This window comes from Wolbachia endosymbiont (group A) of Eristalinus aeneus, assembly GCF_964026915.1.
GTDB lineage: Bacteria > Pseudomonadota > Alphaproteobacteria > Rickettsiales > Anaplasmataceae > Wolbachia > Wolbachia pipientis.
Genome location: NZ_OZ034712.1, coordinates 692,056 through 749,726, shown reverse-complemented (window position 1 = coordinate 749,726; position 57,671 = coordinate 692,056). Strand labels below are relative to the sequence as shown.

The 57,671-nt window shown below is 35.3% G+C and carries 48 protein-coding genes, 1 tRNA gene and 6 pseudogenes (2 of these 55 only partly in view); 31 read left to right on the top strand and 24 right to left on the bottom strand.

Going from position 1 to position 57,671, the window contains the following annotated elements; translation table 11 throughout:
* From AAGD62_RS03715 to AAGD62_RS03695, 5 genes and pseudogenes are all read left to right on the top strand, one after another.
* Positions 1 to 188, top strand: the final stretch of a protein-coding gene (locus tag AAGD62_RS03715) for an adenylosuccinate synthase (RefSeq protein WP_155969533.1). Its footprint begins 1,090 nt before the window's first position; only the last 188 of its 1,278 coding nucleotides appear in the window; its start codon lies beyond the left edge, outside the window; the stop codon is at positions 186 to 188.
* Positions 189 to 291: 103 nt separating this feature from the next.
* Positions 292 to 1,020 (top strand): annotated as a pseudogene (locus tag AAGD62_RS03710) (IS5 family transposase).
* Positions 1,021 to 1,271: 251 nt separating this feature from the next.
* The gene (locus tag AAGD62_RS03705; protein WP_341812680.1) at positions 1,272 to 3,749 is read left to right on the top strand and encodes a hypothetical protein; all 2,478 of its coding nucleotides are present in this window, start codon (positions 1,272 to 1,274) and stop codon (positions 3,747 to 3,749) included.
* A 112-nt stretch (positions 3,750 to 3,861) separates the two neighbouring features.
* Positions 3,862 to 4,125: a translation initiation factor IF-1 gene (infA, locus tag AAGD62_RS03700; protein WP_007550159.1), complete on the top strand. Its 264-nt coding sequence runs from the start codon at positions 3,862 to 3,864 to the stop codon at positions 4,123 to 4,125.
* On the top strand, positions 4,103 to 4,699 hold the full coding sequence (locus tag AAGD62_RS03695) for a Maf family nucleotide pyrophosphatase (protein WP_010082554.1): 597 nt from the start codon (positions 4,103 to 4,105) through the stop codon (positions 4,697 to 4,699). The genes infA and AAGD62_RS03695 overlap by 23 nt, the downstream gene beginning before the upstream one ends.
* Here AAGD62_RS03695 and AAGD62_RS03690 read toward each other — a convergent pair.
* The 3 genes from AAGD62_RS03690 to AAGD62_RS03680 form a co-directional block, all read right to left on the bottom strand.
* A complete protein-coding gene (locus AAGD62_RS03690) occupies positions 4,691 to 7,369 on the bottom strand; it encodes a hypothetical protein (RefSeq protein WP_155968366.1) in 2,679 nt (892 codons plus the stop codon). The genes AAGD62_RS03695 and AAGD62_RS03690 overlap by 9 nt on opposite strands.
* Positions 7,370 to 7,487: 118 nt before the next feature.
* Positions 7,488 to 8,822, bottom strand: coding sequence for an alanine:cation symporter family protein (locus AAGD62_RS03685; RefSeq protein ID WP_155968368.1), 1,335 nt, complete (start codon positions 8,820 to 8,822; stop codon positions 7,488 to 7,490).
* Positions 8,823 to 9,995: 1,173 nt separating this feature from the next.
* Positions 9,996 to 10,499 (bottom strand): protein-disulfide reductase DsbD domain-containing protein, encoded by a 504-nt coding sequence (locus tag AAGD62_RS03680; RefSeq protein ID WP_155968372.1) that lies wholly within the window; start codon positions 10,497 to 10,499, stop codon positions 9,996 to 9,998.
* 520 nt (positions 10,500 to 11,019) lie between these two features.
* On the opposite strand from AAGD62_RS03680, the gene AAGD62_RS03675 reads away from it, so the two are divergent.
* Both AAGD62_RS03675 and AAGD62_RS03670 read left to right on the top strand, forming a co-directional pair.
* Positions 11,020 to 11,852, top strand: a protein-coding gene (locus AAGD62_RS03675; RefSeq protein WP_094189578.1) for an IS5-like element ISWpi1 family transposase whose coding sequence is annotated in 2 segments (ribosomal slippage) — positions 11,020 to 11,389 and positions 11,389 to 11,852 — 834 coding nt in all. Because the reading frame shifts where the segments join, the coding sequence is not laid out codon by codon here.
* A gap of 26 nt (positions 11,853 to 11,878) precedes the next feature.
* Positions 11,879 to 12,034, top strand: a pseudogene (locus AAGD62_RS03670) (transposase); the annotation flags it as partial.
* Between the two features lie 13 nt (positions 12,035 to 12,047).
* Here AAGD62_RS03670 and AAGD62_RS03665 read toward each other — a convergent pair.
* A pseudogene (locus tag AAGD62_RS03665) lies at positions 12,048 to 12,736 on the bottom strand (IS5-like element ISWpi1 family transposase); the annotation flags it as partial.
* Positions 12,737 to 13,486: 750 nt separating this feature from the next.
* Between AAGD62_RS03665 and AAGD62_RS03660 the strand changes: the two are divergent.
* The 3 genes from AAGD62_RS03660 to lpdA all read left to right on the top strand — a co-directional run bounded on the left by AAGD62_RS03660 (position 13,487) and on the right by lpdA (position 15,849).
* Positions 13,487 to 13,654 (top strand): hypothetical protein, encoded by a 168-nt coding sequence (locus AAGD62_RS03660; RefSeq protein WP_155968863.1) that lies wholly within the window; start codon positions 13,487 to 13,489, stop codon positions 13,652 to 13,654.
* Between the two features lie 323 nt (positions 13,655 to 13,977).
* The gene (locus AAGD62_RS03655) at positions 13,978 to 14,400 is read left to right on the top strand and encodes an IS110 family transposase (protein ID WP_049973639.1); all 423 of its coding nucleotides are present in this window, start codon (positions 13,978 to 13,980) and stop codon (positions 14,398 to 14,400) included.
* Positions 14,401 to 14,475: 75 nt separating this feature from the next.
* Positions 14,476 to 15,849 carry a dihydrolipoyl dehydrogenase gene (lpdA, locus tag AAGD62_RS03650; RefSeq protein WP_151807945.1) on the top strand — a complete coding sequence of 458 codons (1,374 nt, stop codon included), beginning with the start codon at positions 14,476 to 14,478 and terminating at the stop codon, positions 15,847 to 15,849.
* Positions 15,850 to 15,854: 5 nt separating this feature from the next.
* Here lpdA and AAGD62_RS03645 read toward each other — a convergent pair whose 3' ends face one another.
* A complete protein-coding gene (locus tag AAGD62_RS03645) occupies positions 15,855 to 16,247 on the bottom strand; it encodes a hypothetical protein (RefSeq protein ID WP_006279962.1) in 393 nt (130 codons plus the stop codon).
* Positions 16,248 to 16,316: 69 nt separating this feature from the next.
* Here AAGD62_RS03645 and murG point away from each other — a divergent pair, with 69 nt between their 5' ends.
* On the top strand, positions 16,317 to 17,348 hold the full coding sequence (gene murG / locus AAGD62_RS03640; protein ID WP_155968867.1) for an undecaprenyldiphospho-muramoylpentapeptide beta-N-acetylglucosaminyltransferase: 1,032 nt from the start codon (positions 16,317 to 16,319) through the stop codon (positions 17,346 to 17,348).
* On the opposite strand, the gene gshB is transcribed toward murG, so the two are convergent.
* A complete protein-coding gene (gene gshB / locus AAGD62_RS03635) occupies positions 17,333 to 18,262 on the bottom strand; it encodes a glutathione synthase (RefSeq protein WP_007549071.1) in 930 nt (309 codons plus the stop codon). The genes murG and gshB overlap by 16 nt on opposite strands.
* Before the next feature lie 60 nt (positions 18,263 to 18,322).
* The gene (locus tag AAGD62_RS03630; protein ID WP_006279461.1) at positions 18,323 to 18,919 is read right to left on the bottom strand and encodes a BON domain-containing protein; all 597 of its coding nucleotides are present in this window, start codon (positions 18,917 to 18,919) and stop codon (positions 18,323 to 18,325) included.
* 140 nt (positions 18,920 to 19,059) lie between these two features.
* On the opposite strand from AAGD62_RS03630, the gene AAGD62_RS03625 reads away from it, so the two are divergent.
* From AAGD62_RS03625 to AAGD62_RS03595, 7 genes are all read left to right on the top strand, one after another.
* Positions 19,060 to 19,141 (top strand) — tRNA-Leu (locus AAGD62_RS03625).
* Positions 19,142 to 19,299: 158 nt separating this feature from the next.
* Complete coding sequence (gene tig, locus AAGD62_RS03620) at positions 19,300 to 20,634, top strand: trigger factor (RefSeq protein ID WP_155968869.1); 1,335 nt, start codon at positions 19,300 to 19,302, stop codon at positions 20,632 to 20,634.
* Positions 20,635 to 20,645: 11 nt separating this feature from the next.
* The gene (clpP, locus tag AAGD62_RS03615; RefSeq protein WP_006280254.1) at positions 20,646 to 21,272 is read left to right on the top strand and encodes an ATP-dependent Clp endopeptidase proteolytic subunit ClpP; all 627 of its coding nucleotides are present in this window, start codon (positions 20,646 to 20,648) and stop codon (positions 21,270 to 21,272) included.
* Positions 21,272 to 22,549 (top strand): ATP-dependent Clp protease ATP-binding subunit ClpX, encoded by a 1,278-nt coding sequence (clpX, locus tag AAGD62_RS03610; protein ID WP_006279985.1) that lies wholly within the window; start codon positions 21,272 to 21,274, stop codon positions 22,547 to 22,549. The genes clpP and clpX overlap by 1 nt, the downstream gene beginning before the upstream one ends.
* A 15-nt stretch (positions 22,550 to 22,564) precedes the next feature.
* Positions 22,565 to 25,018 (top strand): endopeptidase La, encoded by a 2,454-nt coding sequence (gene lon, locus AAGD62_RS03605; protein ID WP_155968871.1) that lies wholly within the window; start codon positions 22,565 to 22,567, stop codon positions 25,016 to 25,018.
* Positions 25,019 to 25,385: 367 nt separating this feature from the next.
* A complete protein-coding gene (locus AAGD62_RS03600; RefSeq protein ID WP_231115897.1) occupies positions 25,386 to 26,597 on the top strand; it encodes a Na+/H+ antiporter NhaC family protein in 1,212 nt (403 codons plus the stop codon).
* 34 nt (positions 26,598 to 26,631) lie between these two features.
* Positions 26,632 to 27,891 (top strand): cbb3-type cytochrome c oxidase subunit I, encoded by a 1,260-nt coding sequence (locus AAGD62_RS03595; RefSeq protein ID WP_196770144.1) that lies wholly within the window; start codon positions 26,632 to 26,634, stop codon positions 27,889 to 27,891.
* Positions 27,892 to 28,163: 272 nt separating this feature from the next.
* Here the strand turns inward: AAGD62_RS03595 and AAGD62_RS03590 are convergent, their stop codons facing one another.
* The 3 genes from AAGD62_RS03590 to AAGD62_RS03580 all read right to left on the bottom strand — a co-directional run bounded on the left by AAGD62_RS03590 (position 28,164) and on the right by AAGD62_RS03580 (position 29,660).
* Positions 28,164 to 28,646, bottom strand: coding sequence for an IS630 family transposase (locus AAGD62_RS03590; RefSeq protein ID WP_231115908.1), 483 nt, complete (start codon positions 28,644 to 28,646; stop codon positions 28,164 to 28,166).
* A 28-nt stretch (positions 28,647 to 28,674) separates the two neighbouring features.
* Positions 28,675 to 29,022, bottom strand: a complete 348-nt coding sequence (locus tag AAGD62_RS03585) for an IS630 transposase-related protein (protein ID WP_155968342.1) — start codon at positions 29,020 to 29,022, stop codon at positions 28,675 to 28,677.
* Between the two features lie 479 nt (positions 29,023 to 29,501).
* Positions 29,502 to 29,660 carry a hypothetical protein gene (locus AAGD62_RS03580; RefSeq protein ID WP_341812679.1) on the bottom strand — a complete coding sequence of 53 codons (159 nt, stop codon included), beginning with the start codon at positions 29,658 to 29,660 and terminating at the stop codon, positions 29,502 to 29,504.
* Between the two features lie 195 nt (positions 29,661 to 29,855).
* On the opposite strand from AAGD62_RS03580, the gene recJ reads away from it, so the two are divergent.
* Complete coding sequence (recJ, locus tag AAGD62_RS03575; RefSeq protein ID WP_341812678.1) at positions 29,856 to 31,595, top strand: single-stranded-DNA-specific exonuclease RecJ; 1,740 nt, start codon at positions 29,856 to 29,858, stop codon at positions 31,593 to 31,595.
* Between the two features lie 875 nt (positions 31,596 to 32,470).
* Here the strand turns inward: recJ and AAGD62_RS03570 are convergent.
* Positions 32,471 to 33,277: a YgfZ/GcvT domain-containing protein gene (locus AAGD62_RS03570; RefSeq protein ID WP_155968877.1), complete on the bottom strand. Its 807-nt coding sequence runs from the start codon at positions 33,275 to 33,277 to the stop codon at positions 32,471 to 32,473.
* Positions 33,278 to 33,482: 205 nt separating this feature from the next.
* Here AAGD62_RS03570 and AAGD62_RS03565 point away from each other — a divergent pair, with 205 nt between their 5' ends.
* Positions 33,483 to 33,764, top strand: a complete 282-nt coding sequence (locus AAGD62_RS03565) for a co-chaperone GroES (RefSeq protein WP_173862895.1) — start codon at positions 33,483 to 33,485, stop codon at positions 33,762 to 33,764.
* Between the two features lie 100 nt (positions 33,765 to 33,864).
* Positions 33,865 to 35,514: a chaperonin GroEL gene (groL, locus tag AAGD62_RS03560; protein ID WP_155968879.1), complete on the top strand. Its 1,650-nt coding sequence runs from the start codon at positions 33,865 to 33,867 to the stop codon at positions 35,512 to 35,514.
* Between the two features lie 223 nt (positions 35,515 to 35,737).
* On the opposite strand, the gene AAGD62_RS03555 is transcribed toward groL, so the two are convergent.
* From AAGD62_RS03555 to AAGD62_RS03525, 10 genes are all read right to left on the bottom strand, one after another.
* Positions 35,738 to 35,860, bottom strand: a complete 123-nt coding sequence (locus AAGD62_RS03555) for a hypothetical protein (protein WP_255703183.1) — start codon at positions 35,858 to 35,860, stop codon at positions 35,738 to 35,740.
* A gap of 216 nt (positions 35,861 to 36,076) precedes the next feature.
* On the bottom strand, positions 36,077 to 39,190 hold the full coding sequence (locus AAGD62_RS03550) for an AsmA-like C-terminal domain-containing protein (RefSeq protein WP_341812677.1): 3,114 nt from the start codon (positions 39,188 to 39,190) through the stop codon (positions 36,077 to 36,079).
* On the bottom strand, positions 39,183 to 39,620 hold the full coding sequence (gene rnhA / locus AAGD62_RS03545; protein ID WP_155968885.1) for a ribonuclease HI: 438 nt from the start codon (positions 39,618 to 39,620) through the stop codon (positions 39,183 to 39,185). Before rnhA ends, AAGD62_RS03550 begins: the two co-directional genes overlap by 8 nt.
* A 167-nt stretch (positions 39,621 to 39,787) precedes the next feature.
* Entirely contained in the window at positions 39,788 to 40,675 is an 888-nt protein-coding gene (locus AAGD62_RS03540; RefSeq protein WP_155968887.1) for a heme o synthase, read from the bottom strand.
* Position 40,676: 1 nt separating this feature from the next.
* The gene (gene ctaD / locus AAGD62_RS03535; RefSeq protein ID WP_213863580.1) at positions 40,677 to 42,227 is read right to left on the bottom strand and encodes a cytochrome c oxidase subunit I; all 1,551 of its coding nucleotides are present in this window, start codon (positions 42,225 to 42,227) and stop codon (positions 40,677 to 40,679) included.
* A gap of 15 nt (positions 42,228 to 42,242) precedes the next feature.
* Entirely contained in the window at positions 42,243 to 43,007 is a 765-nt protein-coding gene (gene coxB / locus AAGD62_RS03530) for a cytochrome c oxidase subunit II (protein ID WP_012673173.1), read from the bottom strand.
* A gap of 1,373 nt (positions 43,008 to 44,380) precedes the next feature.
* Positions 44,381 to 44,545, bottom strand: a complete 165-nt coding sequence (locus tag AAGD62_RS06880; RefSeq protein WP_081600772.1) for an IS3 family transposase — start codon at positions 44,543 to 44,545, stop codon at positions 44,381 to 44,383.
* Complete coding sequence (locus AAGD62_RS06875) at positions 44,535 to 44,654, bottom strand: hypothetical protein (protein WP_394356550.1); 120 nt, start codon at positions 44,652 to 44,654, stop codon at positions 44,535 to 44,537. The genes AAGD62_RS06880 and AAGD62_RS06875 overlap by 11 nt, the downstream gene beginning before the upstream one ends.
* A 129-nt stretch (positions 44,655 to 44,783) precedes the next feature.
* Complete coding sequence (locus AAGD62_RS06870; protein ID WP_245836010.1) at positions 44,784 to 44,999, bottom strand: IS3 family transposase; 216 nt, start codon at positions 44,997 to 44,999, stop codon at positions 44,784 to 44,786.
* 240 nt (positions 45,000 to 45,239) lie between these two features.
* Positions 45,240 to 45,422 (bottom strand): transposase, encoded by a 183-nt coding sequence (locus AAGD62_RS03525; RefSeq protein WP_265031869.1) that lies wholly within the window; start codon positions 45,420 to 45,422, stop codon positions 45,240 to 45,242.
* A 1,112-nt stretch (positions 45,423 to 46,534) separates the two neighbouring features.
* Here AAGD62_RS03525 and ltrA (AAGD62_RS03520) point away from each other — a divergent pair.
* From ltrA (AAGD62_RS03520) to AAGD62_RS03500, 5 genes and pseudogenes are all read left to right on the top strand, one after another.
* Entirely contained in the window at positions 46,535 to 47,782 is a 1,248-nt protein-coding gene (gene ltrA, locus AAGD62_RS03520; RefSeq protein ID WP_155968744.1) for a group II intron reverse transcriptase/maturase, read from the top strand.
* A gap of 130 nt (positions 47,783 to 47,912) precedes the next feature.
* A pseudogene (locus AAGD62_RS03515) lies at positions 47,913 to 48,121 on the top strand (PD-(D/E)XK nuclease family transposase); the annotation flags it as partial.
* On the top strand, positions 48,119 to 48,319 hold the full coding sequence (locus AAGD62_RS03510; RefSeq protein ID WP_012481961.1) for a hypothetical protein: 201 nt from the start codon (positions 48,119 to 48,121) through the stop codon (positions 48,317 to 48,319). The pseudogene AAGD62_RS03515 and the gene AAGD62_RS03510, both read left to right, overlap by 3 nt.
* A 436-nt stretch (positions 48,320 to 48,755) precedes the next feature.
* On the top strand, positions 48,756 to 50,303 hold the full coding sequence (gene ltrA / locus AAGD62_RS03505; protein ID WP_155968541.1) for a group II intron reverse transcriptase/maturase: 1,548 nt from the start codon (positions 48,756 to 48,758) through the stop codon (positions 50,301 to 50,303).
* Positions 50,300 to 50,440 (top strand): annotated as a pseudogene (locus AAGD62_RS03500) (transposase); the annotation flags it as partial. The gene ltrA (AAGD62_RS03505) and the pseudogene AAGD62_RS03500, both read left to right, overlap by 4 nt.
* Before the next feature lie 257 nt (positions 50,441 to 50,697).
* Here the strand turns inward: AAGD62_RS03500 and AAGD62_RS03495 are convergent.
* Positions 50,698 to 51,261 (bottom strand): annotated as a pseudogene (locus AAGD62_RS03495) (transposase); the annotation flags it as partial.
* A 61-nt stretch (positions 51,262 to 51,322) separates the two neighbouring features.
* On the opposite strand from AAGD62_RS03495, the gene AAGD62_RS03490 reads away from it, so the two are divergent.
* Together AAGD62_RS03490 and AAGD62_RS03485 are read left to right on the top strand one after the other, a co-directional pair.
* Positions 51,323 to 52,155 (top strand): IS5-like element ISWpi1 family transposase gene (locus AAGD62_RS03490; RefSeq protein ID WP_094189578.1). Its coding sequence is split into 2 segments (ribosomal slippage): positions 51,323 to 51,692 and positions 51,692 to 52,155, totalling 834 coding nucleotides; the frame shifts between segments, so codons are not numbered across the junction.
* The gene (locus tag AAGD62_RS03485) at positions 52,148 to 52,636 is read left to right on the top strand and encodes a hypothetical protein (protein ID WP_155968418.1); all 489 of its coding nucleotides are present in this window, start codon (positions 52,148 to 52,150) and stop codon (positions 52,634 to 52,636) included. The genes AAGD62_RS03490 and AAGD62_RS03485 overlap by 8 nt, the downstream gene beginning before the upstream one ends.
* On the opposite strand, the gene AAGD62_RS03480 is transcribed toward AAGD62_RS03485, so the two are convergent.
* Both AAGD62_RS03480 and AAGD62_RS03475 read right to left on the bottom strand, forming a co-directional pair.
* A complete protein-coding gene (locus tag AAGD62_RS03480; RefSeq protein ID WP_155968416.1) occupies positions 52,620 to 53,792 on the bottom strand; it encodes a CCA tRNA nucleotidyltransferase in 1,173 nt (390 codons plus the stop codon). The two genes, AAGD62_RS03485 and AAGD62_RS03480, sit on opposite strands and share 17 nt — an antisense overlap.
* Before the next feature lie 75 nt (positions 53,793 to 53,867).
* Complete coding sequence (locus AAGD62_RS03475; protein ID WP_155968414.1) at positions 53,868 to 54,770, bottom strand: hypothetical protein; 903 nt, start codon at positions 54,768 to 54,770, stop codon at positions 53,868 to 53,870.
* Between the two features lie 118 nt (positions 54,771 to 54,888).
* On the opposite strand from AAGD62_RS03475, the gene ychF reads away from it, so the two are divergent.
* From ychF to AAGD62_RS03460, 3 genes are all read left to right on the top strand, one after another.
* Positions 54,889 to 55,983 (top strand): redox-regulated ATPase YchF, encoded by a 1,095-nt coding sequence (gene ychF, locus AAGD62_RS03470; protein ID WP_341812676.1) that lies wholly within the window; start codon positions 54,889 to 54,891, stop codon positions 55,981 to 55,983.
* A 465-nt stretch (positions 55,984 to 56,448) separates the two neighbouring features.
* Positions 56,449 to 57,642, top strand: coding sequence for an ankyrin repeat domain-containing protein (locus AAGD62_RS03465; RefSeq protein WP_341812675.1), 1,194 nt, complete (start codon positions 56,449 to 56,451; stop codon positions 57,640 to 57,642).
* Positions 57,635 to 57,671, top strand: partial view of a pentapeptide repeat-containing protein gene (locus tag AAGD62_RS03460; RefSeq protein ID WP_155968408.1) — the 5' end (the start) only. The gene runs 1,769 nt beyond the window's last position; 37 of the gene's 1,806 nt are visible here — the first part of the coding sequence; it begins with the start codon at positions 57,635 to 57,637; its stop codon lies off the right edge, out of view. The genes AAGD62_RS03465 and AAGD62_RS03460 overlap by 8 nt, the downstream gene beginning before the upstream one ends.

Here is a 57,671-nt window from a genome sequence, read left to right as displayed (position 1 = left end):
AATTAGAGCCAATATATGAAGAGTTTCCTGGCTGGAAAGAAAACACTCAAGGTAAAAGGTCGATTGAAACATTGCCTATCAATTTAATAAAATATATAGAAGGGTTAGAAAAATTAATAGGTGTACCAATTCATCTAATCTCAACTAGTCCAAAGAGAGAGGATGTTATTAAGCTTAAAGATTTCTGAAAACGTCTTTGTATCTTAGAGCCTGTACGTAATCTCAAAAAAGAGATAAAGTGAGAGGATAAAGTATATAAAGTAGGATATGCGAAGTTTATAACCAAGTGACATAAGTCGAGAAAAGTTTGAGATTATTGTAGCAGATCTGGAATCTTGCAGAAAGAAGACAAAACCAAGAACACTTGATTTACATGATATATTTTGTGGAGTGTTATACGTGTTAAAAAGTGGTTGCCAGTGGAGAATGGTATCAAAAGAGTTCCCAAAATGGCGCAATTGTTACGACTATTTTAAGAAGTGGAGTGAAAAACCAGATGTAAATAAAGAAAGTGTTCTGGAGCTGGTATTAAAAAAAAATAATTGCGACAAAACAATGGTCGGAAAAGCTTCTGCATAATTGATGCACAGAGTATAAAAAATGCAGATACTGCTGAAGCTATGATGCAGGCAAGAAGATTTCAGGGCCGTATTGCAGTAGATACGCAAGCATGCAATTTATACAACAACAGCAGAGATAACTGACCGTAGCAGTGCTGTGAGAATGGTCGAAAATGCAAAAGAAAACCTCTCGGGAGTTAAAAATGTACTGGTTGATGCAGGCTATACTGGAGAGAATTTTGTAACTCAAATAAAAACGATTATTGGTGCAACCGTTGAAGTGATCAAAAGAAATGAATTACGTTCCTTTGTTGTATTGCCCAAAAGATGGGTTGTGGAGCGATCTTTTGCTTGGTTAGAAAAATGTAGAAGATTGTGGAAAAATTGTGAGCGAAAACTCAATACTAGCCTACAAATGGTAGTTCTGGCTTTCACTGCCTTACTTCTGAAAAAATTATGAACAGGCTCTTACTAACTCTTATCTAATAAAAAAAATACTTGTGTAACTTCGAATAGTCTATTGTGCAAGACAGCAGTATAAACATGTAGTAAGAAATGTATAATGAAAAATAAAAGCTCAAGTTTAACACTTGCAGTTATTTTTACACAATTAAGTAATCATAAAAGTTAGTGTAGGGCGAGGTTATACAGTTTGATTTCTTTTAATATATGTTAATTGGTATAATATAAATATAGTTAAGGAGGTGTATTATGATTGGAAGTTTGGCTAAAGAAGAAAAAACAGCAGAGGCAGGAAAAACAGGTGATCAACTTGAAAAGTGTATTGGACCAACTTCACTGAATGGGGAGGTTTATTACTCTACGCTTATCTACTATACATTAAAAGAGTTATATTCACAATTAGGTGATATCTCTTATGCTAATAAAACAAGATCAGAAAAAGAAATAATCAATTTTTATGTTCTACCTCAATTTGCACGCTTTAAAGAAATTATTGATGAAGATATAAAAAAAGATCCTTCGTTTGCAAATTCTGCTATTGTAAAGTTTTGCTCCTCAATTATAAAAAATAACAAATTACTTAAAGAATTAGAAGAAGTTAGTATTCCTGCCAAAAACTCTAGTGTAAAGGCAAGGGTAAGCTTTCAACTGAAAAATCTGAAAGAAAAGGTGTGGTTCTTAGGAAAACTAAAGGAAAAAAAGAATTTCACTTACGTGCAGAGGGCTTTTGGGGATAAGTGGAGTTTTTATGACCTAATAAATGATGGAGATTTTAAAAAAACGTACATAGATAAAGCAGTAACAGAGTCTGCTAATAAGAGCTTTAAGGAAGATATAGATAAATGCATAAAGTGGGCAGAGCAGGGAAAAGAAGCTGCAAGTAAATATCTTGGAGAGAAAGGCGTAGAGTTTCGAGCTTATTACACAGAAACTGATAACACTCATAGAGTTTTGAATATCAATCTTATTAATTACAATAGAAGTGAGCAAACCAGGATTAGTGACATTTTACAGCAAGAGAAAGATATTAAAGAGCTGAATATCTATTGCAATAAAAAACATGAAATACACGCTCATCGGAAAGGTAAGGAAAGATATTATGAATTTAAAGAGGGCGCATATTATGAAATGAAAAGCACTTGGCCTGTAAAGGATGGATCCGAAATGTGTACCATGATTATGAATGTGAGTAGCGATGGCATAACTGAAGTACTAAAATTTAATGATGAAGATTTTGTGCTATCGGATGAGATCTTAGAATTAATAAAGCAAAACGATGAATTATATATTCAAGGTCTCTCCTTATATGATGCTGTACTAGAAAAAGGTAAGGCTGCTGATGTTGTACCTACTGCTAATAATAATTTTCAAAATGAGTCTATAGCGGCCTATCGCGAGGAACCAGAGGGGGAATTAGACCCTAAAGTTGATGCTGACAATAGCCTTCCTCCTTCTATTAATAGCAATGCATCAACTCAAACGGAAGTCAATTTACAACACACTGAAACTCAAACAGAAGTTGCTTCACAACAAATCGAAACTAAAACGGAAGTCAATTTACAGCACACTGGAACTCAGACAGAATTTGCTTCACAACAAATGGATGAATTGATTTTAAATAATCAGATGCTGTCCGAAAAAAACGTTGAATTGAAGCAAGAAATGTCAAATTTGAAAAAAGAAGCTGTTGAATTGAAGCAAGAAATAGAAGCAGGGTTGCAAGTGATAAATAAAAAGCACCATGAATTAATACAAGAAAATCAGCGACTACAGGAGAAACTAGAAACAACCCAAGCAGAAGCTAATCAAACAATTGTAAAGTTAGAGAAGCAGAATAGCAATTTACAAGACAGGTTTGAAAAAGAGGAGCAAAAAAACACGGAATTGCAAACTGAACTGGCACAAAAAAATGAAGAATTAGCAGGTGTGTTAAAAGAGCTACAAGGGAAAGCACAAGAACTTAAAGGTGTATATGAAGAAAAAAGAAAGCTAAAGGAAGAGCTGAAAATTGTTAATGCAGGAAAGAAGAATTTGGAAAAAGAGCTAAATCAAGCACGAGAAGATGCGGAACAGATAATGGTTGAACGACGCCAGCAGAAAGAGCGCTTGAAAGATCAGCTAAGAGAATTAGATCAGGAATATAAGGTACAAGTAGAAATTGAGCAAAAGATTAAAGAATCAGATAGGCAGGATAGCGATTTACAAGATACACTTGGAGAAGAGAGACTAAAACTCAACATTGAAGAACTAGAAAACGAGTACGAGGAATTTCCAGGAGATAAGGTGCTTACACTTGAACTCACTAAAGATGAAGATAAAGTCGAAGAGTTAAGAAACGAGCTAGAGCGTGAGAAAGAAAAGTGTAAACAATTATTAGAAGAAGAAAATGAATGGGGTGATGAATTGGTAGGAATGCTTGATGGACTGGAAGAAAAAATTCGTGCTGATGAACAAAGGAGCTCCAACAATCAATTAACGGGAGAAATTTCTAATGAGTCTGGTAATGCTCCACTACAGAAGAAAAGGTTATCCAAATCTTCAAGCGTTGATAATGAGTCTTATGTTCCACTGAGAGAGAAGACAACATTACTCAGATCTTTAAGCGTTGATAGTGGACTTGATAGCGATGAAGAAAATTGTGATAATGATTTATCTTTCAACATAAGTCCTATAAGTTCTATTGAGAAGGTGGCAGAGAGTAGAAACGTAGGTAGGGTATCATTGTGAAGATGGTTGGGGTTAAGTTGCAACTTAAGTGGGGCGCAAAAGGTCTTTTGTGTTGATAATAATTTAAAATCTATAGTAGACTAAAAAAGATTATTAAATTATAATATAACATATGATAAAAGACGAGAAATCGAAAACAATTTTTGAAGTGGAAGGGGCAGTAACTGCTTTACTACCTGCAGCAGAATTTAGAGTGAAACTGGACAATGAACATGAGATTATCTGTCATGTATCAGGGAAAGTGAGAAGAAGTAAAATACGCATCATTATAGGGGATAGGGTGTTAGTTGAGATGAGCATTTACGATAGGAATGCGAGAAAGGGTAGGATCATTAGAAGGCTTAAAGGTACAAGTGACAGAACGATCTCTAAATAATCTTATTCTTGCTTCATCATCGAAAAGGCGTATAGCTTTACTAAAACAAATAAACATTGAGCCAGGTTTAATTTTGCCAGCAGATATAGATGAAGCCCCTTTAAAAAAGGAACTTCCGAAGGATTACTCAATCCGTATGGCAAAAAGTAAAGCGGAGAAAATACAAAGTTTAAATCCAAATTATTTTGTGCTTGGTGTTGATACAGTTGTTGCTTGTGGTAGAAGGATATTGCTCAAAGCTGAAAACGTTGAGCAAGCAGAAAAATGTATCCGCTTGTTATCAGGAAGAAGGCATAGAGTATACACCAGTGTATGTCTATTAACTCCCGATCAATCTAAACAACATATCAGGACTGTGGTTACAATAGTGAAATTTAAACGTCTCAGTGAACAAGAAATTAAGTATTATTTAGCATCAGAAGAGTGGAAAAATAGGGCGGGGGGATGCAATATACAAGGCCTAGCTGGAGTGTTCGTATTGTTCTTACGCGGCTCCTACTCTTCCGTTATAGGGTTACCATTACATGAAACCTATTGTTTGCTAAGCAATTATTTTAACTTCAATTTATATTGAAATACCTTTATTAGTATCTTTTTTTTGTTGTGACTCAGCAACCTGTTTAGCCCAATCTAGTGGTCTTTTATTTCTGTTAGCTAATGCAATTCTATTGCGATCATAACCATCAGTGTGTTCTGTTAAAGTATCTCCTCTTTCTTCTTCTATTACTCCAGCTTTCAGTTGTGCTTCATCTTTCTCTAGTAATTTATATAGTTCGCTATTTTTATCTACAGTTGGATTAGTGTCATTATTTTCTCGTTCTGCCACTGTTTTTTCTAACCACTTACGTATAGGGTCATATTGTTTACCTTCTCCTATCTTTTCTAAAATGTTTTCTGAGAATGAATCTTTAGGAATATTTTCTTTAGTAGCCTGTTGTGCCGGTTCTCTTAACCCTTTATCCGGGTTTCCCAATGCTCCTTTTAACTCACTCGTATCTCCGATTTCTTTTGGTTCAATGTTTTCTAAGCTCTTCTTTAACTGTTCAGGATTTACTTGAGATTGTTCATTATTGTCATGAGTTGGAGATGAATAGCCCGAATCGTTTGCTTTTATGTCTGTTGAGCTGTCTTTTAGCAACCCAACTTCTCTCAAGCGTTTTTTAGTTTCTTCGCTAATCTGACTCTGATCAGCTGGTTTTAACCCGAGATTTTCTTGACCTAATGTATTTTTAAGTTCTTCAAATAGAGTTAGATTACTTTGTCTAATATGTTCTTCTAATTTCCTTCCTACCTGTTTTAAATCTGTTTGAGATTTACTATCACTATTAGTTGGAGATATATAGCCTGAATCACTTATACTATTTGGTGTTGAAGCAGAGACACTAATAGTTGGACCTTCCACTATTTTTACATCTGCTAAATCGTCTTTTTGCAATCCATCTTCTTTATCTTGTGACAGTTTATCAGTAGGATCAACTTGCCTTAATCCTCTATTATCCTGCTGTGATCTATCTCTGATTTCTTTAAGAAGATTTTCAGGTGGAGTTTGATCACTTTGTTCAATGTTCTCTAAGCTCTTCTTTAACTGTTCAGGATTTACTTGAGATTGTTCATTATTGTCATGAGTTGGAGATGAATAGCCCGAGTCACTTTTATTATTGAGTGCTGTAGCAGAGAGCGGCTGTTCACTTTCTTTCCACTTAGCATCACTAGCATCTTGGTTATCACTGTTATCTGGAGAAGATGAATAAGGAATTATGTCCTTTAATGTCTCTAACGGTGATGGGTTATTTTTTCTACTTCCTGCAATTGATGCTTTTCTATCATCAACATCAATGTGCCGTAAGTTGTTTTTCTTGAAATTTCTGATGTCTTGTAACAGATCGCCTTTGCTATTTCCTTCTTGTTGCTGGGTTTTAGGTTGTTGCTGATCATTAGGTGTTTGCTCACTTCTATCTGGTTTTTGGCTTCCAGGTACAGCATGTCCAAATGTAGGATTGTCATACCGTTCATCTTCTTGCCTATTATCTTGATTGTGGCTTACAGACTTGGTGAAAGTAGAACTATCTGAAGAATCAGAAGTTGCACCTTTTTGCTGATTATTAGGTGTTTGCTCATTTTCGCGCAAGTCATCTGGTTTTTGGCTTCCAGATTTGGCTCCCCCTTGCTCATCGCAAACACCTTTTTTAGGTGGTAGTGAACTAGTTCTAGGTGGAAGTGGCGGAGGAGTTTTTTTGTTCTGAGGATTCTCCTCAAAAAGCGATTGTAGGTTATAAACTTGACCTCCCGAATTTGCTTCTCGTGCTGCTTGTCTAAGCTCACGCTTTTCTTTAGCCTCCTGAGAATTAATTTTATCGTCAAAATCTTTTCCAATTCCGCTATCGTAAGACTGCCTTCTGCTGTTAGATTGTGGTCCAAAATGTGAATGGTGATCTTCTTTTTTTCGAGTTATATCAGTAGCTTGAACACTAACATCTCTATTAACATCAATTCTTGTCGTAGTTTCAGATGATAGCTCGTTACTGTCTTTACTATGTTGCATCTCATTCACTTTTCCTTGTCCTTTCTCCCTGAATTGTATTTCATGCAAGAATAAACCACCTATTTTTACATCTCTGTTTACTTCTAACCGTTCTAGAGAAAAATCATCACCTTTAACAAGGTCTACACCGTTAGCATCAATCTTAATTTTGATCTTACATTCCTTCCCCTCCGCATACCACTTTAAAGTCATTTCATATGAACCATCAGTTACGACATAATGTCTTATTTTTTTCCCTTCTTCCTCGGCAACAAAACCATGCATTCCGCTCTTTCCATCACTATGCAATGTTGAAAATCCCGAGATTTCATTCTTCTCACAAAAATCACTATTTAAAAATTCGCTGATTTTAAACTCTTTTTTGTCATCTCCCAGCGTAATACTTGCGTGATTACCGTATATTGAAACTCCTGCAACATCATCAACATACTCTTTCAACCTTTCTTTAACTTCACTTTCAAGCTCTTGTCCAGCTTTCTTTGTCTTGTCGCATTTCTGAAGAATAACTCCATATGCTTTATCTTTGTTTTCTTCTTCGTCCCAATTCCAGTTGGCGTGTTTTGTTAAAAACTTTACTGTGTTAAAATCAACTCTAGCATTATAAATTGGGTCGTCTTCCTTTTTTATTTTATCAAATAAAGGAAAAATTTCTTGAATGCGCTCATTATAAATGTGTTCTTGTTGTGTATCGTTAGTGCCCATATATCCCTCACTAATAACCCTCTGCCTTTAGTTCTAGCTAATACTAGCTAATATAATTATCACAAGCATTGGTTGAATTTTTATTAAGGAGGTTGTGTTGTTACTCAGATGGCAACTTTTAATTGGCGCCTAATTTCAAATATCTGTCACTCATAGTAAACACTTCTGGATCTTGAGAAGTTAGTTTGAGTATGGCGAGTATGTTGATAAACAACAAAGCGGCGATCGAAATATCAGCAACATCCCATAGCAATTGAACTTTACCTATCGCACCAAGCGGAATAATCAAGGTAAAAATTACAACCCAGATTTTAGTGTATTTATTATCCATAGACACATAGCGTATTGTCTGTTTTGAGCAAAAAAACCAAGTAAAAATAGTAGTAAAGGCAAAACAAAACATTATGGCCATAATTAAATAGTCAATATAGGGCCAATTCATAGCTTTTCTAAAAGCAAATATGCACATGTTAGTACTCTCTAAATCAGTGACCCAAGAATCTGTGACAAGCAGTACCATTGTTGTAATAAACACTATGAATGCAACTATAAAAGGCGATATTATTGTGATTAGGCTCTGTTCAATAATAAATTTATTATTATTTTTCTTAGGAACAATTGAAGAATGTACGATTCCTTCGAGGCCAAGCCCTATATCTGTTGCAAAAATACCTCGCAAAGTTCCAACTTGAATAATAGTCAACATTTCTAAAATCAAACCTAGAGATAAACCAGAGTTAAAGCTACTAGTTGTAAAAAAACTGCTTGTTATTAGTTTTAGAGAAGGAAGAATATTTTCACTAAATTTAAATAATATGATACCGCAAAGTGTGAGGTAACTTACCGTCATTATCGGTATCATAGCCGATATAAAAATTTTAATTTTTTTTAAGCTGAGAGCTGCAACAACAAAAAATATTATGGCCATTACAATGCCACCAATGACTACAGGCACATCTATCATGTTAAGTGGTATTGATAGAGAATTTACCTGAACAAGGTTACCAACTGTTATTGAAACCATTATCATAACAACTAGAAACACAATTGTAGCTTTTCTAGAGTTAAATGCATCAGCCATGTAGGCTACAGGGCCACCTATAAACCGTCCGTTCTTTTCCTTTCTGGTTTTTATACTTAGATAACAAGTGACATATTTTATCACAGAAGTGATAACAATAATTATCGCCATCCACAAAATAGAGCCCGGTCCTCCGGTTTTTAGAGCAACAGCAGTTCCTGAAATATTTCCTACTCCTAAATTTCCCCCTAAAATTGTAAACAGAGCGGCTATAGAAGAAAATTTATTTTCTCCTTTTTTAGCTCCAAGGAGTGAAAGGGCGTATGGTAATCTAAATACCTGTAGCCATTTTAGTTTAATCGATAGGTAAACACCAGCAACTAGCATGAGTAATATTGTTGGCAGTAATAAAACAAACTTTACTGTATCCATCTGTAAAAGTGAGATTTTTATTTGAGTATACAACAAAAATTGAAAATACCTAACCTATTTTCTATGTATGACTTCGTTTCCGTCATTCTAGAAACCTTTTCTTGTCATCCAAGTAGCGTGACACATAACTGTACGAACATTGTAATATGGTACAATGTTAAGACGATGTCATTCCAGTGCTTGACACTGGAATCCAGCTTTTAATGCAACCCCTCACCAAAAATATTGTGTTTTAACATAAGGTTAGCTACTTTTATACTCACCAACTTAGTGTCCAATCTGGATCCCAGTGGGCTTTGTTGCATCGCTACTTATGAAAGGCTAACTATAGTTAGGATTATAAGCAACCTATTGAAAATCTTGTTTTTTTGCAATCAATCTGATCAAATTTAAGAATAGTAATTTGTTATTTATATTAATAAATTTAATTCTATTGAAAATAGCTAAAGCATTGAAATTCTTGAATTTTAGCCGGATTGGTAAATGGTAGTGAAATTTCTTTTACTCAAATTTAGGTATTCACTGACCGTTCTTGTTATAAATACCAGAATAATAAGCTACTGATATTCGCTATCTTTTTTATCTTTAATCCATCATAGCTAGCGATGCAACAAAGCCATCCCAGTGTCTGGGCACTGGGATGACATCTTTTTTCTTGGTACAAATTACTCTTATATCTCAATGTTCGTACAGTTAGTGCGTGACACTGGGATCTAAATTTTTTATGCGAAACCATTATGTTTATATACTTGTAGGCCCAAGTTCCTCACATAGTGAACAAAAAAGTAAATGAGATTCCAGTGGGCTTTGTTGCATCGCTAGCTATGATGGATTAAAGATAAAAAAGATAGCGAATATCAGTAGCTTATTATTCTGGTATTTATAACAAGAACGGTCAGTGAATACCTAAATTTGAGTAAAAGAAATTTCACTACCACTCACTAATCCGGCTAAAATTCAAGAATTTCAATGCTTTAGCTATTTTCAATAGAATTAAATTTATTAATATAAATAACAAATTACTATTCTTAAATTTGATCAGATTGATTGCAAAAAAACAAGATTTTCAATAAGTTGCTTATAATCCTAATTATAGTTAGCCTTTCATAAGTAGCGATGCAACAAAGCCATTCCAGTGTCACGCGCTGGAATGACACCTACCCCATGAGAACTCTATTTTTCATACCACTCATTTATAAGTTTATTGATATCAGAATCTATAAAATCCTTTAATGGTTGCCTGATTTTTATCTCAACATTTTTAGGGATGCACCTATCTTTACATATCGCATAATTTATATGGAAGTTAAGGTCAATATACCCTTGATTTAAAAATATATTCATCTTAAAGGGAAATAATACCATACCCTCATATACGTTACTTACAAACGTCTCTCTCCCTACTTTATCTTTATGTTCCTTTGGAATAGGCCAGTGAATATTTATATCTGATGCATTACCTTTGTAACTAATAGACGTGGGAAGGCCAAAATCTCCAGGATCTTTATAATATATGTGCCAGCCTGGTTCTACTGTAACCTTTATTGCACCTTTAAGAGTGAAGCTTGCTTCATTTATCTCGCCAATAAGTAAATCAAATTTTGCAATTTCCTCGTCAGCATATAGTTGAGTGCAAGAAAAAAATAAAAACAATATTAAATATATATGTATTTTCATTAAGGTAAATTTCTCCTTTTATAGAGAAAGTAATTTAGATTTTAATTATTATATTTAATAGTATTATATAGATTATTTATTAATATAGCATTATGCTATAGCTAAACTGACTTACGACAATCTGAAAAACGACAAATTCGTCATTCCGCTACTTGTTAGCGGAATCTATGCCGAGATACCGCGAATGAATCCACAACTGTACGAACATTGTGATTTTGGCCCATAAGGAGGGTGTCATCCCAGTGCTTGACACTGGGATGGCTTTGTTGCATCACACTTTATGAGATGGTGATTTATGGTAAATTCATGTAACTATCTCAAATTTAGCCATACCAATATCAGTGAATTTATTAAGCAAATAGCATTTGATTAGCAGTTCTTTTTCTCGATTTATCTCAGATTTATTCCTAAAACTAAATCCGAATATTTGCTTTAATCTTGAGAAAAACCCTTCAATATAAGAGGTTGTCCGGAAATAAGTAAAAGGCTATAATATCTGAAATTTTAGTACGGGGTAAAGATGAGAAAAAAGTATCCAACAGATCTAAGCGAAAGGGAATGGGCAAGAATAGAAAAACACTTCAGAGTATCATACAAGAAAGGAGGAAGGCCGCCAAAGTATAGCAAAAGAGAAATATTAGAAGCAATTTTCTATGTATTGCGTACAGGGTGTCAATGGCGGTATTTACCAAATGATTTTCCGCTATGGAAGACTGTGTATGAGCAGTTCAGGCAATGGAAGAAGCAGGGAATTTTTGAGAAAATGAATTATGAAATTACAAAATATAGTAGAAGAAAAATAGGAAGGAATGAGCAGCCGAGTGCCTGTATAGTAGATAGTCAATCTGTAAAGACTACAGAAAAGGGAGGATCAAAGGCTATGATGGAAGTAAAAAAGTAAAGGGTAGAAAAAGGCATATAATTACAGACACTCAGGGTTTTATACTAGGTTGTTACGTAGGCGCTGCTAACGAAAATGATAGAGATGGTATTAAAATAGCATTAAACAATATGAGAACAAAATATACTAAAGTTAAAAAAATGTGGGCTGACATGGGATACCAAGGAAGAAATTTAAAGAATCACATAAAGGAAGAATATGACATAGATATTGAAATTGTTAAAAGGCCTCCATGTAGATTTTGGGTGCACAAAGATACGCCACCTGAGCTACTACCAACAAGAGAACAAGGGTTTAAAGTACAGCCAAGAAGATGGGTTGTAGAAAGGACTTTTGCTTGGGTTAATAGGAATAGAAGGCTATCGAAGGAGTATGATTTACTCACAACATCCACTGAGAATTTCATATACCTAGCTATGAGTAGGGTTATGTTAAAGAGGGAATATGCTTGAATTTACTAGTTTCCGGACAACCTCTTAAAGTACAGCCAAGAAGATGGGTTGTAGAAAGGACTTTTGCTTGGGTTAATAGGAATAGAAGGCTATCGAAGGAGTATGATTTACTCACAACATCCACTGAGAATTTCATATACCTAGCTATGAGTAGGGTTATGTTAAAGAGGGAATATGCTTGAATTTACTAGTTTCCGGACAACCTCTAAACCCTTGTTCTCTTGTTGGTAGTAGCTCAGGTGGCGTATCTTTGTGCACCCAAAATCTACATGGAGGCCTTTTAACAATTTCAATATCTATGTCATATTCTTCCTTTATGTGATTCTTTAAATTTCTTCCTTGGTATCCCATGTCAGCCCACATTTTTTTAACTTTAGTATATTTTGTTCTCATATTGTTTAATGCTATTTTAATACCATCTCTATCATTTTCGTTAGCAGCGCCTACGTAACAACCTAGTATAAAACCCTGAGTGTCTGTAATTATATGCCTTTTTCTACCCTTTACTTTTTTACTTCCATCATAGCCTTTGATCCCCCCTTTTCTGTAGTCTTTACAGATTGACTATCTACTATACAGGCACTCGGCTGCTCATTCCTTCCTATTTTTCTTCTACTATATTTTGTAATTTCATAATTCATTTTCTCAAAAATTCCCTGCTTCTTCCATTGCCTGAACTGCTCATACACAGTCTTCCATAGCGGAAAATCATTTGGTAAATACCGCCATTGACACCCTGTACGCAATACATAGAAAATTGCTTCTAATATTTCTCTTTTGCTATACTTTGGCGGCCTTCCTCCTTTCTTGTATGATACTCTGAAGTGTTTTTCTATTCTTGCCCATTCCCTTTCGCTTAGATCTGTTGGATACTTTTTTCTCATCTTTACCCCGTACTAAAATTTCAGATATTATAGCCTTTTACTTATTTCCGGACAACCTCTCACTACCAAACCTTACTATATTATTATCTTGGTAAAAATCATAATAATTCGTTAACTTGTATTTTAAATCTGTATCAAATGTGCTTTTCTCGTAAGGTATCAATTGTGAAGTAATTAACTTTATTTGTTTAAAATTTTGCTAAAATAGCTCTTTTTATACTATGTTTTATATAGCTAAACTGACTTAGATTTACTGACAATTTGAAAAACAAAAATTCGTCATTCCGCTACTATAGTATTTTCTAAAACGAATGATAAACGTCTAAAATGGTATTACCAACTAAAAGGTGTAAGTTTGTACATTGATGCATTAGAGGTCTGAGGCGACTTTTGATGGTGTGCCAACAATGCTCTATCGGATTTAGATCTTACTATTACCCACAAATATAAATGTTTGTTGCATAGCTCTTAATGGCATAACTTTTGCTTGAAATAACTGTTTATATGGTGCAATTTACAGCTTTTAGTTGCTAAAATTATAACTCTTAGTTTAATAATTTTAATCTAATAAGCTTTCAGGTTAATAAAATTAAATTATTTGAGTAAATACAATACTATGTTTTTATTTGTGGGTAATAGTAAGGCTTAAAGCAAAATGTAGTACGAACGGTAGGTGGATCTAAAAGATCGAATTACAATCCTGTATACAGCATTTTGCATTATTGTTTGATTATATTTATAGGTACAAAAATGGCTAGAATAATTTTCATGGGAGTAGATGTTTCCAAGGAAGCATTGGACATCTCAATTAATGGCAAGCATAAGCGCATAGCAAACGTGAGTGATGCTATATCTAAGTTTATAGAAACAAATATAGTCGATTTACCCATCAAGTTATGTGTAAGCTGGTGGCTATGAAAAGCTCATTATAAAATTGTTGCAAGATAACTGTCCATAAAGCTCACCCGAATCGGGTATATGCATTTGCCAAAGCTTGCAATCATTTTGCAAAAACTGACAAGTTAGATGCTAAATTACTGGAAAAATACGCTGAATTTGTCAGTAAAGACGGTGAAGTAAAAGGATGTATAATTTCACAAAAACAAGAGGAATTAAAGGAGCTGGGGGCAGTTGAGCGTAATTTAAATGATGCAATTCATGCAAACAAGTGTCGCCTGCAAAGTGCGACGGGAAAAGCTAGAGAATACATAGAAAGACAGATAGGGTTTGCTGAAAAACAATTGAAAGAAATTAGGCAAGACATAGAAGACGCAATAGCTGAATTGAAAGGAAAAAATGAGCTTTTAATCAGCTATAAAGGTATTGGATCAAAGACGGCGAGCGTTCTACTGACAGAGGTGCCTGAGCTTGGTAGATTAGAGAATAGAGAAATTGCATGCTTAGTTGGAGTTGCACCTAAAACTAGTGAAAGTGGAAGAAAAGTTGGCAAAGCTCAAATCAAAGGAGGCAGGTTTTATGCAAGGAAAGCACTATACATGTCAGCTCTTGTTGCTATGCGCCACAACAGAAAAATGAAAGCGTTTTATCAGCGTTTGGTTGATTCTGGCAAAGCTGCTAAGGTTGCATTAGTTGCTGTCATGAGAAAAATTATCGTTTGTTTAAATGCCATGATAAAAAATAACAACTTTTATCTTGACTCTTAAGACGGTAGATGACAGACCATTGATTGTATGGGTTCCATCTGTTATATATAATCTTTTTGAATACGAAGAAAACTGATGAATGAGTATGATATTACGGTTATAGGTAGCGGTCCTGGTGGTTATATAGCGGCAATTAGGGCGGCACAGCTTGGGTTTAAAACTGCAATTGTGGAAAAAGAAAAAAATTTAGGCGGTATATGCTTAAATTGGGGATGTATACCAACAAAATCACTGCTTAGAGCATCTGAGGTTTATAGGCTAATAAAAAGATCAAAAGAGTTTGGTATAGAAGTAAAGGGAGCGAATTTTGATATACAATCAATAGTGAAATACTCAAGAAACGTTGTTGATAAATTGTCAAGCGGTGTTGCATATTTGATGAAAAAAAATAATATCAAAGTTCATCAAGGTTTTGGTAAACTTGCAGGCAATGGTACTATAAAAGTCGTTAGCGATAAGGAAGAACAAGAAATTGTTTCCAAGCATATCATTTTAGCAACAGGCGTGAGGGCACGGAATCTGCCTGGAATAGAGGCAGATGGAGATTTAATATGGAATGCGCAGCACGCTATGACTCCAGAGAGATTACCAAAATCGCTACTAATTATAGGGTCTGGTGCAATTGGAATAGAATTTGCAAGTTTTTATAGTACTTTGGGTGTTGATGTAACAATCATAGAGATAAAGAGCACTATTTTGCCGCTGGAGGATAAGGACATTTCAGATTTAGCACAAGAAATATTCACAAAACAGGGGATAGAAATATATACAAGCAGTAGCGTAAAAGCTCTTACTAAAAGTAAAGACTCTGCTCAAGTGCTACTAAGTAGTGGTGAGAGCAAAGAATTTGAGAGGGTGATTGTTGCGGTTGGAATTCAAGCAAATATTGAAAATATAGGTTTAGAAAATACAAAAATTAAATTAAGCCCTTCTGGCTTTATTGAAACGAATGAATGGTATGAAACTAGTGAATCAAATGTGTATGCAATAGGTGATGTAGCTGGCCCACCATGTTTAGCACATAAAGCGAGCCATGAAGCCGTGATCTGCATTGAAAAGATTGCTGGTAAAAATGCTCATGCGTTAAAAAAAGAATGCATACCAAATTGCACTTATTCTCATCCACAAATAGCGAGCATCGGCCTTACTGAGGAACAGGCAATAAAAGGTGGGTATGATATAAAAATAGGAAAATTTCACTCTAACTTTAATGGTAAGTCTGTTGCACTCAGTGAAACTGAAGGGTTAGTGAAAACGATTATAGATAAAAAAACCGGAGAAATTCTGGGTAGCCACATGATAGGTGCAGAAGTAACGGAGTTAATTAGCAATTTTGCTCTTGCAAAGCAACTAGAAGGAACAGACTTCGACATAAAATCTACGATTTTTCCTCATCCAACCATTTCAGAGATGATACATGAATCAGTGCTTGCTGCAGATGTTAAATAGTTGAACTAACGTTCCATCGTTTTAGAGTTGTCAATGTCTTGAGTAGTAGTTTGATTAGGCACTTTAGTTTCAATAGATTGATTACCACCAGCATCAGAATTCTGTAACTCTTCTTTCAATCCCTTAGCTGCTTCTTTAACTTCAAGCTTTGCCTTTGGATGAAGATCTTCTGGGCCTTTTCCTTTAGTATCCAAACCTTGTTGTAGATTAGTGCTTTTCATTTTATTATGCTGCTCGTGCTCAGGTAGGTCAACGACCGAATTGAAAAGAATTTTTATTATATTTTTTAGCAGTTCTAAAAAACCTCCGCTTCTGCCTTCTCTTTGTTCTTGAGGTTTATTTTTCTCATTAGGTTCTTTTTTACTATTACTTTTAGGCATTTTTAATTCAACTATCATAACGCTTAATAAAATTCTACGTGCAAATTGTTAAATAACAGTTAACAATCTAGGATTTATTATTTACAGATGGATATTATTTTAGCAACAGGTGGCACAGGCGGACACATTTTTCCAGCTATAACTTTAGCAAGAGCACTAAAGGCACAAGGATATAGTTGCATAGTATTTACTGATAAAAAAACAAATAAAAATACTGACGTGGGAAACTACACCTTGCCATTATGTAAACCAAGCAGCAACAAATTTAAGTTTTTCCTTTTCTTGATATACAGCTCTATGTTAGCACTGTATCAAGTAAGAAAATTAAAACCAAAATCGGTCATTGGTTTTGGTAGCTATGCTTCTTTTCCAACTCTTCTTGCAGCAAGAGTTCTTTCTATACCTATAATTTTACATGAACAAAACACAGTTTTAGGGAGAGTAAATAGATTCTTTTTCAAGAGTGCAAAATTAATTGCAACCAGCTTTCCGGAGACTAAATATGCAGAGGGCAATAAATGTATTTTTACAGGAAATTTTGTTGATATAAAAGCACAGAGCCATTCTAGCACTGAGAAAATCCTAAATATATTGGTCATAGCAGGCAGCCAAGGTGCAAATTTTTTTGATGATGTAGTAAGCAGCGTAATTTGTGATTTACCTATTAAAATGAAAAAGAAAATTAGAGTGACGCAGCAATGTACGAAGAAAAATGTAAACAAGGTCAAAAGTCTATACAAAAGTGAAAAGATCGATTGTGAATTGAGTGAATTTTTTGATGATATGGAGAATAGACTGGCCAATGCTCACTTGGTAATTAGCAGAGCAGGAGCAACTTCAATAGCAGAGATCACTCTTGCTAGGCGTTCTGCTATATATATTCCTTACCCTTACTCAAAAGATAATCACCAATTTTATAACGCAAAATATATTGAAGACTCGAGAGCAGCTATAATAGTTAAGCAGAATAGTGAAGCAAAAAAAAATCTAACAGAGGTACTATTTGATCTATTAAATAATTCTCAAAAATTGCGTGATATGACCAATAGTACAGAAAAAACAGGGATAAAGAATGGGACTACTGAGTTTGTTAAGGTGATTGTTCACAGGTTTAGTTGATGGCTGCTTGCTTTTTCTTCAAACACGTCCCAAAGATCCTTTTCTAGCGATATATTATACAATTTATTGATATAAACTACTCCCGTGGGTGAAGTTGTGTTAATTTCGAGCAGGAAGTCATCTATAATATCAATACCAACAAATATTAGCCCTCTTTTCTTTAATTCAGGACCAATTTTGTTACATATTTCATTGTTTCTATCGTTCATTTGAGCGGGCTCAAAACTTGCTCCAAGTCGCATGTTTGTTCTGATCTCTCCACTGATTTTTGGAATTCGTTTCATTACACCAATTGGTTGGCCATAAAGTAGCAATATTCTTTTATCTTTATCTATGTTTTTACAAAATGATTGTGCAATCACAGGGCATTCGTATTTTGCTATCATGAGATCCACTACTACTTGAATACTATTCTCATCTTGTATTCTTATCACATCGTTTCCTCCATAACTATACAATGGCTTCAGAATAATATCTTGATAGTTGTAGTAGAAATCTCTAATCATTGATATATTTTCAGTAATCAAAGTTGGCGGAATTAGCTCTGGAAATAATGAAGTTATCAATTTTTCAGGACAATTTCTTATTTCTGTTGGATTGTTAATTACCAATGCGCTGGTTTTTTCTAAGATATATGTTGTTGTAATATAACGCATATCAAAGGGTGGATCCTGTCTGATAAATATGATGTCCATTTCATTCAAGTTGATTGCTACATCCTCTTTAGAGATAAAACTAAAATCATCAACGCTGACTTTCTGAGCCAGAGCAATTGGATGGTTTAGCTTTAGTGCTAAATTGTTAGGAGCATAGACAAAAACTTCGTGCTTCCTCCTTTGTGCTTCCTTTATTAGCACGAATGTAGTGTCAGTTTCAAAATTTATATTTTCATCCATCTGAAAGGCAACTTTCATTTATGTTCTCTACCTATTGTCACAATTGTACAAATGTTATAATTTGAAAGCGATTTTTGCCTAATGGCGTAACTTACTGTACCTATATCGTACATAACTTACAACTTGTTTTACTCCCTTTACTTTTCTTGCAATTGCTATTACAGCTTTTAATTCCGCTTTATTTTGGGCTATACCCATCAAATAAACAACTCTATCAACCGTATTAACGCTATAATTAATTGACTTAATATTTCTTTTTCCCAGGAGTCTTGTTCTTATTTCCGCTGTTATCATGCCATCTACAGTGGTGTCTAGCATGGAAGCCATTTGAATTGGTATTACTCTTATTTCATTTATCACTTCTTTAATTTCTTTTTGCTGCCAAGCTATTTTTTCTGCTGTAAGTTGTTTTTCAGGAGTGTCAACACTTCCAATGAGCAATACTCTTCCTTCACTTACTTTAACCTTTATGGATGAAAATAGCCCATGTTTTAAGAGCCCCTTATTAATTCTGATGACCATAGTCGTATCATCAATGATATTTCCCAAGGATTTGTCCTGCATTGTTATTGCTGTTGCTGTCGCTGTAGCCACCACACCACCTATTATAAGGGTTGTGCAACCACTTTGTGTAATCAAAAAAATTGCGAGTAAGAAGCTTGTTATTAATCTCATTATTGATTTTCAGGGTTTAGAGCTTTCATTAAGAAATGTTAATAAGCTTTTTTGATTGTGTAAATACCATAAATTAAGTAAGACTTTAAACCTTGAATATTTTTAATGGAATACCTATAATAGGGTACTGAAAATTTCTTGCGGATATGGCGGAATTGGTAGACGTGCCAGGTTTAGGTCCTGGTGAGCTTGCTCGTGGGGGTTCAAGTCCCTCTATCCGCACTTTAAAGTCATGTAACTTAGGTTTTAAGGGAAAATTTATAATCACTAAATACACTTTTGTTTGTGTAAAAACCTGTTCTTAAGGATTGTGTTTAACTTAAATTCTGGTAAAATGACTCTATTAAGATATGAATTAAAATGTTAATAAATGAATTATGATGTCTAATAATATACCTCAAAATACAGTCGAAGTAAGTAGCGTATATACCTACAAAGAGCTTAGTATAGATAAACTAAAGTATGAGTATGAAATCACAGTTGGTAGTGATTATATAAAACAAAAGGTAAATTCCAGGTTGCAAGAGATAGCAGAAAATGCAAAATCACCTGGATTTAGGGCTGGAAAGATGCCCTATGACCTTGTTGTTGCAAATTATAAAAACGAGGCTTTGGAATATGTGATAAATAATACAATTGATTATTGCTCAAGTGATTTGATGAAAAAAATTGAAGTCAAGTCTCACATTTATCCTAAGGTTGATGTTATATCATTACCAGATCTGGGCAAAGAAAATGAGGAGGGCAATTTTGTATACAAGCTATCTTTTGAGTCGATGCCTGAAGTACCGATGATAGATCTTGACAAAATAAACTTAAAGAAAATTGAAGCAAAGATTGAAGAGGAAGATATAAAAGAATTTATTGATTCTATCAAAACAAAGTTCCCCAATTTTGCCTCTGTTGATGATGCTTCTTATCAAGCGAAAGATGGGGATAAATTGATAATTGATTTTGAAGGGCGGATTAGGAATAAGCTCTTTCAAGGTGGAAGTAGCAAAGATTTTGCCGTTAATTTAGGGTCTGGCACATTTATTAATGGTTTTGAAGATCAATTAACTGGTATGAAAAAGGGAGAAACAAAGAACTTTAAGTTGAAATTTCCTGAAAATTACCAAGCCATTTCCCTTGCAGGACAGGAAGCTGATTTTTCTGTGCGAGTTAATGAGATTCAAATTGCCAAAGATTTTGAAAATGATGATGAAATAGCTAAGAGTATTGGGTTTAAAGATTATTCTTTGCTAATAAATCATGCAAAAAAAATGATTGGTGATCAGTGCACCGAAATGAGAAATCTCTTAATTAAAAAGGAGCTGTTTGATTATTTGGATGCTAATTATAGTTTTGATTTACCCACAGACATAGTAAAACAGGAGCAACAAAGAATGGAAGGAGAATTGGGTGCTCAAAATGATTCTCGTAAAGAAGCTGAAAAACGTGTAAAGCTTGCTATGTTATTTATGAAATTTAGTGCAGAACATAAAATATCATTAACTCAAAATGATGTTTTGAGTGTTATTGTAAATCAATATGTCAGTAAAGATGTGCAATTTGACAGAGTACTTAAGCATTTTGAATCAAATAAACAATTTCAAGAATTAGTTAGAGGGCAAGCGCTTGAGTATAAAGTGACAGATTATATAATAGAAAAAGTTAGTAAAGAAGAGCAGATTGTTTCTGTGAAAGAATTAAAGGAATTATTTGATAATATTTAATAGGAAAAGGTATGACTCTTATACCAATTGTAGTTGAACAAACTAGTCGCGGTGAGCGCGCTTATGACATATATTCAAGACTAGTGAAAGAAAGAATAATTTTTGTAACAGGTCCTATTGAAGACAATATGGCCAGTGTAATAGTAGCACAGCTTTTATTTTTAGAATCGGAAAATCCCGATAAAGACATTTGTATGTACATCAACTCACCAGGTGGTGTTGTAACTGCTGGTTTGTCGATCTACGATACAATGCAGTATATAAACCCAGACGTTTCAACTTTATGTATAGGTCAAGCTGCGTCTATGGGTTCTTTATTGCTTGCAGCTGGTACAAAAGGTAAGCGCTACTCTCTACCTCATTCAAGAATTATGATACATCAGCCATCTGGTGGTTATCATGGTCAAGCAACTGATATAGAAATACATGCTAATGAAATTTTGCGGGTTAAGAAAAAACTAAATCAAATTTATGAAAAACATACTGGAAATTCACTGAAGAAAATTGAAGGAATGATGGAAAGAGATAAATTCATGGATCCTGAAGAAGCAAGGAAAATTGGCTTAATTGACAGGGTGATAGCTGAGCGTACAGATATTGAAATTGAAAATATTAAAGTTAAACAAAAGGTGGGTTAATGGATAACAATAATGATTTACACTACTGTTCTTTTTGCAACAAGGCGCAAGATGAAGTAGATAAATTGATTACTAACTCTTCGGATGGTTTAAAGGTGTTTATTTGTAATGAGTGCATAGAATTATCCCATAAAGCAATAAGTCAAAAGAAAGATAGATCTTTTAATTCAGATCGTATATCTGATATGAAGCTATTACTAAAGAAACCTGAGGATATAAAAAACTTTCTCAGCAAGCATGTTGTAGGTCAAGAACACGCGCAACACGTTTTATCTGTAGCTATGTATAACCATTGTCAATCCATGGTACAATTTCATGCTATAAGTGATATTGAAATCGAGAAGTCAAATATAATGCTTATTGGTCCCACTGGTTCTGGTAAGACTTTGCTAGCCAAAACACTTGCTAAAGTTTCAGATGTGCCATTTGCTATGGCTGATGCGACAACTTTAACTGAGGCAGGTTATGTGGGTGATGATGTAGAAAGCGTGTTGTCGCGTTTATTACAAGCTGCAAATTATGACGTTGTAAAAGCACAGCGTGGTATAGTGTTTATAGATGAAATAGACAAGATTACAAGAAAATCTGAAAGCACTTCAATAACCCGTGACGTTTCAGGTGAAGGGGTCCAGCAAGCTCTGCTTAAGATTATGGAGGGTACAGTTGCTTATGTTCCGCCACAAGGAGGGCGAAAACACCCACAACAAGAGTTTATACAAGTGGATACTAGTAACATACTGTTTATTTGTGGAGGAGCTTTTGAAGGCCTCGATAAAATTATTGAAGCGAGAAAAAAGGGAACGTCAGTTGGCTTTGGAGCAGATATAAGTCAGTCTAAAGAGCAAAAGAAAAAGAATGCTTTACATGATGTTCAACCTGAAGATTTAATCAAATTCGGTTTAATACCCGAATTTGTAGGGCGGGTTCCAATAACTGCTGTTTTAGATGAGCTGGATCATGAAGATTTAATACATGTGTTGACAGAGCCAAGGAATGCACTAATAAAACAGTACAAAGCATTGCTTGCGTTTAGCAAAGTAAACCTTGAGTTTTCAGATGAAGCAATATCAGCTATTGCTAAAAAGGCTATAAGCTACAAAACAGGTGCAAGAATGTTACGTGCTATCTTGGAGTCACTTTTGCTTGACATTATGTATACATCTGGAAACGGAGGCTTTGAAGGTAGCACTATAGTAATCACTAAGAAAATGGTAGAATTAGGAAAAGCAACGGTTAATCATAATAACAATGGCAATGTTATAACGGTTAATGATTAATTTGAGGCATATATTATGAACATTGAACGTGCTGTAAGCTCTAGTTTTACTGCATTGCCAGTATTACCTTTAAGAGATGTAGTAATTTTTCCAAATATAATGGTGCCTTTATTCATAGGCAGAGAAAAATCTGTTAATGCACTAGAGTATGCAATAAGTAGTAGTAATCACCAAAATGAGATTTTTCTTGTAGCACAGAAAGATGGCTCTGTTGATAATCCAGAGCCTGAAGATCTTTATGAAGTAGGTGTGTTAGCAAGCATTGTACAACCGTTAATAAAATTACCTGACAATGCAGTAAAAGTTATAATCCGGGGGATAAGAAGGGGAAGAGTTGTAGAATATATTAGCTCTCATACTTTATTACAAGCCAGGGTAGAGTTAGACAGTCATTATAAAGAAGATGAAGACAATATTGACTTAGAAGCTTTAAGGCGATCTGTTGTAGACGCGTTCGATAGCTGGTGTAAGCTAAACAAGAAAAATCAGCCCGAGGTTGCCATTAACTCCATTGATCAAATCAAAGAAGTTGATCAACTTGTAGACACGGTAGCTTCACATTTAAATATAAAAGTATCAGATAAACAAAGCATACTTGAGGCTTATGACCCAGAAGAGCGTTTAAAAAAAGCTTTTGCTTTTATTGAGAGAGAAATGAGTATTTTGAACGCACAAAACCGTTTATATAAGACAATTAAATCGCAAGTTGAAAGCACTCAGAAAGTTTACTACCTTAACGAGCAATTGAAAGCTATACAGAAAGAATTAGGCGAATTTGAGAATGGTGATGAAGGGAATATACTCAATGAATTTGAAAAAAAGATAAATGAAACAAAGCTTTCTCAGGAAGCAAGAGAGAAAGCTATAACTGATTTGAAGAGATACAAGAAAATGAATCCCATTTCTCCTGAAGCTACAGTTATATCTAGTTACTTGCATTGGTTGCTTGAGTTGCCATGGGGAAAGTACAAAGATGCAAAAATTAACTTAAATGCAGCTAAGAAAATCTTAGATGAAAATCATTATGGCATAGAGAAAGTAAAAGATAGAATAATAGAATTTTTAGCGGTATTAAAAAGAGTAAAAGAGATAAAAGGTCCTATACTTTGCTTAGTTGGACCGCCAGGTGTTGGTAAAACTTCTTTAGCTAAGTCTATGGCAAGAGCAGTAGGAAGAGATTTTGTTCGCATAGCTCTTGGTGGTGTGCGTGATGAGTCTGAGATACGAGGGCATAGGAAAACTTATATTGGCTCAATGCCTGGTAAAATCATTCAACACATGAAAAAAGCTAATTCATGCAACCCGCTTTTTCTGCTTGATGAAATAGATAAGATGGGTTCTGATTCGCGTGGCGATCCTGCGTCTGCATTACTTGAGGTTTTAGATACTGAGCACAATAAACACTTTACGGATCATTACTTGGAAGTTGAGTTTGATCTTTCAAGTGTAATGTTTGTAGCTACGGCAAACAGCTTAAATTTACCACATCCTTTGCGTGATAGGATGGAAATTATACAATTGTCCGGGTATACTGAAGATGAAAAAATCAGTATTGCTACACACCACCTTATTCCGAAGTTAAAGAAGGAGCATGGTTTGTATCAGAAGGAATGGGACATAACTAATGAGGCGTTATACGAGTTGATACGTTTATATACACGTGAAAGTGGTGTGCGGAGTATGGAAAGGGAGCTTGCAAAGCTCATGAGAAAGGCAGTTAAAGAAATATTGACTGATAAAAATAAGAAAATATCCGTAGGGGTTGACAATTTACAAGATTATTTAGGGGTGCGTAAATATACCTTTGGCATTGCGGAAAATGAGAGTTTAGTAGGAATAGTAACTGGGCTCGCCTATACTGAAACAGGTGGTGATATTTTGATGATAGAATCAGTCCTAATTCCGGGCAAGGGAGAAATAAAATACACAGGAAAGCTTGGAGAGGTTATGCAAGAATCTATAAAAGCTGCGTATAGTTATATTCGATCAAATTGTTTGTTTTTTGGTATAAAGCCCGAAAAATTCCAAAATAATGATATACATTTACATGTACCTGAGGGTGCAGTACCAAAAGATGGCCCTTCTGCTGGCGGCGCGGTATGTACGTCTATTGTTTCTCTTATGACGAATATACCAGTTAACAAAAATGTTGCTATGACAGGCGAAGTGACATTGCGTGGTAGAGTTTTAGCTATTGGGGGCTTAAGAGAAAAATTGCTTGCAGCGCTCAGAGGATCAATCAAAACTGTGATTATACCAAGTGAAAATGAGAAAGATATGCAAGAGATTCCGGCAAGCATCAAAGAGGGGATCAACGTAGTTTTTGCTAAGAATATTGATGAAGTTATGAAAGTTGCTTTAATGCACCCTACTACTCCAATTGATGGTGATGATAATCAAAATAGTGTGCCTTCCTCTATAGAAAGTAAAGATGATACTTTTCCTATGTCGGAAACATTGAAGCATTAGATTAAAAAAATATTATCAATCTCCATTTCTCTTTTATCCGGCAAAAACCCACCAACTTGTGTGTCCCATAAGGATATGACTTGCTTTGTTGTTATGTCATTCATATTTTTTACTTATTCTATCTCCCAGTTTTATTCAAGTAGATGATATATTATAATAGTCCTTTTCATGGAAACCTTTTCTGGTAGATTGCTTTCTAGAAAAACCTTGGTCAAGGTGCCAACTGTGGTTTATAATAATATAAATTATATCATAGTTGATTTGCGTTTATCAGAGCTGAGGTATGTTTTATCTTACAAATTTTTTGCCTATTTTACTGTTCCTATTTCTTTTTGTAGGAAGTGGTATATATTTTACTATTCTTGGCGTGTCAAATGCTTTTTATCAGTTATCTCCACTGGTAGCCATTGTTCCTGCCATAGCTCTGGGTTGGGTTTTATACAAGGGCAATACTGAAGAAAAAATGTATGCCTTTCTAGATGGGGTAAGAGATCGTAATATTATCACTATGTGCATCATTTTTTTACTTGCAGGTGCATTCAGTGAAGTAACTAAAGCAATCGGTAGTGCTGATGCCACAGTTAATTTGGCTCTTTCATTTATATCAACACGATTTTTACTCATAGGATTATTTTTTGTAGCAGCTTTCATCTCCACTGCTATTGGTACATCAATGGGCACCATTGCAACAATTGCTCCTATTGCAGTTGAACTGACACAAGCTGGGATTTCTCCTTCCTTAGGAGTGGCAACCGTTGTAGGAGGAGCAATGTTTGGTGACAATTTATCTATTATCTCTGATACTACAATTGCATCTGTGATGTCTCAAAAGGCTGATATAAAGAAAAAATTAAAACTGAATGCAAAAGTGGCACTAATTGCTTCTATATTCACAATAATTATATTATTTTATAGCTCAAGCAATAGTGCTGCTATTTCAGTTAAGGAGTATTCTTTATTGCTTGTGGCTCCTTACATCATACTTATATTGCTTGCAAACTTTGGAATCAATGTATTTACGGCATTGGTTTTAAGCATAACTTTTGCTGGAATTATTGGATTTATAAATAACAACAATCATGGTTTATTGTTTTTAAGCCAAAACATCACCAAAGGGTTTATGAGTATGCATGAAATTATGCTACTGTCATTGATGGTTGGCGGACTTTCAGGACTAGTAGGTAAAAATTCTAAGGAGCTTGCAGATAAACTTTCATCTTGGGTTATGATACAACGTGGTGGACAAAAAACTGCGCAATTATTTATTGCAAAAATAGTCAGTATATTTGATATTTTACTTGCAAATAATACCATCGCTATAATTTTTAGCGGTGAAATTGCTAGAGATATTGCTAAGAAATATGAAATACCGCCTCACTATAGTGCAGCATGGCTAGGCATATTTTCTTGTGTATTTCAAGGATTAATACCGTATGGCGCTCAATTGCTTTTGGCTAGCACTATTGCTGGAGTTTCACCTTTGGCAGTCATGCCACACGTATACTATTGCTATGTTTTAGGTATTATTGCAGTGTTATATATTGTATTGAACAAAATTGAGAAAAAAGATTGTGCTTAATATACAAGACAACGCTCCGCTCTGTAGAAAATGGATGTTCTTGGCAGTATGTGCTCTTGCTTGCTCTGGGTTACTGTCAATAATTGTTATTTTTCTACGATTGCCTTTTATCTCCTCTCTTGTTCCTTCTGCACAATATATTTTTGATAATGCGCTGGTAATACACGTGAACTTGTCAATTTTGGTGTGGATGTGCTCTATAATATCTCTGCTCTTTATCATAAACCTACAAAATACCAACAGTTGGTTTAACTTTTCATGGGTTCTATCAACCCTTTCGATGCTGCTCATGTTTGTATCTGCATTTGTTCCAAACACTGAAGTTATCAAAAGTAACTATATTCCCGTGTTACAAAACAAATTATTTTTACTTGGACTCAGTTTATTTATTGCCAGCATATTAATAAATGCGGTTCTTGCATATATGTCAAATAAGCAAGCCTCATACCTCTGCGTGGGACAAATTGGACTGGTTATTATACTTGTATCGTCATTTCTTTGCTTTGTTTTAGCATATAATAATATGCCTCCAGGTCTATATCACTCAGATAAGAATTTGTTTTACGAATATCTCTTTTGGGGAGGCGGACATTTATTGCAGTTTGCTTTTACTCAAGGAATGTTTTTAGTCTATTTAATAATGCTAAGTTCCAATGATATTAGTTTAGCTTCAAACAATAAAATTACTATTTTACCACTATTTATAAACACGATTTTAGCTGTAGGCGCACCGTTTGTATATTTTGTTTATCCAGTTGATAGTGCCAAGTTAATACAGTTTTTTACTTGGCATATGAGGATTGCTGGAGCAGTTTTGCCGTGCTTTTTGATAATATTAGTGTGCTACAACATCAGAACTTTTATTAATGATAAAAGCAACTATTTATTACATTCATTTTTGTTGTTCACTTATGGAGATGTGCTCGGAGTGTTGACTATTGAAGGTAATGTCACGATTCCTGCTCATTATCACGGTTCTGTAGTTGGGATCACTATAGCTTTTATGAATTTCATTTATTGGCTGTTACCCAAATTAAACTTTAAAGAGATAAAAGGTTCCATGGTAAGATTACAGATTTATGCCTACAGTGTAGGGCATTTTCTCCATATTACTGGCCTTGTTTGGCTTGGTGGGTATGGTGCTTTAAGGAAGGTTGCAGATCTGCCAAGTATTTCATCAATGTTAGCACGCACGTGCTTCATTATAGGTGGCGCTATATCAGTTGTTGGTGGAATGTTGTTCGTAATAATTGTGCTTTTACATCTGTTAAAAGGCAAAGCGCGTACCAACTGACCCATAGAAACAAAAAAAACTTCCTTGACAAATTCCCCCAGCGCCCTTATCATGAAACTGAAGCTATTTATTTATCTTCTCTGTACAGATTAAATGACAAAAAAACTCACGTATCTGGCGTCCCATGTTTAATTTTTTGCACTATGTGCACCTTATGTCTTTATAAAATTTCTAGGTTTTTACCTAATATAAGCTGAAATGCGCTTATAAAGCATTTAAAACATAAAAAAACGCCGATTTAAAAAATGGATAGTGAATAACTATAGTATTTTCTAAAATGAATGATAAATTTCCATTATGGTATTACCAACCAAAAGTTGTAAGTCTGTATATTTATGCATTAAAGGTCTGAGGCGGCTTTTGATGGTATTCCAACAATGCTCTATAGGGTTCAAATCTGGTGAATATGTTGGTAGATAGAGCAAACGGCATCTAGCATTATCTATTAACTCCTTTGTTTTGGGAGTTTTATGGAATGTGGCATTGTCCATAACTATTGTAGTACCATGTGGCAATTTAGGTAATAACATCTTCTCTAACCATGTATTGAATACCTCTTTGTCACACCCACCTTTGAAAGTCATTGGTGCAATAAATCTCTTTCCAATCCACCCGCCTATTATACTGATTCTCTCTCGTTTTCTTCCTGGAATATCTGCATAAATTTTCTTTCCTATTGGAGCACGTCCATACTCTCGGTATAACCTATTATCAACTCCTGCTTCATCTATATATAAGATGCTGGAATGGTCTATTTTTGAGATTTTATCGGTAAATCGCTGCCTATCTTCTTGATTGCGCTCTTGATATAGTGTAACTTTTTTTTAAAGTAATTCTTAGCTGTTTCAGCCTATACCAAATTGAATTTATTCCAAATCCAAGATTTTGTTTCATCTCTGCCAGCGTATGATCTGGATTCTTTTTAACATATTCTTCGAGTATTTTTGGGTCTATTTTTCGAATAAAGCTGCCGTTTTTCGATGGCCTTAGGCTTTCACCAGCGGCTTTCTTTCTTAACCAGCGGTACAGAGTTGCTATTCCTATCTCCAAAAGCTCTGCCACCTCAACCTTTGACTTCCCTTTTTCTATCATCGATACTGCCCTTTCCCTTAAATCCACACTATACGCCATTATAACTCAAATAGCTTATTATACCTTTATCATTTACTTTGGGAAGTACTATAGCTACCCTAGGGTTTCTTTTGCCTTTTTTTCTGTTTAGTAAATTTCTTAATGTTTATAATTTAGATTAGTTGCGGCTTAAAAGCAACTAAATCGCGGTTATTAAGCGTTTAGAATAAAAAAACGCCATACTTGAAAGTATAATGTAAGTAATTAGCCAACCACGGGGCTTCTTTTGCCTTTTTTTTCATTTGGTAAATTTTTTAATATTTATACGGAAGGTAGCGCGTGACGCTGGAACCCCAAAAAAAGGATGATGTCATTCCAGTGCTCCTTTTTTTGTCATCCGAGTAGCTGACACTGTCCTCCTTTGTCATCCCAGTGCCCAGACACTGGGATCCAGCATTTCACGCAATCCCATCAAGAACGTTGTATTTTACATAACACTTTTATGCTTACCAACTTAATAAAATTCCTGGATCCCAGTGTCAGCTACTCGGATGACAAAAAAAGGAGCACTGGGATGACAGGAGAGGGAGGCTACTCGGATGACACCATTCTTTTTCCTGGATCCAAATAGTCAAGGCACTGGAATGACAAAAAAAGGAGGCACTGGAACGACAAAGTGGAGTGTCTGCTTCTGTCATCCTATGATAGCTAAAAAGACCTGGTCACGCGCTGGAATGACACCGAAGGGGCTACTGCCCTCTTGGATGGAGACCAGTGTCAGCTACTTAGATGATACCTTTTTTCTACTTAGTTTAGGTTATGCAGAAGTCTAATACAATTATAGAACAAGCTTAAAAATTCTGGTAAAGTAGTTTTATTTACAAAGAAAGAATATGCTACTTGAAATTGAAAAGCGCAGCATAACAAATGCATTGTGGAAGTTGCAAGAAGCAGATCAAAGGCAAATCTTAACTCTTACACAGAGATTTGAGTTACCAGAAATATTAGCAAGAATATTGGTTACTCGTGGTGTTAACATAGAAAATGCAAGCGACTTCTTATATCCACTAATCAGATCGCTATTACCAGATCCCTTTCACCTTCTTGATATGGATAAAGCTGTTTCTCGTATAATACGGGCAATAAAAAATGATGAAAACCTTGCAATATTTGGTGACTATGATGTTGATGGTGCAACGTCGTCAGCATTGATTAACAGGTACCTGAGAGCAATCGATATACACTCTATAATCTACATTCCAGATCGTGTTGATGAGGGTTATGGATTAAACACAGATGCTTTATTACAACTTAAAAAGAATGGAATTGATTTATGTATTTCCGTTGATTGTGGTACGCTTGCATATCAACCAATAGAAGATGCAAAGGCTTTTGGTCTTGATATTATAGTTGTTGACCATCACCTTGGTACGGAAAAATTACCAAGCGCCGTAGCAATTGTGAATCCAAACCGCCTTGATGAGAGCTCTCCTTATAATAACCTAGCAGCAGTTGGAGTGTCATTTCTGCTAATTGTTGCTCTTAATAAAAGCCTACGTGAGCAAGGATTTTTTACCAACAAAAAAGAACCAGATTTATTTGATCTGTTGGATTTGGTTGCCCTGGGAACTGTCTGTGATGTTATGCAGATCACAGGCCTCAATAGAGCACTTGTCTCACAAGGATTAAAAGTTATGTCAACAAGAAAAAACGTTAGCTTGCGTGTTTTATTTGATGCTTTGGGAATCCTTGAAAAACCAAGTGTTTCTCGATTAGGGTTTAGTATTGGGCCATGCATAAATGCTGGAGGAAGAATTGGAGAAGCATCGCTTGGTGCAAGGTTGCTTTCCACCGATGATGATGAAGAGGCACATTCAATCGCGCTAAAATTAATAGATTTGAATAATGCAAGAAAAGTGTTAGAAAATGAGGCTCTCTTGGAAGCTACAGCACAAGCGGAAAAGTCTGCCCAATCAGGTGCGAATTTTATAATGATAAGTGGCAATTGGCACCAGGGAATAATTGGTATAATTGCATCAAGGCTAAAGGAGCAGTTTCACTTGCCAACAGTAGTGATATCTTTAAATAATGGAATAGGAAAAGCAAGCTGTAGATCAATTTTGGGAGTTGATATCGGTGCTGCAGTCCTTTCCGCAAAGTTTATAAATTTGATTATTGAAGGTGGTGGCCATAGTGTGGCGGCAGGATTTTCAATTAAAGAAGACAAAATAAATGATTTGCATGATTTTTTTACTGAAAGATTTTCAAACTCTATAAATGAGAAAACTTTAAAAGCTGATAGTATAGTAACTGCTAAAGCAATAAATTTGTCTTTATGGAATCAATTGCAACGCTTGGGACCATTTGGAGTTGGAAATCCTGAACCAAGGTTTATTATCCAAGGAGCAAAGATAAGAAAGCCTGAAGTTATAGGAGTTGACCATATAAAATGTTTTATTGCTGATGATAATGTTATGGTAAGAGCTATTGCATTTCGTTCTGCAAATACTCATCTTGGCTCTGCTATCATGCAGGGTAATGTTAAAGCTATTTTGGGTAAAATCTCTATGAATTACTGGAATGGCAATGAATTTGTACAATTTTTAATAGAAGATGTATTGACCATTAGTTGAGTGTATCTGTTCAGCAGAGTGGCAAAATAGGTAGACAAGATAAACCAAAAAATCGAGAAAAAGTGAGTTTACAACAACTGGTGTCATGAAATTATCTGACACTGATTTCCATCCAAGAGGGTGTCATCCCAGTGCGTGACACTGGGATGACACCCTACTTAACCGTCATACCGCGATTCATTCGCGGTATCTCTTAGCCGCTAACAAGTAGCGGGATGACGAGCTTATCGTCATGCCACTGCGAACCGTCATACCTCCGCGAACCGTCATACCGCGATTCATTCGCGGTATCTCTAGATCCCGCTAACAAGCAGTGGGATGACGAGCTTATCGTCACGCCGCCACGAACCGTCATACCGCCGCGGCGCTAACAAGAGATCCCGCTAACAAGCAGCGGGATGACGGTTGTCGTTTAGCCATAAACATTAAAAAATTTACCAAATGAAAAAAAAGGCAAAAGAAACCCTAGTCATTGTCTATTTTCAGTATTGGCGTTTTTAAGTCTTAAACACTGCAATTTAGCTGCTTTTGAATGCAACTAACCTACGCTGCAAATGTTTAAGAAATTTACTAAGCAGAAAAAAAGGCAAAAGAAACCCCGTGTTAGCTAGTTGTCACTCTCTAATCCTGCAAATTGGCGTACTATACTGTCTTAAACGACTTATAAGCGCGTTTCAGCTTATATAGGTAAAAACCCAGAAATGTTGTGAAGACATAAGGTGCACATAGTGCAAAAAATTAAAAATAAGACGCCAACTACGTTGTTTTCTTGCTGTTTAATCTGCACAGATGAAGATAACTGAATACCTTCAATACCATGATAAGGGGGCTGGCGGAGTTTGTCAAGCAAGTTTTTCGTTTCTATATGCGCTACCTTAAGACTTCAACGTCTTAACGCACCTAACTCCATCTGCATATAAATTTGCATGGCTCTTTCCAGTATTAAGCAATGCAAATCCAATGTTGTCTACACTAGAGCGCAGTTCCCCTATTTCCTCATTGTTTTCATTTGTCACTTTAGTGCCAATATCTGGAAGTGCGTTATCCCCCTCAACAAGGTAAAGTTTTCTTCTGAATATTTCTTGTCTGCTCATTCGATTTACAACTTCCTGACCTATATAACACCCCTTATTAAAGCTTATACCGTTTACTTTATCGATTAAAAATTGCAGCGGAAACGATGAATTCTGCACCATATCTTTCGCTCCATCTGGAACGAGATTTTGAATTCTGACTTTTTCATACTGAGTAAAATCCCCAACCGGCTCTTTTATTTCATCTTTATGTATGATCCTCATTCCTAGCAGCTTGTGCCTTGGATCTTGAAAAATAACTTGTGACTTACCACTACACTCCGCCAATTTAGTATTAAACAAAACTCCAACCTTATATAGTGCGCTAACGTCTTTAATTTTCACTTTCAAATAAGTTTTAAGCAAATCCAGTTTCTCGATTATTTGCTGCAAGTGCATGTTTTCGCACTCCAAGAGGGTGTATTTACCATATTCAATAAGAAAAAAATCATATAGATATTTTCCCTGAGGGCTAAGCAATAAAGAGTAAATGGCTTTTTGGCTATCCAACTTATTAATATCATTGGTTATAATACCCTGCAGAAAATCTCTAGTGTCAGGCCCATATAGCACTATCACACCACGACTTAAAAATGGTATATAACTCATGAAATCTCTATAAATAAATCTAAATTTTATTATATAACATTAGGCTCTTTTAGAAACTGCTTTTGGCGTGCATATTTTATAATGGCGTGCATATTTTATAATGGCGTGCATATTTTACAAGCTCCAGCCCTTGAAATCTAACTTACGAGTATATATATATAAACTTATAAGTTAATTTGTTGATGAGGAAAAACAAATGTCAAGTATAAGTTTAAATGTATTAGATGATAGCGTGCTGATCAAGCCTATTAGCGAAGAAAAGCAAGGTGGAATTGTGCTTCCATCAAGTGCTGAAAAGAAACCTACTAAAGGTGAAGTTATAGCAATTGGTGAAGGTTCACGCAATTCAAGTGGCGAACGCGTAACTTTAACTGTGAAAGCTGGTGATAAAGTGTTCTATCGCCAATGGGCTGGTACAGAAATAGAACATAATAATGAGAAGCTTATCGTGATGAAGGAATCCGATATACTTGCTGTCATTAAGTAGCAGTCTTTATTTTACTAAACTGAAACAAAGCGCAACATAGCGCATTGTAAATGGTTTTATTATAGTTTTCTAAATTTTTTATTAACAAGAGGTGATAAAAATGACTAATGTAGTAGTATCAGGTGAGCAGTTGCAAGAAGCCTTTCGTGAAGTCGCAGCAATAGTGGATTCAACGGTAGCAATAACTGCGGGACCTAGAGGAAAAACAGTAGGGATTAATAAGCCCTATGGAGCACCAGAAATTACAAAAGATGGTTATAAGGTGATGAAGGGTATCAAGCCTGAAAAACCATTAAACGCTGTAATAGCAAGCATCTTTGCACAAAGTTGTTCTCAATGTAACGATAAAGTTGGTGATGGTACAACAACGTGCTCAATACTAACTAGCAACATGATAATGGAAGCTTCAAAATCAATTGCTGCTGGAAACGATCGTGTTGGTATTAAAAACGGAATACAGAAGGCAAAAGATGTAATATTAAAGGAAATTGCGTCAATGTCTCGTACAATTTCTCTAGAGAAAATAGATGAAGTGGCACAAGTTGCAATAATCTCTGCAAATGGTGATAAGGATATAGGTAACAGTATCGCTGATTCCGTGAAAAAAGTTGGAAAAGAGGGTGTAATAACTGTTGAAGAGAGTAAAGGTTCAAAAGAGTTAGAAGTTGAGCTGACTACTGGCATGCAATTTGATCGCGGTTATCTCTCTCCGTATTTTATTACAAATAATGAAAAAATGATCGTGGAGCTTGATAATCCTTATCTATTAATTACAGAGAAAAAATTAAATATTATTCAACCTTTACTTCCTATTCTTGAAGCTATTGTTAAATCTGGTAAACCTTTGGTTATTATTGCAGAGGATATCGAAGGTGAAGCATTAAGCACTTTAGTTATCAATAAATTGCGTGGTGGTTTAAAAGTTGCTGCAGTAAAAGCTCCAGGTTTTGGTGACAGAAGAAAGGAGATGCTCGAAGACATAGCAACTTTAACTGGTGCTAAGTACGTCATAAAAGATGAACTTGGAATCAAGATGGAAGATCTCACGCTTGATGATCTTGGTACGGCTAAAAATGTTAAAATTACTAAAGATAATACCACAGTTGTCAGCGAAAATAGCGATTCTGACAGTGTGAAAGCTAGAATCGAGCAGATTAAATCTCAAATTGAAACTTCAACTTCTGATTATGATAAAGAAAAGCTAAGAGAACGTTTAGCGAAATTATCAGGTGGCGTTGCTGTGCTCAAAGTTGGTGGAGCAACTGAAGTGGAAGTTAAAGAACGTAGAGATAGAGTCGAAGATGCGCTGCATGCAACAAGAGCTGCAATTGAAGAAGGTATAGTTCCAGGTGGTGGAGTTGCGCTTCTTTATGCTTCATCTGTTCTCGACAAATTAAAAGGTGCAAGTGACGAGGAACAAATAGGCATAAACATTATCAAGAAAGTTCTCAGTGCTCCAATTAGAAGGTTAGTCAAAAATGCTGGTCTTGAATCTGCTGTTATAATTGACTATTTGATTAAGCAGAATGATAAAGAGCTTATATACAACGTTGAGGCTATGAATTACGCTAATGCATTTACAGCTGGTGTGATTGATCCAGCAAAAGTGGTGCGTATTGCTTTTGAAACAGCGGTATCTGTTGCGAGTGTGCTGATAACTACTGAATCTATGATAGTTGATGTACCAAGCAAAGAAAATGCTTCATCTCCTATGGGTGCAGGAGAAATGAGTGGCATGGGTGGATTCTAAGTAGAATGAAACCGTGGAGCAATTGCTCCACGGTAGTTCCAAAAAATCTCACATTTTACTATTCGTTAAAGGTAATACGTTTGGTGCAGAAATGCACTACTGTTTGCATCCGTTTCACTCCTTTATATTGTGGTTGTCTAATAACAAAAAGGCAGCATAAGAAAACTATAACCCCTAGTATATTTATACTATAGCTGACCCAAGCAACACGTCATACCGCGATTCATTCCACAACTGTACGAACATTACAATATGGCACATAGTAAACGATGTCATGAAAGTAGCTGACACTGGAATGACACCCTTTTGGATGGAAACCAGTGTCACGCACTGGCATGACACCCATTTGTTCCTATAGTTGTCTTTTCTCGTCTACCTTATTTTGCCACTCTGCTGAACAGATACAATTTACAACCACCCCCCTACCCTTTTTAGTTGTTCAGCAAATATAGAGAGGTTAAAGGGAGTGGTATTACTTAAACAACTAAATAAAAAACCAGGTAGATCATTCTGAAATTCTTGCATTTTTGTCCATAATTTTGTTAAATAACTTCCCTTTTGGTCATATCGAACCAAATTTCTTTTTCACACCACCTTTTAAGCCACTTTCGTTAGTTTTTGTCATAATGCGATCAAACACTCCCAATAACCTCTTTAATAGGTTTGGAGTTAGCGAAGAGATAAGATCAACAGATACGTTATTGTTTTTGTCATCACCACTTGCTTTATAGTCTATTGAAACGATTCCCCTACTTTTCCCACCAGTAAGAAGTTTTCCAATTATAGGAATTTTTAACAAAGATTTATTAATTGAATATGCTGGTATTACTTGTCCTGCAACCTGGAATTTATAATTTCTAATATCGAGCTTACCACCAGTGCTAATACCTAACTCCGCCCCTTCAAGCCAAGATTCTTCAATTTCAATAGTGCCATCTTTGTATGAAAAAGGTGCATTACATTTGTAAAAGTATACACCTTCATTTTTTATGGCATTTACAATGCCAGGCAATGAAGACATCGACAATAAAGTAGTAAGTAGTGGAGCATCTTTGATGTAGAAATTGCTAATGGATAACGTACCATAATGTTCTCCACTTTCTCTCTGAGGAGAGAGATAAAAAGACAATTTGCCGTTTTTAATTGATTTACTAATGCCTAAGGAACGCAAAAGCATACCTGAATTATCCGCATATATTTCGAGCCCTATTCCACTGTATTCTGCTAGTATGTTGCTGCTATCTTCCAGAAACTGCCCTGTAAATTGACTTCCATTGCAATTACCTTTAGTACAGGTTACATTCAGCTTAGCATTTTTGATAACGATGCCTTCTTTCATAATTACATTGTCAACATTCATACTAATCTCTATATCTTTATTTAATCCATTACTGTTTTTGCCAAGCAAGCCTAAAATATCACTTAAGTTAATTTCCTCACCATAAATAGTTATGGCATTTTTCTCCTTACCTGATTCAATTTCTATACTAAAATCATTATCAGGCAATTTAAAGCTACTAGAATTTAAATATAAATTTCCATTTTCTACTCTTCCGCTGAATTTTATATCTAGGTCATTTCCTACAACATCTAATTTGTCTATTAACAATTCACCTGCTCCTTTTAACCTTGTAGAAAACAAAATTTTATTGTGATCTTCAAAACGATTTTTCCACCCTAAGTAGCTTGAACGTGATTCAAGCTCTGATAAATCTATATCACCATTAACATACCCCGTCTTATCTTGATTTATCACTGACTCTAAATTTGCACTGACATAGCCACTATCAAAATTAAGTATTTGAGCGGGTAAATCTCCGGTCAAATTCCAGGCGAAACTTTCATTCCTATTGCTACTTTTCAGGTCAAATAATAGCTGTGTGTTATTTACCATACCACTACCATTTAAATCTATAAAGTCACTGCCAAAACTAAGCTTAATATCATATTTACCAAGACTTGCATTATAGATAGCCAAATTGTCAATTTCAGAATGAAAATTGGCCGAAAAATCTACTTTTTTGTCATCAGCATTTAGATTAAAAATGCGAAAACTGAATACAGATTTTGCCATTCCACTTACTTTATCCCTTTCAACCTTCACTACATCATCCAGCTTAAATCTTATAGGCTCATATAAACCATAAGCATCACTTACAGCTTGGCCATTAATGGTTAGAACTGAATTTTCCTTATTGAGAGATTTCATTTCAATATCACCGCCATTAATAGTGAAACTCTGAAATTTAGCGCTATTTACAGTAATTTTAAGATCGTTATTCTTGATGATCAAATCACCCTTTAATTCCTTTACTTGCTCAAAATCTTCATCAAATTTTACGCTACCGTTTTCTATATCAGCAACAATTACAATGTCTGACAGATCGCCATCAACCAATTTGCCATTGAAACTTACAATGGTATTTAAAACATCCCCATCAATATTATCACAATACCAGCTTTTAAATTTACTATTTACTACACTATCTGGTATATAAGTACATAAATCCTTTGCAGCAAACTTACTAATATTAATTCTAAGCAAAGCATGACTTGTACCAAAGTTCATTTTGCCTATTAAAGAGAGATACGTGTCATTTAACTTAAAATGGAAGTTTTTTACACTAATAATTCCATTACTATATGTTAAATTTATATTTACATTAGTTAAGGCCAAATTTTTGTTCAAATAATTTTCTGTATTTAATACGTATATATTTCCATCTACAATTTCATCCTTTTTATTAATTTTCACTGAGAAGCTTCCTTTGAATCCTATATTTTTGTCCAAATTGTAGCTTTTAACTAATGTAGAAAACTTGCTCAATAGTCCCAATTTTAGATCATAAAATGTCCCGTACACATTTAGCAAATTGTTGCGATTTTTTATCGTAATTGATAAATCATCCAAAAATCCCTTTCCATCTTTTGTATTCACATGAATATCTAAAACATTAAAATCTTCCCCCTTCCCTATATATAATTTATCAATAAAAAATTCATCTTCTGTGCTTTTATCAATAGCGATGTTAGTAAATTCAATTTTTGAATCCGCATTTAAGTCAAAAAAAAATTCCCTTATTGTTTTTAATAGATTTTTTGCACTACTTTCTGTCATCTTGAAATTCTTCCCTGTCATCCCAGTATCTTTTTTTCCTGTCATCCCAGCACTCGTCCTTGTCATCCAAGTAGCTTGACTACTTGTTTCTTTTTTTCTAGATTCCAGCGTCACGCGCTGGAATGACACCGAAGGAAGGCGGTTACTACTTAAATAATGATTATCCAAAAGGTCTAATGAGTTTTGCGGATTAACATTAGTTTCTTCTCTCTTGATACATACATGCACATTATCAGCTGAAACCTGAGAGAGATTTGTGCTAGCTTTAAATAAGGAACTTAACTTAAAATGTACAAAAAGCTCAGGAACTTTTATAGTAAAATTAGGGTTTGCTATTGCCAAATCCGTAATGACTAAATACGGATCTTTGCCATCTTTCTGCCAAACAACTGAGGTATTCTCCATATTAACGCTTGAGCCAACAAATATTTTTGATATTTTATGTTTAACATAAAAATCAATATAATTAATATTGATTTTTAAAGGCTTAAAAAAAATAAAGAAGCACAATATGAATAATAAAGCTACGGAAAATAATATAGTAATTTTTTTAAGCATCGATTATTGCTTTTCTTGCTAAACTATCAGCCTCCTCATTATACTTATCGCCACTGTGTGCTTTAACCCACTTCCAATCAATTTCGTGTTGTGAAGCAACGTTGTCTAGCTCTTTCCACAATTCCATATTTTTTACTGATTTTTTATTACTTGTTTTCCAGCCATTCATTTTCCACTTATTTATCCATTCTGTTATGCCATGCTTAACATAAAGACTATCCGTATATAAATTAATATTACAAGAAAATTTCAATACTTTCAGCCCATTGATCACCGCTGTTAACTCCATTTTATTGTTTGTGGTATTTTCTTCTCTACCATAAATGTCTTTTCTGTAATCTTGAAATAATATGATAGCTGCCCATCCTCCCGCTCCAGGATTACCAGAACACGCTCCATCCGTGTATATTATCACTTCCTTTTTATTCATCTTTAACTATATGAATTAATAAAGTATATAGTTGCTTTTATGAAAGCACAATTTCTAAAGGTAGTTTACTTTAAATTTTATTATAGAAACAAAAAAAAGTGTGACAACGAGCATTACCAAAAGGAAAAGTAAAAAATAGTTTTTATGCTTCTGCCGTTCTTTCATAACTAAAATAAATCAATAGAACAAAAAATAATACTGGCGAATAGGGAAAATAGATAAGAAATTGAATAAGAAAACATTTTTTTCTGTGAGCTGTGATTCTTGAACTTCATAACAGATACAGCGTACCAAATAAAAACGCAACCTTCAAAGGTTGCCATGCTTAGATAAAGTAAAGCCTTTTTCAAAAATAGAGCCGGAAGCAAGCTAGTTAGCACCAGCAAAACACTATAAATTAATATATATTTTCTTGTTTTTTCCGGACCATAAACAATATTGAACATTGGAATTGATGCCTTTGCATAGTCTTCAGACTTATTTAAAGATAGGGCCCAAAAGTGTGGTGGAGTCCACATAAAAATTACTAAAAATAAAATGAAACTTTCCCAACTTACAGAATTAGTCACAGCTGCCCAGCCAATCATTGGAGGGAAAGCACCTGCTGCACCACCGATAACGATATTCTGCGGAGTACGCCTTTTTAGCCAAATTGTATATATGAAAACGTAAAATAATATGCTAACAGCAAGCAAAGCAGCAGAAATATAGTTTACTGCTATTGCCATGATAAATACTGACAATATTCCAAGAGTTATACCAAATTCAAGCGCACTTTCTGCAGAAACTCTACCTGAGGGTATAGGGCGGTTTTTTGTCCTTTCCATGAGCAGATCTATGTCTCTGTCATACCACATATTTATAGCACCTGCAGATCCTGAGCCAAGAGCAACACATATAAGAGATATTAGTGCTAGAAAAGGGTGCATACTACCTGGTGCAGTAACCATACCAGCAACTGCAGTAAATACCACAAGATACATTATCCTTGGCTTCAGCAAACGCCAAAAATCCAGTATTGTTGATTCAACATTTAGCAAAACACTTGTGTACATTCTATTTTACCACTGGTGGTTTTTCGAAAGTATGAAAAGGCGGTGGTGAAGATACCGTCCATTCCAAGGTGTCACCTCCCCAAGGATTATCTCCAGCTTTCTTGCCCCATTTAAAAAGATGTATAACTATAAACACAAAAAACATAACTGAAACAAAGGACATATACGAACCAATTGAGGATATATAATTCCAAGGGATAAACGCATCAGGATAATCAGGTATACGCCTTGGCATACCAGCTAATCCTAAGAAATGTTGAGGTAAAAAAGTGATATTGGTGCTAATAAAAGTAAGCCAAAAGTGGATTTGACCTAAGCGCTCATTATATTGTTTACCCGACATTTTACCAATCCAATAATAAAAGCCAGCAAAAGCTCCAAATAATGCAGCAAGTGACATGACATAATGGAAGTGAGCAACAACATAATAGGTGTCGTGCAGGAGCTTATCTATTCCACCATGAGAAAGAATTATTCCCGTTATGCCACCGCCAACAAACATAAAAATAAAACCTAGTGCAAATAGCATAGGGGTTTTAAACTCAATTGCTCCGCCCCACATAGTTGCAATCCAGCTAAAGACTTTTACACCAGTTATAACACCGATAAAAATTGTGGTAGTGCTAAAAAATGCAGCAGCGTCAGCACTAAGCCCAACAGTGAACATATGGTGAGCCCAAACCATAAAGCCAAATACTGCTATACCTATCATTGCATAAACCATCCCTATGTAACCAAATACAGGTCTGTGAGAAAAAGTTGATACAACCTGACTTATGATGCCAAATGCAGGAAAAATAATTACGTAAACTTCTGGATGACCAAAAAACCAAAATAAATGTTGAAATAACACAGGGTCACCACCACCTGCAGGATCAAAAAAGGAAGTACCAATATTGCGATCAGTAAGAAGCATAGTTATAGCACCGGCAAGCACCGGTAAGGCAACAATCAACATAAATGCTGTTAGCAAGACAGACCAAACAAATAGTGGCATCTTAGTCAACGACATGCCTTTCGCACGCATGTTAAATATAGTAACTATAAAGTTGATCGCCCCAACAATTGACGACATACCAGCAACATGAAGTGCAAGTATAGCAATGTCAACTCCTGCACTTGGATGGGACATTACCTGTGATAAAGGTGGATATAAAGTCCAACCTGTACCTGGACCTTCACCAATAAACACTGAGAGAATGAGCAAAATAAAAGATGACACTAATAACCAAAAACTTAAATTATTCATACGAGGAAATGCCATATCTGGTGCGCCAATCATGAGAGGTACAAACCAGTTACCAAATCCTCCCATGAGGGCTGGCATTATCATAAAAAACACCATTATCAACGCATGCCCTGTAACCATTACGTTATATAATTGATAGTTATTGTTAAGTATATTAATGTGCATTAGCTGAGTGCGAATAATCACCGATAATAATCCACCAATAATTCCAGCTAATATGGAAAAAATAATGTACAGTGTCCCTATGTCTTTATGATTAGTGGAAAACAACCAACGCTTTATGCCCCTTGGTACGTCACTCATATCTATACTCCAAATTTAACTCACTAATTTTCTATTTTCAATCCACTTATTAAAATCTTCTTTGCTTACTGCTTCAACAACAATTGGCATAAATCCATGGCCTTGACCACACAATTCATAGCACTGCCCGTAATAAACACCAGACTTTTTGATATTAAACCACGCCTCATTCAGCCTACCTGGTATCGCATCAATTTTTACACCAAAAGCCGGTACTCCCCAGCTGTGTATCACATCTCCTGCTGTAACTTGTAAACGAACATTAGTATTAATGGGTAAAACGATGTTGTTATCAACAGAGAATAGCTTTAAATCTCCTTCGATAAAGTCTTCTTTTCCCTTAATATAACTATCAAATGACACACCTTGATATTCTGGATATTGGTAACTCCAATACCATTGATGGCCAATAACTTTCAGTGTTATATCAGCTTTCGGTATTTCTTCCTGTAGCTTCAGTAATTTAGCGTTTTCAAAGGCTAATATTCCAACAATGATAGTTGGTATAACAAACCAAATAATTTCTAAAGGAACACTATGGGTAGTTTTACTTATGTTTGTTACTTTGCTTTTACGAAAGCGAAACGCTATATAAGCAAGCAGCGCCCACACAAAAAGCATTATTGTAACCATCACAAGCATCACAAACGAATGTGACCTAACTACAGCCTCCATTACTTCAGTTGCAGGAGCAGGAAATCCAAATTGCCAGGAAGTAGGAGCAGAGGCAACAGATATATTTGAGTAAAATATTATCAATAGTGCAAATAACTTCACCATATCTTTTGTTTGTTTGCTATAAAACTAAGTGATATACTGTATAATAGTATATATAAACTTACTATGCAAATAGAGATTAGTGATGGTTAATAATTTTTTAGCATTCAACAAGTATAATAGTACAATACTAATTGAGGAAAAAAGCATTTACATAAATCTATTGTAAGTAAAAATATTATAATATTTTAAATTAAGTATTTACTTTAAGTAAATTCTATAATAAGTTTAATAGTGTCTGTTACTGCTAATAACCCTCTAGCCTCACACCTAAAAGCAGTAACAGACACTATTAAACTTTATGACAAGTTTATAATCTGTAAGATCAAAGTCTTACAAGTTTCTTTATTTCATTATACATTGCAGTTTGTTAATTAACTTTTAATGCCTATGGTGGCATTTACAGCTTGGACCAAAGGTTTATGTATTATAGAAAATAATTATAAAAAAAACACACTATTTGTATACCATACAAACTTTTTTTATTCTGCATAGCTGAGTTACTAGATTCTGTAAACGAAATCTTTAGAGAAGCCAAATGGGCAAAGTTTCATGAAGGTCTTTGGCATCTCTTAGCATAGATCCCTTACTTAACCATCATACCGCGATTCATTCGCAGTATCTCAAAGCATAGATCCCGCTAACACGTAGCGGGATGACGATTGTCAGGCTAGCTGTCATCCCAGTGCTTGACACTGGGATGACAAGGTATAAACCTTATCGTCATGCCGCCACAAACCGTCATACCGCGATTCATTCGCGGTATCTCTAGATCCCGCTAACAAGTAGCGGGATGACGATTGTCGTTTAGCCATAAACATTAAGAAATTTACCAAATAAAAAAAAAGGCAAAAGAAGCCCTGGGGTTATTATCCGCTTTAAAATATTGGCGTTTTTTATGTTTTAAACGCTTGACAAGCGAAATTCAGCTGCTTTTAATTGCAACTAACCTACGCTGCAAATGTTTAAGAAATTTACTAAGCAGAAAAAAAGACAAAGAATCCCCGAGTTAGCTAGTCTTTTACTATCTCTGTCGAGTATTGGCATTTTTTGATGTCTTGTAACGCTTTATAAGCGCGTTTCGGCTTATATAGGTAAAAACCCAGAAATTTTTAAGACATGCGATGCACGTAGTGCGAAAAATTAAACATGAGACGCCAAATACCCTAAGTTTGACTCGCGACATAATGTTGAACATTTTTTTTTGCATTTCCAGAGCAAGTTCTTGAAACCTAAACATTATATGTACATCATCATGATCAATTCTAATGCATCTAACTAATGCTATGATGACCTTACCCAGAAAAAGTGGAGAGAAAGTTTGGAATGTTTTTCACAAAGAGAATGATGCATCAAATTGTTCTGGAATGCAATAGTTAATAGTGACGTTGTTTGTTATAAAAAATTTCTATATATTCAAATATAGCAGTTTTGATATGCTGTTTAGAGTGCCGAGAGGTGTCTATTGGTAACTCCCTTTTTAGAGAACTGAAGAAGCTTTCCACAACAGAATTGTCGTAACAACAACCTTTATGACTCATCTATGTTTTTTATGGATAAGAGATATTGATAACCTTGCGAAGTATATTGTGAACCTTGATCACTATGTAATAGTAGATTTTTGGCAGGTTTACGCTTGTTAACGGCCATTAATAAAGAGTCCATAACCAATTGTTTATTTATTGAACTGCTCATTAACTACCATGCGTGAATATAGATCGATTATTGTTGCCAAATATAGCCATCCTTCTTTGGTTTTTATATAAGTAATCCCATACTTTATTTGGTTGATCGACAATAAAGTTTTGGTCTAATATATTGGGAGCTACTGTCCGTTTGTTGTTTCTTAATTTTAAATTTTCTTCTCAATATAGCCTGAATACCATTTTTCTGCATAATACTTTGCACTGTTTTTAAGTTGCAACTTTTACCCAAAGCCTTCAATTCAGCATGAATTTTAGGAGCTCCATATCTACATTTAGAAGCTTGATATATTTTTTGAATATCTGCTAATAACTCTTTATTTGCTGATTCTCTACTGCTTATTTTTCTTGTGGTCCACTTATAGTAGCCACTAGCAGAAAATCCTACATAATTCCTGTACTTTATAGCAGTTACTATATAAAAAAATATTTTACTCTTTTTGACTGGCCAGGGCTTTTTTTAAAATGTCTCTTTCTCTTGTTACTTTTGCTAACTCTTTCTGTAAATCAAATCTCTCTTTGTCATAAGGTGCTACATCTGGAAATGCATTTGCCGCTGACTTTTTTCGTTATATTTCTTCATCCATTTTCCTAATACACTATCCCTTATTCCTAGATCTCTTGCTACTTTTGCAACTGGTTGACCTACCTTTCTTTGTTCATTTGTCAGCTTAACAGCTTCCAATTTGAATTCTGCCGTATATTCTCTTGCCATTTCTAATCCTCCAAAATTTTATTTTACCCAAAAAAACTCCTTTCTTTCTCTCCACTTTTTCTGGTAAGGTCAATTCGGAACTCTATTTCTTTTTTACGATCTTTACTTTTATTCTTATTGTTCATATAATATACCCTTCACTAATAATAAATTATTTTTAAATGTTTACTGTTATTTTCTTAGCAGTATTGGCATAAAGCCATAGCTTTTGGGTGAAGTCAAATCAAATTTTCAATTTTTTTTTGTTTATTTTTTTATGAAAAGGTAGAAGATATTAATAGCTGCTAATTTCTTTAAACGATGTTGTCGTAGATTCGTATTTTTATACACCAAAAAGGGTATCTTTGATGTCTCCTACAGCTCCAAACTCATAGCATCCATTTGCCAGCCTTTTAAGGCGCTTTATAGAAGGGTTAATAAAAGATGTACAAAAGGACGTCTAAGGTGCGTAGTAGCATTCTAAAGCCATCTATGGGAGACATTTTTTTCATCAACGCATTCAAAACTTAAAAAAATAAAAAACTTGAACATTTCTTCAGAATTGTGTATAATTATTAATGCTTTTTGTGTGCCGTAGAGATACAAGGAATGTTCAGGAAAGAGCAAACTAAGTGCGAAAGCTGCACAATAGATGAGGGTGGACCCCTCGGAGCCGGTTTACAAGAGCAGGCTTCAAACAACCATAAGCTGCTTTGGTAAAGAGCCAAGGTAGTGAGCGTTATGGAAAAGGCGTAATTATGCGTCATGTGTGAAATAGAGAGATGAACGCAAGTGAACCACTGATTACACGTCGAAAGGTAATGCGATGATGTCAAAACCAGGGGAGAAAAAGTAACTTGGGATAAGCCTATCGGGAACTTGTCTACTGGGTAGGTGGCATCCGGCATATAGGTGGCATGAACCTATTTCAGGCTATTGTGTGGAACTACGGGAACCTGTCGTTTCGATGATAAGGGAGAAGTCCAAGGAGCTGAACTCTAAGGAAGAGAGTACTGATGCGAAAAACAGGGGCGGATTAGCTTGTAGTAGTGAAGAAGTTTTTGTAATGGAAATGGAGCGAAGGGGCTGAGTTATTTAGTTTTAATTATTTATCAACCGAAAGGGAAGAGTTAATGAATAAAACAAAATCTTTTGACATACCAAAGCAACTGATTTGGAAAGCTTATAAACAAGTATCCAAAAACAGAGGTGCGGCAGGTGTAGATGAGGTCTCGATAACAAAGTTTGAAGAAAATCTAAAAGATAATCTATACAAACTGTGGAATCGGATGTCATCCGGAAGTTATTTTCCAGAATCAGTAAAAGCTGTTGCGATACCAAAAGATACAGGAGGACAAAGAACTTTATGTGTTCCTTCAGTATTCGACAGGATAGGGCAAACAGCAGCTACTATGTATCTCGAACCGTTAGTAGAGCCGGAATTTCACGAAGATTCATATGGTTATAGACCAAACAAGTCTGCACTGGATGCGGTAAGTACAGCGTGTAAGAGATGTTGGAGAAGTGATTGGACGATAGATCTTGATATTTCTGGATTTTTCGACAATCTGGATCATGTGTTAGCACTGCAAACTATCAAGAAGCATACAGATTGCAAGTGGGTCATACTGTACGTGGAAAGGTGGATGAAAGCCCCGATTCAACTAGCAGATGGCAGTAAGGTAGTTAGGAATAAGGGAGTTCCACAAGGAGGTTCTGTAAGCCCAATCATTTCTAACATATTTATGCATCATGCATTTGATATGTGGATGAGGCAAAACTACCCAACAATACCGTTTGAGAGATATGTAGATGATGCAATGGTGCACTGTAAAACCCAGAAACAGGCAAAATTCATAAAAGACAAGATCGAAGAAAGATTGGCTGAGTTTAAGCTAAAATTACATCCTGAAAAGACACAAATAGTGTACTGTAAGGATGACAATAGGAGAGATGAGTTTCCAATACAGAGCTTTGACTTTCTGGGTTACACGTTCAGACCTAGACTGGCAAAGAACAATAAAATAGGAAACTATTTTGTCTCATTTCTACCTGCAATTAGCAACAAAGCCAAGAAGAAGATCAACCAAACCATAAGGTCATGGAAAATACGTAGGCAAACATATACAACACTAGAGAAAATATCAAAGAAAATAAATCCTATAGTCCGAGGCTGGTATCAGTACTATGGCAGGTTTTATAAATCAGAGATGTATCCATCTCTCAGAAATGTAGAGTGGCACCTAGTAGGATGGGTCAGAGCCAAATATAAGAAACTTCGAAATCATAGAAGACTAGCAAAGCAATTTCTAGCAAAAGTGAGAAAGAGGTCTCCAAATATTTTCTATCACTGGACACTAGGATTGGGATCAAAAGGCTGAATAACGGGAGCTGTATAAATTGAGAGGTTTACGTACAGTTCTGCGAGAGACTGGTGGGGAAGCTCCGCCGGTCTACTCTCCAGGTTGATTTCTTATGACTTTTTCTAAGTTTCTTGATCCCAAAAATGATATATCGTTCAAGCGTATCTTTGGTACTGAAAAAAATAAAGGCATCCTCATTCACTTCCTCAATGATATTCTTGGCTTTACTGGTAAAAATGAATAAAAGATATAGAGTTTTTAAGTACTATTCAAGACCCTGAAATTGCTTCTGATAAACAAAGCATTGTTGATGTTCTTTGCAGGGATTCTAGTGGGAACAGGTATATAATTGAGATGGTGCGACCTGAAAGTCTTCGGTCATATTGTTTAAAAGGAGAGGAATTCATTCAGAAAGAAACTGAAAGGATTCTAAAACTTATTAAACCAGATGTTTTGCCATCTGAGTCTACGCATCAGTGCGAATCGGGCAACCGGTTGGTGCCAAGCGATGCGGACAATGAACCTCCTCTTGAAAAAGAAGATGCTCAATCGTGAGAGAGGCATAAACTGCAAGCATCATGTGGTTGGAGGGCTAGGCTTAGTGGTATGGTGAACGTAAGTGAAGCTTTATAAGTACCGATACGATGAAAGAGCTAAAGATGCTGATAAGCTCTGACCAAAAGGTAATGTGGATAAGATACATTTTTCATCTCTGGATGTACGCAAATAACAATTCCACCGGTATAGAGAAGCCACCTAACCCACTGTTGTATGACTGGAGAAACAGGGTAAGCCTGTATTTTCGCCTACATGGCAAGCAAACCGCAAGGAATGCTGATGGAAGTGCAGGTAAAGGAGAATGGAGAAAGCGAATGCCATTTTGTAACGAAATGGATAGAATTTGTAACATTAATTCTCGTGAAAACGAGCAGACTTCCATTTGGTCCCTCGTGACAAGAAACTTTGTTAACCACTTAAGGTAGGAAAGCAGATGATTACAAGTAAACCTGTAAGTGCATCTACCGAAAGCTTTGAAGCATGGAAGCAATTGCCATGGAAGAAATGCCAGAAAGTTATTGTGAGGCTACAAAGACGTATTGTTAAGGCTGTCCAAGAAGGAAGATGGGGTAAGGTAAAAGCTTTACAACATCTTCTCACACGCTCTTTTAGCGGAAAAGCTTTGGCTGTTAAGAGAGTAACTGAAAACCAAGGAAAAACCACAGCAGGTGTAGATCGTCAACTATGGTCAACTTGCAATGCTAAATTTCAAGGAATAAAGCTGCTAAAACAAAGAGGATATAAACCTTCTCCGCTCAAACGAATTTATATCAGTAAATCTAATGGCAAAAGAAGGCCTCTTGGTATACCCACGATAAAAGATAGAGCGATGCAAGCATTGTATCTGCTCGCGTTGGAACCGGTAGCTGAAACAATCAGTGATCGTCACTCTTACGGCTTTAGACCTAAAAGATCCTGCGCAGACGCTACTGTGGCTTGCCACTTATTACTGGCAAGTCGTAATCAACTACAATGGATACTCGAAGGTGATATCAAAGGTTGTTTTGATAACATTAACCATGAATGGCTCATGAAGCATATTCCTATGGAGAAGAAAATTCTTCATAGATGGTTAAAAGCTGGTTTCCTAGAATCGAAAACTCTGTATCCCACAACTGCTGGCACTCCGCAAGGAAGTATAATTTCTCCAATACTAGCTAACTTTACCTTAGATGGTCTTGAACAGTTATTAGAAAGTCGCTTTGGTAAATTAGGTAGCAAAAGAAGAGGAAAAATCAGAAGTGGAGTGAATGTAATCAGGTACGCAGACGACTTTATTATTTCAGGTTTCACACATGAAGTACTGGAAAATGAAGTTAAGCCTTTAGTATCATCTTTTCTTCATGAGCGAGGTTTAATTCTATCAGAAGAGAAGACAAAGATTACATCTATCACAACAGGGTTTGACTTTCTTGGTTGTAATGTACGTAGATATAATAAGAAGTTAATTATTAAACCTTCGAAAGAAAGTATTAAAAGACTTCTGAATAAAGCACGTACATTGATAAAAGCAAATATAGCGAACACTCAGGCTATAGTAATTAAGTCACTCAATTCTCTACTGAGAGGATGGGGAAATTACTATCACCATGTGTGTGCTAAAAAAGCGTTTAGAAAGATCGACAATGAAATTTGGCATAGTTTATGGAAATGGGCAAAGAAAAGACATCCTCGTAAAGGATTACGTTGGATAAAGAATCGTTACTTCAAAGTAATGGGTCAACGCCAATGGGTTTTTGCTGCACCCATATGCAAGAACAAACCAAAAGAGATACGGTATTTAAGACTGCTTAAGCTGATTGATATACCTATCAGACGACATGTTAAAATCAGAGCGGATGCAAATCCCCTTGACTTAAAATGGAAAAAGTATTTTGATGAGAGAGTAAAACGAACAAGAATGTTGGCAAGCTCCTTTTCAAGAGAAGGTTCTCTACTATTAGTGTCACCACTAAAGTTGATGTATTCTGAGGATTTATGAAAGACAAGCCGGTTCGACAAAAGAAGAACTTAGATAAGGGGCTCAAGCGTAGTGTGGGGAAACCTGCATGCTGCGTTTCTAAGGGAGGGAGTAGTAGTAATACTGCTTCCTTACCTGACCAGCTCGCTAAAACTAAAGATACCGTCTCGTTAGTCAACAAAAAAATTATAAAAATTGTCTCATTGCTTAAGCTGTATTGTAAAACTAAAAAATACTTTCAATTCACATCCTGTATAGCAGTATACAAGTTAGTGTATATGTTGATAAGTAAATTAGTTTTATGCATACAGGACAGCAGAAATTTACTTATCAACATATACACTAACCAATTATATTCAATAAATTTGTGTAAGATACCATTTTACATAAGATAGAATGGTAGCATTTTTTGATTTTAAATTACTAAACCTTCACTAGCCCTGTAGTTTTTGATATGTTCAGGATTAAAAGCACTTTTGGATCTCAGAATACCGAAAATGATATGGAGTAGCTTACGCATTGCAGCACCAACGATGGCCATATTATGCTTACCCTTTTCCTTTAACCTTTGGCAAAAACTCATAACGATAGGATTGTGATTCTTAGCTACTATTGCAGGAAAGAAAAGTGCCTTACATAATGTTCGCGAACCAACTTTACTTAATCTGGGCTTGGCATATACAGATGAACCTGACGTTATATTTCGTGGTATAGCTCCAGCATATGCTGCCAATTGCCTGGCATTTCTAAAAGCTCTTATGTTAGGAACTTCAGCTAAAATAGCTATTGCTGATTCCTCTCCTATGCCTGGAATAGTTAATAAAAGTTGAAAGTTTTCTAACAACTCTTTGTGTTGTTTTAGTAGTTCATGTATGGAATTTTTTATTGTTTCTATTTTTTGTTCTATGTTCATTGCAAGGTCTCCCCAAGCATTTACAACTGCTTTAGGCAGTCTCTCTTTTCTTTCTAAGTGGTTATTTAGAGGTTGTCCGGAAATAAGTAAAAGGCTATAATATCTGAAATTTTAGTACGGGGTAAAGATGAGAAAAAAGTATCCAACAGATCTAAGCGAAAGGGAATGGGCAAGAATAGAAAAACACTTCAGAGTATCATACAAGAAAGGAGGAAGGCCGCCAAAGTATAGCAAAAGAGAAATATTAGAAGCAATTTTCTATGTATTGCGTACAGGGTGTCAATGGCGGTATTTACCAAATGATTTTCCGCTATGGAAGACTGTGTATGAGCAGTTCAGGCAATGGAAGAAGCAGGGAATTTTTGAGAAAATGAATTATGAAATTACAAAATATAGTAGAAGAAAAATAGGAAGGAATGAGCAGCCGAGTGCCTGTATAGTAGATAGTCAATCTGTAAAGACTACAGAAAAGGGGGGATCAAAGGCTATGATGGAAGTAAAAAAGTAAAGGGTAGAAAAAGGCATATAATTACAGACACTCAGGGTTTTATACTAGGTTGTTACGTAGGCGCTGCTAACGAAAATGATAGAGATGGTATTAAAATAGCATTAAACAATATGAGAACAAAATATACTAAAGTTAAAAAAATGTGGGCTGACATGGGATACCAAGGAAGAAATTTAAAGAATCACATAAAGGAAGAATATGACATAGATATTGAAATTGTTAAAAGGCCTCCATGTAGATTTTGGGTGCACAAAGATACGCCACCTGAGCTACTACCAACAAGAGAACAAGGGTTTAAAGTACAGCCAAGAAGATGGGTTGTAGAAAGGACTTTTGCTTGGGTTAATAGGAATAGAAGGCTATCGAAGGAGTATGATTTACTCACAACATCCACTGAGAATTTCATATACCTAGCTATGAGTAGGGTTATGTTAAAGAGGGAATATGCTTGAATTTACTAGTTTCCGGACAACCTCTAACATTGGAAAAAATATGGGTAAAGAACTACGAGATGACACGTTAAAAGCCAAGTTGTCACCTTCTGTTAGAAAATGCGTAAAAAAATTAGAATTTAACAAACAAGAAGGGGTAAATAAGATTGTAGACTCTATCTTGCACAGCTTTAATAGCAAGAATAATAATAATAACGACTCAGGAGAATTGCTTAAAGAAATTGTTACAGGAAAATTAACAGAGGCTAAAATGAAATGTTTTTCAAATAAGATTCAAGAGTTACAACTGGCATTAAGCATAAGAGATAAATTTTTATCTCCAGATCAGGGAATGTGTAATCAAACTCAAGGAGGAGTAAACGAATATCAATTAACAGAAAAAGCTAAAAAAGAACATATACCTAATTCCTCTATGAGTTCCCCTAATATTGCAAGCATACATTCATTGAACAGTCAGAAAGCAGTTAGAATAGGCTCTTAGCATAAAGCACCAGCTCCTCTTTTGTTAAAGTGTAGGAGCTATCTTCCCAATGTTGTTTTAGCAATTCCAAGTTTCTACCTAAACTTTTTCCTGGCTGGTGACCTATACTTATTAAATCATCGCCAGATAAAGGAAATTTTGGAATATTGAATGTATCAGCAAATGAAATGTATTTGTCAATATTTTCTCCAGACTCAACACCACAAATTTTTATTAAATCACAATATAATTCTCTACCAAATAAAGATATGTATTTTTTTTGCTCTTTTTCTGAGAGTTCTGTTTTGATATCGTTGGATAATAAAAATAACAGCTTTTTCTTTTGCTTGTTTGAAAGACGTAGAAACTTACTTACATATTCTCCAAGACTTAGCCTGTCATTTTTGGTGGTCCTAAGGAGTAACGCTAATTTTACTAGTGCATCAGTGCCGAAAAGAAGTGACGAAGACAGAATTTCGCATTTTACTTCTTTTGGGATAATCTTTTGCAAAACATCAGATTCTTGCATGCTCTTAAGTGTTGGAAAAGGATCATTGCACTCCAGCAATTTAAGTATTTCATCTCTTATTCTCTCTCCAGAGAGGTTTTGAATCATATGCGAATGCTTTTTGCATACGTTTAGTATTTCATCACTCAAATCTCCGACACATATTTTTGCATGAAAACGAAATGCTCTTAAAATACGTAGATAGTCTTCTTTAATTCTATCTTCAGCGTTGCCTATAAAGTTTAACCTTCGCGCTTTTAAGTCCTCTATACCACCAAAGTAGTCATATATATGGCCATGCTTATCTGCATACAGAGCATTAAATGTAAAGTCGCGCCTTGAAGCATCCGCTTGCCAATTATTGGTAAATTCTACTTTTGCATGCCTACCATCACATTTCACATCATGCCTTAGTGTTGTGATCTCAAAAGATCTTTGATTTAGAACCGCAGTGATAGTTCCATGTTTTAAGCCAGTTGGAATAGTTTTAATATTACGGAGTTTTAGCGCTTTAATCGTTTGATTGGGAAGCAAATTAGTAGCTAAATCGATGTCGTGGACATCACGCTGCAAAATTGAGTCTCTCACACACCCGCCGACAAGCCTAGCCTCACCACCAAATTCCTCTATGGCATCAATAATTAAACTAGTCTCATGGTCAACTTGCATTTAGGTTAGTACGTACTGCAAGTTCATATTATATGAAATGCTTGCAAAAGCCCTATATAAAAATATACAGGGCTATTAAGATTTTACAAGTTGTGGTGCTCGTTGTTGATGAAATGGTTCTGCCATCGATTCCTTACCACATCTTAGTAAACTTGAAGGGTTTTGCTGCTCTATGCGCTGCTTTATATCACTAACGCACTGCTCTACAACATCACCAATTTTTCCATCAGCATTTTCTGCCAATAACTTATCAAATCCCTTTTCAACCTCTGCTCTCTCAGAGATATCCTTTGAAAGGTTACAATATTCTAAGATCTCGTCTAGCTGCAGTTTTTTTGCTAATAGGAAATCTTCTTGTTCTTGCTCTTGTTTAAGTTTGGTTTCCTCTTGCAGTTGTTTTGCTAAACTTTTATTTCTATCAAGCAATGGTTCGAAATGCAATCCGCCTTTGTTTATTACATGCACAATACTACTATCATCATAATCAACTTTATTGTATTCACCTGCACTTTTTGAACCTGAATTGTCTATTAATTCATGCAAAGACAGATCTTGGTTATCAACAGTCTGGTTCTCTATAACATGTAGCTTTACCTTATACTTTTCACAAAGTATTCTGCCTTCAACGTCAGGATCACCCCACCTACTGTTACGCATAATGTCTGCTGTATAATCATCTACAGTTTCACTACGGTGCTGGCCATTGTTATCATGACTATTGACAATTGCATTTGTAAACCACTTTGGTGGATTCTTTTGCGCAAATTCTTTACAGTCTTCTCGTAACTGCTCAACAGTAACTTCTATCCCCTTCTGCTGTTCTAGACCTTGTCTGAATGAGTCAAAAAAGCAGCTTCCATTACCAATTGCTTGTCCTACATGGAAATTATCAGGGTAAGAACTACTACTTAAAGAAGTTACTTCACTCTCAACATCAAGGAAATCACTTGGTAGTTTCCGTTCCTCAGCTGTAGTCATAGTTTTTACCTTAATTTAAGCTATATGTTACTATACCAACAAAATTATTAATAAGCAACTAATTAAGTATAGCAGAAATTTTTAAATTATGCAATAGTTATAACTTTAAATAGCAAATATGAGCTTTAACTGTGGTATAGTTGGGTTACCAAACATAGGAAAATCAATCTTATTTAATGCGCTTACAGAGTCAAGTGCAGCCGAAGCTGCAAATTATCCTTTTTGCACAATCGAGCCAAATATAGGCAAGATTTCGATAAAAGATCAACGTTTGAAACAAATCGCAGCAATTGCAGGCTCAGAGAAGGTAATCTACAACCAATTAGAAGTTGTAGATATTGCAGGTCTGGTAAAGGGTGCGAGTAAAGGTGAAGGGCTCGGCAATAAATTTTTAAGCCATATCAGAGAAGTTGATGCCATCGTTCATCTGCTCAGGTGCTTTACGGATGACGATATCAGCCATGTACACAGTAAAATAGATCCAATATCAGATGCTGAAGTGGTAGAAATGGAATTAATCCTAGCTGATATTGATAGCATAGAAAAAAGGCTTCCTCAATTGGAAAAGAAAGCAAAGCAAGGTGATAAAGAGCTAAAGAGACAACTTGAATTAATGCAAGAGGTACTGGCTACTTTAAAATCAGGTAGACCTGCAAGAAGTTTGGAGAATATCGATGGAGATGAGATGAAGTTGCTTCAATTGCTGACAACAAAGCCCGTTATGTACGTTTGCAATGTTGAAGATACAAATGTTATAACTGGCAATGAATTATCTAAAAAGGTAGAGAGAATGGCAGAGGAAAATAAAAGCAAATTTTATTGCATTTCAGCAAAACTCGAAGCAGATATTGCAAATCTTGATAGTGAAGAGGAAAAACAGAGTTTTTTATCAGAATTTGGCTTACAAGAATCAGGGCTTGATGGAGTAGCGCGTATTATGTATGAAGTGCTGAGTATGATAACTTTCTTTACTGTAGGGCCAAAAGAAGCACGAGCTTGGCCAGTAAAAATAGGGTCAACAGCCGATAAAGCAGCAGGTGTAATCCACACTGATTTTGAGAAAGGCTTTATAAAAGCAGAAACGATAGGCTTTGCAGACTACATAAAGTATGGAAGTGAACCGGCTTGTAAAGACGCAGGAAAAATTCGCTTTGAAGGCAGAGATTACATCGTGCAAGATGGTGATATAATGCACTTTAGGTTTAATGTGTAGCTTTCTGGGGAGCAGTCCTACGTCATACCGCGATTCATTCGCGGTATCTCTGAGCATAGATCCCGCTAACAAGTAGCGGGATGACGGTTGTCAGGGTGTCATGCAAGTAGCTGACACTGGTTCCTTTATGACGGTGTCATTCCAGTCTGGAATCCAGCTTTTAATACAACCCCTCACCAAAAATATTGTGTTTTAACATAAGGTTAGCTACTTTTATACTCACCAACTTAATCTCTAATCAAAATTCCTGGATCCAAGTAGTCAGGGCACTGGGATGACATCCTCCCTAGCGGATTCAAATCACAATGTTCGTACATGACCACTTTGCTTCAATATTTGCGATGCCCCTGAACAGATACAAAAAATCTATTGTTTTTTTATAAATTAAATCCTAAGGCATTTTTTACTGTAGATTAATCATTTGATTATAGTATCATTTTAATTAAGCTTATGCTTGGGATATTTATGAAGAATATTTTATATTTTATATTATTAGCTGTCGTATTCGGATCACCCATCCTGTTTGCCGTAGAGCAGCTTGAAGAAAAGAAAATTGAATCAGTTCATAAAAACGAAAATGTAGGTGTAAGGAAGCAAGATAGCACAAATCAAAAAGATGAGTTGAAAAGCAACGTCGATGCTAAACAAACACAAGAGGCTGAGAGCAAAAGATTAGACGGCACTACCGATAAAGAGAAACTGCAACACAAAGAGAACAAAGCTTTCGTGGTTGAAAAAACTATAAGTGAAGGTGAAAGGATTGATAAAGATTTGCCAAATGACCAGCTAGAAGGAAGCACAGACAAATTTGCTCAAAATTTACCAAATGTGGCCAATAAAGAAGTGAATAAAGATTTGAAACCAGAGCCTTTGCCTTTAAGTGCTGATTTAAATGAGAATACAGCTAACCCGCAAAAAAATCTACAAGCTGATCAGAAGATTGATATAAAAGATAATGAACTTTCAAAAAGTGATGCGAGTCAATTATTAGAGGGAAAAAAAGAAAAAGTAGAGAATCAGTTTGAAGAAAAAAAAGTGAAAGAAACAAACAGTAATTCCAAGGACCGCAATAGAGTAAAACCTATAACTAAAAAAGATGAAGAAGAGCAAAGTGAAAAGAAAAGTTTACAAAAATGGACAAAGCTAAACAGAGAACCAATAAAAGAATGGGGTCATAAAGACATACAAAGCAAGTCAATATATAAACGACAATATGATAGCCTTAATGAGCATCTTCCTACAACTGTGTTTATTGATGATTACAGTAAGCAATTTTTTTACTGCATTAAGAAGAACAACTTAACTTGCTTAAGAGGAGTAATAAGTAAGCTAGAAAAAATTGGATTAACAATTCAAGAGATACTAAGGTTTAGAAATAAATTGGGTGATACTCCTCTCATTTATTCAGTTAAACAAGGTGAGGTAGACATAGTGCGCTTTCTCTTATTACAAGGTGCTGATCTTAGAGTAGTTAACAATAATTTTCAATCCCCAATTGATATAGCAATCGAAAAAAAGCAGATCAATATAATAAATGCGATTGCCGAAATGATGCCACATCTTTTGGAGGATAGAAAAATAGACAATAAAGAAAGCTCAGCAATGTACGATTGGGCTGTGAAAACGAAAGAAATACAGTGCGATAAGCAAGATGATTAGATTTTTGATATTAATTTTAGTTGGTCATT

Bases quoted from the DNA above. Each gene is read 5' to 3' on its own strand.
- AAGD62_RS06875 (WP_394356550.1), bottom strand. From the start codon at position 44,654: ATGGCCGTTAACAAGCGTAAACCTGCCAAAAATCTACTATTACATAGT.
- gshB (WP_007549071.1), bottom strand. From the start codon at position 18,262: ATGAAAGTTGCCTTTCAGATGGATGAAAATATAAATTTTGAAACTGAC.
- ctaD (WP_213863580.1), bottom strand. From the start codon at position 42,227: ATGAGTGACGTACCAAGGGGCATAAAGCGTTGGTTGTTTTCCACTAAT.
- AAGD62_RS03475 (WP_155968414.1), bottom strand. From the start codon at position 54,770: ATGACTACAGCTGAGGAACGGAAACTACCAAGTGATTTCCTTGATGTT.
- coxB (WP_012673173.1), bottom strand. From the start codon at position 43,007: ATGGTGAAGTTATTTGCACTATTGATAATATTTTACTCAAATATATCT.
- ychF (WP_341812676.1), top strand. From the start codon at position 54,889: ATGAGCTTTAACTGTGGTATAGTTGGGTTACCAAACATAGGAAAATCA.
- AAGD62_RS03550 (WP_341812677.1), bottom strand. From the start codon at position 39,190: ATGCTTAAAAAAATTACTATATTATTTTCCGTAGCTTTATTATTCATA.
- rnhA (WP_155968885.1), bottom strand. From the start codon at position 39,620: ATGAATAAAAAGGAAGTGATAATATACACGGATGGAGCGTGTTCTGGT.
- ltrA (WP_155968541.1), top strand. From the start codon at position 48,756: ATGATTACAAGTAAACCTGTAAGTGCATCTACCGAAAGCTTTGAAGCA.
- lpdA (WP_151807945.1), top strand. From the start codon at position 14,476: ATGAATGAGTATGATATTACGGTTATAGGTAGCGGTCCTGGTGGTTAT.
- AAGD62_RS03645 (WP_006279962.1), bottom strand. From the start codon at position 16,247: ATGATAGTTGAATTAAAAATGCCTAAAAGTAATAGTAAAAAAGAACCT.
- AAGD62_RS03680 (WP_155968372.1), bottom strand. From the start codon at position 10,499: ATGAAAATACATATATATTTAATATTGTTTTTATTTTTTTCTTGCACT.
- AAGD62_RS03480 (WP_155968416.1), bottom strand. From the start codon at position 53,792: ATGCAAGTTGACCATGAGACTAGTTTAATTATTGATGCCATAGAGGAA.
- AAGD62_RS03690 (WP_155968366.1), bottom strand. From the start codon at position 7,369: ATGGGCACTAACGATACACAACAAGAACACATTTATAATGAGCGCATT.
- clpP (WP_006280254.1), top strand. From the start codon at position 20,646: ATGACTCTTATACCAATTGTAGTTGAACAAACTAGTCGCGGTGAGCGC.
- groL (WP_155968879.1), top strand. From the start codon at position 33,865: ATGACTAATGTAGTAGTATCAGGTGAGCAGTTGCAAGAAGCCTTTCGT.
- infA (WP_007550159.1), top strand. From the start codon at position 3,862: ATGATAAAAGACGAGAAATCGAAAACAATTTTTGAAGTGGAAGGGGCA.
- AAGD62_RS03580 (WP_341812679.1), bottom strand. From the start codon at position 29,660: ATGACAGAAGCAGACACTCCACTTTGTCGTTCCAGTGCCTCCTTTTTT.
- AAGD62_RS03525 (WP_265031869.1), bottom strand. From the start codon at position 45,422: ATGGCAAGAGAATATACGGCAGAATTCAAATTGGAAGCTGTTAAGCTG.
- tig (WP_155968869.1), top strand. From the start codon at position 19,300: ATGTCTAATAATATACCTCAAAATACAGTCGAAGTAAGTAGCGTATAT.
- AAGD62_RS03465 (WP_341812675.1), top strand. From the start codon at position 56,449: ATGAAGAATATTTTATATTTTATATTATTAGCTGTCGTATTCGGATCA.
- AAGD62_RS06880 (WP_081600772.1), bottom strand. From the start codon at position 44,545: ATGAGTCATAAAGGTTGTTGTTACGACAATTCTGTTGTGGAAAGCTTC.
- ltrA (WP_155968744.1), top strand. From the start codon at position 46,535: ATGAATAAAACAAAATCTTTTGACATACCAAAGCAACTGATTTGGAAA.
- AAGD62_RS03685 (WP_155968368.1), bottom strand. From the start codon at position 8,822: ATGGATACAGTAAAGTTTGTTTTATTACTGCCAACAATATTACTCATG.
- lon (WP_155968871.1), top strand. From the start codon at position 22,565: ATGAACATTGAACGTGCTGTAAGCTCTAGTTTTACTGCATTGCCAGTA.
- AAGD62_RS03540 (WP_155968887.1), bottom strand. From the start codon at position 40,675: ATGTACACAAGTGTTTTGCTAAATGTTGAATCAACAATACTGGATTTT.
- AAGD62_RS03705 (WP_341812680.1), top strand. From the start codon at position 1,272: ATGATTGGAAGTTTGGCTAAAGAAGAAAAAACAGCAGAGGCAGGAAAA.
- AAGD62_RS03570 (WP_155968877.1), bottom strand. From the start codon at position 33,277: ATGAGTTATATACCATTTTTAAGTCGTGGTGTGATAGTGCTATATGGG.
- AAGD62_RS03585 (WP_155968342.1), bottom strand. From the start codon at position 29,022: ATGGCGTATAGTGTGGATTTAAGGGAAAGGGCAGTATCGATGATAGAA.
- AAGD62_RS03595 (WP_196770144.1), top strand. From the start codon at position 26,632: ATGTTCTTGGCAGTATGTGCTCTTGCTTGCTCTGGGTTACTGTCAATA.
- AAGD62_RS03630 (WP_006279461.1), bottom strand. From the start codon at position 18,919: ATGAGATTAATAACAAGCTTCTTACTCGCAATTTTTTTGATTACACAA.
- murG (WP_155968867.1), top strand. From the start codon at position 16,317: ATGGATATTATTTTAGCAACAGGTGGCACAGGCGGACACATTTTTCCA.
- recJ (WP_341812678.1), top strand. From the start codon at position 29,856: ATGCTACTTGAAATTGAAAAGCGCAGCATAACAAATGCATTGTGGAAG.
- AAGD62_RS03485 (WP_155968418.1), top strand. From the start codon at position 52,148: ATGCTTGAATTTACTAGTTTCCGGACAACCTCTAACATTGGAAAAAAT.
- AAGD62_RS03510 (WP_012481961.1), top strand. From the start codon at position 48,119: ATGGTGCGACCTGAAAGTCTTCGGTCATATTGTTTAAAAGGAGAGGAA.
- AAGD62_RS03555 (WP_255703183.1), bottom strand. From the start codon at position 35,860: ATGGGTGTCATGCCAGTGCGTGACACTGGTTTCCATCCAAAAGGGTGT.
- clpX (WP_006279985.1), top strand. From the start codon at position 21,272: ATGGATAACAATAATGATTTACACTACTGTTCTTTTTGCAACAAGGCG.
- AAGD62_RS03660 (WP_155968863.1), top strand. From the start codon at position 13,487: ATGGCTAGAATAATTTTCATGGGAGTAGATGTTTCCAAGGAAGCATTG.